We start from the raw sequence: 55,989 nt of genomic DNA on the forward strand, positions 1-55,989 counted from the left end.
GGGCTGGTGACGATTTCGGCGATGATGCGCTTGGCCGCCGGGCCGTGGTCGTCACCATCCATCTCGATGTGGCGCTTCAAGTAATACGTGAGCATCGGTACATCGGTTTCACTGACCGACCATTGCGACAGCAGGCGACCAAACATGTCGGGGATGATGTCTTCACGTCCGAAGAAGAAGTACGCCAGGACCGCTTCGGTGCTGCCGTGTTGCGCAATATCGAGGGTCTGGCACATGAACACTTTGGCGGCCGTTGGAATCTCGGGGTTGTTGAGCGCCTTTGCCAGAGGCACCTTGGCCTGGATAGCGGCCAGGAAGCGCCGGAATACGCTGCTGTCGGCGCCAATTTCATCCATGGCGGCGAGGTACAGGTCCAGGTGGCTGATAAAGCCGCCATCGGGGTGCTCGTCGGTCTCTTCACCCACCACGATTTCGTTGATCAGGCGGGCGGCGGTGATGTGTACCGGCGGTACCCAGGGCAACTCCACGCAGGTGAGGTCGCGCTGGATACGCTTGAGCAATGTCATGAAGTCCCAGACGGCGAACACGTGAAACTCCATCAGGATGCACACGTCTTCTACGCTGCGAATATTGGCGAACAGCGGGTGGCTGAACAGCTGCTCGCGCTCGGTTTCAATGTGGCTATCGATATCAAAAGACATGCGTGCTCCTGCGGCCTGAAGGGTCAGGCCCAAAATCCATCGGAAATTAAAGGGGTGTGTCGTTTACCGTGTTTGTACGGTAGGGATGGCGACCGCTGGCGTACCGGAAAGACCGCACGAAGTGCTTTTCCAGCAGGTATTGCCGGCTTTCGTACCATCCCGCGTCCTGCAGTTGCCGGTGTACCTTGGGCAGTCGCCAGCAAGGCACCGCGGGGTAAAAATGATGTTCCAGGTGAAAGTTCGAGCCCGCGTGCAACCAGGTGTTGAGGCGCGAAGTGCGTGAACGCGCTGGCGGCAAGTGATGGCCTGCGTCGAAAGCATGCTCCTGATAGGCGTTGACCGCCGACAGCAGGAACGCCACCGCCAGGCTCAAGGAAAACCCCAGCAACAGTCCGTCGACCAGCCAGATAGCCAGCCCATAAAGGCTGAGCCATACAACCTGGCAGGCGATATTGCAGCGGGCCAGCCGTTGCACCTGCTCCGAACTCAATGGCAGCGCCGAAGGATTACCCAATGGCCCGAACGCCAGGCGCCAGGTGGTCTGCAGATAACGCAGGGTGGCGATCAAGCGCGACAGGGTGATGCGGCTTGCCAGCGTGTGGTAGCGCGAAAAGAGCCGGTAGTCCGGGTCTTTCGCGCTGTTGCTGTAACGGTGATGTTGCCAATGGTCGACGAAGTAACCTGTCACACAGAACCCCGGCAGCAGCGAACTGGTGACAATGCCCAGGTAGCAACTGCGCATAGGGTTCGCGCTCAGGTTGAAGTGGAAACCTTCATGCCCAAGGATCGCTTGTAGAAACAACCCGTATCCCGCCAATACCACCAATGGCGCACACACCAGCGTCCACAGGGTAAGGGCTGTGGTCGCCACCCACACAAACAACGCGAGCGGCAGCAGGTACAGGCTCAAGGCGTAGGTAATGATCAGCAAGGACTCCCCCGACCGGGCCTTGAACAAGGCACGGTCGAGGCGGACCTGGGGCTTGGGGTGCAGATGGCTGGCCATGGGCGACGGCTTACTCGATCAGTTCAGGGTTGAGCACCAGGTGGCCGCCACGCGTGAGCGTGCGCAGGCGCATGGCGATAAAGCCATCGACCACGCTCGGTACGATGCGGGCGGTGTACATGGCCAGCGTGCCCATGAACGTCAGCCCCCGGTTGCGCAGGCCATTTTTCTGGCAGGCGCGCACCAGGCCGTTCGCGGCGCCATCCAGTTTTTCTTCCACGGACAGCAGGGTCTTGTCCCCCCACTTGAAGGTCACCAGGCGTTTGACCGACAGGCCTACACGTTGCGCGGGCAAGTGGATCGCCGTGTCGATAAACCCCGGGTACACCGTGACCACCTCAAGTTCCCCGCGATACTGCATGCGCAGCACATCCGAATAAGCGCTCAGTGCGCGTTTGCTCGCGGCATAGGCGGCGACGTAGGGCGCATTCACCAGCGCGAACAGCGAGGACACGTTGACCACTTTGCCGCGCTTTCGCAGCAACCCCGGCAGGAACCCCGAAGTCAGTTGCCAAGGCGCGAACAGGTTGACGTCCACCGCGCGGGTCACCTGATCGGTGACGCCGGTTTCGCCGCGTTCCAGTGTCAGGGTGCCGGCGTTATTGACCAGAATGTCGATGTCGCCGAAGTCGGTGCTGATAGCGCTGATCACGTTGGCCACGGCGTGGCGGTCACACAGATCGACCTGATAAAACGCGTCCAGCAGGCCGCTGTCTTGCGGTGCGAGGATATCGAGGCCAATCACGGTGGCGCCCAGACGCTTGAGCTTGCAGGCCGCGGCGAAACCCAGGCCGCGCGCGGTGCCGGTGATAACAATGGTTTTACCGTGCAGGTTCATGAGTGCGCTCCGGTCATGCTGAAGGTTGATGCGGACAGGTAGGTGTCAAGGTTGGTCGCCATCGAGATCCTGGCCGGTGGATGAAATTGCAAGCCGCGGCAGGCCATTAGCCCGTTGGAACTCAGGTTGCTGGTGATGAACGCCATCCCGCCCAACATGGCGTGGGCCTGGTCGGAGAGCTGGGCAAGGCGTTGCTCGATGCCATAACGCACCAGCAGCAGACGGGCCAGCACGTTTGGCAAGTCTTGCGGGTTGCGCTCGATATCCAGGGCCGCGCCTTCCAGCGCGCTGATCGCCAGTTGCAGGTCGGCTGCCAGGTCCACGCGGTGGTGCGCGGTCCAGCGAGCGGCGTCTGTGACCGACTCGATCAGACCGGCGCAGGCGCCTACATAGGATGCGCAAATCAACAGTTCGAACCAGATGAAACCCACGGTTTGCACATCGCCCAACTGATGCGTGTAACCGGCGGAAAACACCATGCGCTCGGGCACCAGCACTTCGTTAAGGCGCACTTCGATGCTTTCTGCGCCAGCCAGGGCGTTGTTCTGCCAGAAGGGGTTGCGGCTGATGCCCGGTGCAGTGGCCGGAATTAATGCGACCATCAGCTCTTCGCCGCCAGGGGTTTGGCGGATATAGCTGGCGGTGAGCAAGTCCATCGACTGTCCCAGGCAGCACGGCTTCTTGCTGCCGCTGAGTAACACCCCCTCTGGGGTGTGCACCGCCTGCATGGCCGAGTCGAGAATGCCCGCTCCGGAGGTGCCCTCGGCAAACCCCGAAGACAGCAGCAAGCGGTTTTGCGCGACGGCGGCCAGCAACAGGCCTTCGGCACCGCCGCCGTTTTTCGTGAGTGCCAATAGGCTCGCCACGGAAAACTGGTGCATGGTGCTGGCCACAGCAAGCGAGGGCGAGCGGGCACCCAGGGCGATCTGCACATGCACCGCGTCGAGGATGTTCGCGCCCAGCCCGCCGGCGTCACGGTTGACCAGCAAACCCACTGGGCCATGTTGCTTGAACAGGGCAATGACCTCGCTCTGTGGCGCTTCACGCTGGGCGGATGGGATGGCTGCCAGGCGCTCGTCAAACTCAGGGGCGTAGCGTTGAAGCAGATCGCGTGAGCGATTGAGTAACGAAAGTGACATGGTTCAGGCCTTCAAGTAGCTCGCCGGAAACAGGCCGGTGATGATCGAGTGAATGTTGTCCCGGATAGCTTGTTTGGCCACAGGGTCGAGCATGTCCGCGAGCATTGGCAGGCCCAGATCGAAGCGCGATTTAAAGGTGATGATCGCGTCCTTGCCGTCCGGCAAGACGTGCCAGGTGCCGGAGAAGTGATCGACGTCGCCTGCCATCTGCTCGAAATGTATTTCTCGGGTGTCGGCATTGAAGGTGTCACGCTCCTGCCACTTGAGAATGCCGCTGTGGAAGTTGACCTCCCAGGACGTGAACGACACCTGGTCGCTGACCTTGTTGATGCTGATATTGCGCACCGATTCGCAGAGTTCGACGTAGTTGCTGAAATCGCTGATTACCGCAAACACTTCATCAGCGCAGGCATGGGGGATATGGGCCTGCACGTTGACTTCTTGCATGGGGAAAACTCCATTTAAAGGGATGGCATCGAAGTGGTCAGCGCCTGGGCGAAGCCTTCGATCAGCCAGTTGCAATCCTGGGCGGTCAGCAGTGGCGACGGCGTGAGCCTTAGCACCCGGTGGTCATTGAGCGAGTGGCACACAATGATGCGTTGCTCGATCAGGGCCATGACCATGTTGGCGGCGATCGAGGCCTCGGCGAACTCAAAGCCCAGCAGCAAACCCGCACTGCGCAGTTGCACGCGTTCGGCCAAGCCCTGTTGCTGCAACAGTGCGCTGAAGCGGGCGTGCAGGTCCTGGCCCAGCAGGCGGGCACGCGTAACCAGGTCTTCTTGCACCATCACTTGCAACGTGGCCTGCACGGCCGCCATGGCCAGCGGGTTGGCGCCGAAGGTCGAGGTATGGACCGTCGGGTTGCGATTGAACGGCGCGTAGATCTCGGCGCGAGCGACCATGGCGCTCACCGGCACGCAGCCGCCGGACAAGCTTTTACCCACCAGCATGATGTCGGGCACCACCTGTTCCTGGTCACAGCCCCACCAATAGCCGGTGCGGCCCAGGCCAGACTGGATCTCGTCGATAATCAGCACGGCGCCATATTGATCGCACAGTTCGCGCACGCGCCTGAGGTAGCCGGATGGCGGCAGGATCACCCCCGCTTCGGCCTGGATCGGTTCGAGGATCACACAGGCCTTGTCCGGCGATACGCGCAGTTGCTGCTCCAGCGCGATGCTGTCGCCAAACGGCACGAACTCGCTGTTGCTGAGCAACCCGCTGAAAGGTTCCCGGTAGCTCTCGCGGCCGGTGACGGCAAGGGCGCCGAGGGTTTTGCCGTGGAAGCCTCCCAAGGTCGACAGCGTGCGGCGGCAACCGTTGAGGCGGGCGAGTTTCAAGCCGGCTTCGGTGGCCTCGGCGCCCGAGTTGCAAAAGAACACATAGTCCAGGTCACCAGGGCACAGTGCCGCCAGAGCGTGGGCAGCAAAGGCCTGTTGTGGGTTGAGCAACAACTTGCTGGCCAACGCGTTTTGCTGCAGTTGCCGAGTAACCGCTTCCAGGACGACCGGGTGGCCGTGCCCGAGGAAAAACACCCCGTAGCCGCCTGCATCCAGGTATTGGCGGCCTTGCTCGTCGTAGATGTAGACGCCACGGCTGGACTGCTCGATCGGCAGGTTCATCAGCGAGGCAAGGCGTGCATAGCCCGAGTTGACGTGTTGACGCAAATATTGGTCGACCTGTGCCGCGTCGAGGGTGGGTTCGATGACAGTCGGGTTCATGCCACGCTCGCTTCTGTGGACGTTGTCACCGGCTGCTTGAGCATGCGCGTCAGAGCTCCGAGCTTGGGCGCCAGGTGGTTGAGCGACAGCAGCAACTCGCGGCCAACATCGCGCTGGCTGAACGCCGGCTCGCCGAGTAACTGCGGCAAAGAGGTGGGCAGCGGCGTGCGCAGGCAGGCATAGCGGCACAACTGGGTGGCACGGGTCAGGGCGGCCTGGATATTGCCGCTTAGCGCCGGTAGAAATACCGGGCGGATCAACCGTTCGTAAATGTCCGGCGCCATGCAGCGTGGCCGTGTGAAGGGTTGTCTCTGGGTGTCCATGGACTGGCACATCAGGTCCAGCAGGCCCGTCAGATCCAGGGCCTGCGGGCCGCTGGTGAGAAAATAGTCGTCGCCGATCAAACGCTGGTGCAGGGCGTTGGCAATCGCTCGCGCCGCGACGTCACGGGCGATCAGGTCGACATAGCCAGCAGGCGGGCAGGGCACGATGGGCAGCACGCCAGACATCATCAGCCCCATGGTCATATGGAAACCCTGGAAGTTGGGCATATGCCCGGTGCTGGCGTCGCCGATGATGATGGACGGACGAAAGATCGACACGTCGATGCCGGCCGAGCGCACCAGGGTTTCGGCCTGGCGCTTGGCGACTTCGTAAGGGGTTTCTGCTTGCACGCCTTCGTAATAGTCGCAGGGGTGAGTAAAGGCGGTGCTGATGTGATACAGCGGCACCTTGGCTTGCTGCACAAAGGCCACGACGTTTTCGGTGCCGAGGTAGTTCACCGAAAAAATCTGGTCGATATCACCGTCCAGGCGCGTCACCGCCGCGGCGTGGATCACCCAGTCGACACGCTCAAGCAACTCAGCATAAACGTCGCTGGCCAAGCCTAGGTCAGCGCTGCAAATATCACCCTTGAGTACTTCTACGCGGGGATGGCGGATACGGCTTTTGCGCGCCAGGCAGACCAGGTGAAAGTCCTCTGCCAGGCAGTCGATCAGTGACTCACCGAGCACCCCTGAGCCTCCAGTGAGAAGGACGGTTAATTTTTGCTGTGCTGACATGTAGGGCGCATCCTGCGGATTCATCGAAAGAATTCATGGTGCGTTTCGCCGAATCGCAGGCACAGGTGCCCCGGGCGAACACTCTTCTATTCACTTTCGGTGGCGCTGAGGTGCTCTGGGAGCAGGTGATCAGCGCTTAACGTTGTCGCGAATAAGATGCGATCGATATTGGCGTTTTGATATCAGCGAGTCTTGAACGAAACGCTTGTCTTGCGCAAAACCTCGGCGGCGGTGCGCGGCGTCATGCCAATCATGCGGCGCATCATGCGGGCCAGGTGCGCCTGGTCGGAGAAACCGCCGTCGGCAGCGGCGTCCGACAACGTCGACCCACCGGCGAGGGATTTGGAGGCGCGTTCCAATTTGTTCCAGATGATCCATTGGGAGAGGGAAACACCCATCTGGTGGGTGGCGACGCAGCGCAAGCGCGGGCTGGACAACCCCACCGCTTGGGCTGCGCGACTGACGCAACCAGGGCCGTCGCGGTCCAGGCGCAGAATATTCAAGGCTTTGTGGAGCCTATGGTCGATCGGCGGGGTAATTGCCAGTAGCCGCGAGAGGGCGTCGACAAAGTGTGACAAGGAGGTACTACGACGAAAACACTCCAGCAGCTCATCACTGGCCAAGGCGATGCCATCGTTTTGCAGCAGCGCATTGAGCGCACGGCCCAACACCGTGTCCGGGCTGACATACAAAAATGCTACCGGATGACTCTCGGCCACGGCACGGTGTTCGACGTTGGGACCAATGATCACGCCTGCCGCACGGATCACCTTTCCCGGCAGCTCCAGAGTGGCGGGTTGGCCTACGCCGATGCACAGTTGGATGGCGACATGGGAGTGAGCAGTGTTTTGATCCGCACGGCCAATGTAACCGGCCCATGAGTCGCCAAATGTAACGCTGCCATCCCACATTTGAAGTCTTCCTTGACGTGTTGGGTGATTGTTCGCCGCGTGCAGGGTAGGCCTGCGCGGGTTTGGATTCAAGCGTGGAGCTGGGTATCCTGCGCTTTGAGGATCTCAGACCAACAATGAACCCAACATCTCATTTACGCGTCTATCGCTGGTTTATCTCTGTGTGAGATAAGCCGTTTGGTAAAACCCCTATTATCCTGCCGCACCTTTTGGTATTGCTAATATCAACAGTCATTTCAACATTGATTGTGGCTGAAGCCTTGGGCGTGCCACCGCAATCATTTGATATTACGGTTGGCTTTCTAGTGCTTATAAAGCAACCTGCAGATTGATTTGAAGATTGATATGCCTGACTGTGCGTGGGAGGGGGCGCGCGATGTGTGCTTCTCGATCCGCCCTGAAATCGATCGGCATGTTCAATGCCTATCCATATTTGCGTTTAGAGGCATCCAGAGAGGTTTCAATGCCCTACGAGTTAGAGAATCGCCTGGTGATCGGCGTCGCTTCCAGCGCTGTGTTTGATTTGCTGGCATCGGACGCAGTGTTTCAGCGTCAGGGGGAGGAGGAATACCGCAAGTTTCAGCAAAAAAATCTTCACGTCCCGCTTCCTAAGGGCATAGCGTTCCCCTTCATCAAGCGCTTGCTGTCAGTGAATGACCTGAGCGTCGATCCTACGGATCCGCTCGTTGAGGTCATACTGCTTTCGCGCAACGATCCTGATACTGGGCTGCGCGTGCTGAAGACTATCGAGCACTACGGCCTTGGGATGACACGGGCGATTTTCATGCAGGGGAAATCCCCTTATGAATACATACCTGCTCTGAATATCGCTTTATTTTTGTCGGGTGACAAAAAAGACGTGGAAGCGGCTATCAAGGCCGGGTACCCGGCTGGCCAGGTGCTCGATTCAAAATTCGAAGACGACGAAACGGATAAAACCTTACGCATCGCGTTCGACTTTGACGGCGTCCTTGCCGGTGATGAGTCCGAAACAATCATGCAGGCCTCTGGATTGTCTGAGTTCCATGCGCATGAAGTGAAGAACGTTATGCAGCCCCATAACCCGGGGCCGCTGAAGGAGTTCATGGTGCGGATATCCAAAATCCAGTCGGTCGAGGAGCAACATAAAAAGCTCAATCCTGACTACGAAAACCGCATACGTGTCTCAATCGTCACAGCCCGCAATGCGCCGTCTCATGAGCGTGCGATGAATACACTCAAAAGTTGGGGGGTCATGGCTAACGACGCATTCTTCCTGGGTGGCATCGAGAAAGGCAGGATTCTAGGTGTGTTGAAACCGCACATCTTCTTTGATGATCAATCTGGGCACCTGCAATCGACTAGCGCAGTTGCGCCATCTGTGCACATTCCTTTTGGCATTACCAACCATGGTGCGACAGTGGTTGCGCTGGAATCTGAAGCGGATCAGGTCCGGCAGGAGGTGTAACACGCAGGCTTGAGCGCGCAGTGTCACAGGCGTTCGTATCGGTTCTGTGCTGCGAAGAATCCTCGCCAGCTGTCCTATTGCTTCACGTCAGGCCGCGTATGCCCAGGAGAAGGGCATCACGGCGCGTGACTGCACTGCCAAGTAAAGCGCCGCTCAGGCGGCGCTCGCGATAGCGTGCTGGCCAGGGATGGCGCCAATCAGCTCACGGGTGTAGTCGCTGGTCGGGCGGTTGAAGATGCGTTCCACCGAACCCTGTTCGACCACCCGGCCATTGCGCAACACCAGCACCTCATGGGCGAAGTTGGCGACCACCGACAAGTCGTGGGACACCAGCACGTAGGCGATGCCCATGTCCCGTTGCAGCTCTTGCAGCAGTTCAAGGATGTGCGCCTGCACGGACACGTCGAGGGCACTGACCGGTTCATCCAGTAGCAATAGATCCGGTTTCAGCGCCAGGGCTCGGGCGATGGCGACCCGTTGGCACTGGCCGCCGGAAAGCTCGCGCGGCAGGCGATCGAGGAAACTCACCGGCAAATGCACGCGACTGATCAGCTCGCGCGCGGCCTGTTCCAGGGCAGGGCCTTTGAGCAAGCCGAACGACACCAGCGGTTCGACGATGCTGTCGAACACTGTGAAGCGTGGGTCCAGCGCCGCAAACGGGTTTTGTTGCACCAGTTGCAGGCGCTGGCGCAGCGGGCGGAAGTCGCGCCAGCTGAGGTCGGTGACGTCCCGTTGCTCGAACCACACCCGCCCGCGGCTGGGTTTTTCCAGGCCGAGGGCGATGCGCAGCGCGGTGCTTTTGCCTGAGCCAGACTCGCCGACAATCGCCAGGGTCTGCCCGGGGTAGACCTGCAGACTCAGGTCCTCCAGCGCGACAAAGGTCGCGTCTTCGCCCTTGACCTTGGGCAGCGCGAACGTCTTGCCAACGTTTTGCAGCTGCAGGATCGGCGGCTGCGTCGGGGCCGGCCGGGCCAGCGGCTGGCGGCGCGTGGCGAACGCTGGCGCGGCGGCGATCAACGCGCGGGTGTAGTCATGCTGCGGCGCGCCGAGAATCTGCCGTGGTGCCCCTTGCTCCACCACTTGTCCGTGTTGCATCACCAGGACGCGGTCGGCGCGATCCAGCGCCACGCCAAGGTCATGGGTGATGATCAGCAACGAAATTCCGCGCTCACTGACCAGCCGTTTCAGGTGGTCGAGGATCTTGCGCTGCACGGTGACGTCGAGGGCACTGGTCGGTTCGTCGGCGATGATCAAGCGTGGGTTGCCGGCCAGGGCGATGGCGATCAGCACACGCTGGCGCATGCCCCCGGAGAGTTCATGCGGGTACTGTCGCGCGCGCAGTACCGGCTTGGCGATACCGACCTGTTGCAGTAGCTCGACGATATCCGCATCGACGCCGGGGTAGCGCTTGCCCTTGGCCAGGATCAGCGCCTCGGCAATCTGCTGGCCAATGCGCAGGGTCGGGTTGAGGCTGACCATCGGGTCCTGGGGCACCAGGCCGATGGTGCGCCCGCGCAGGCCGCGTCTCTGGCGTTCGCTGGCGTGGGTGAGGTTGTTGCCGTCCACCCACAGCTCGCCGGCGCTGATGGTTGCGCTGCCCGGCAACAGGCCGAGAATCGCGTTGGCCAGGGTGGATTTACCCGAGCCTGACTCGCCGACAATCGCCAGCGTCTCGCCTTGGACGATGGTCAGTGACAGCTGGTTTACCGCCAGGTTGCCGTGCCGGTAGCTGACACTCAGCTGGCGAACTTCAACTAAAGCATTCATCGCTGAACCTCCTCGACCGTGCGGGCAATGTGGTTGAGGCTGAACACCACCGCGACCAGGAACAGGCCAGGCAGCAACGACACCCAGGGGGCGGTGATCAGAAAGTGCCGACCGTTAGCGATCAACGTGCCCCATTCGGCGGCCGGAGGCGCGGCGCCAAAACCGAGAAAACTCAAGCCGGCGGTGGCGAGGATGGCTGCACCGAAATCCAGGGTCGCCAGTACCGCCACCGGGCCCCATGCGTTGGGCAGGATGTGCCGCAGCAAGGTGCGGCCCCAGCTGGCGCCGCCCAGGCGTGCGGCTTCCACGTACGGCAGGGTCTTGACGCGCAGCACTTCGGCGCGGGTGGTGCGGGCGAACCCGGGGATAATTCCGACGCCCACGGCAATAGCCACCGGCACCGTGCCGAAGCCGATGGCGGTGACAATCGCCAGAGCCAGCAGCAAGCCGGGCAAGGCGAGCAACACGTCGACAAACCGCATGATTACCGCGTCGATACGCCCACCGGCAAAGCCGGACAGAATGCCCAGCCCGAGCCCACCCAACAACGCGATCCCCACCGCCAGAAAGGCCGCCAGCACCGACAGGCTGGAGCCGTAGACCATCCGGGTGTACAGGTCGCGGCCCAGCTCGTCGGTGCCGAACCAGTGGGTCAGGTTCGGCGCCGTGAGCTTGACCCCAGGTGCGGTGGCATAAGGGTCGAAGCTGGTCAACCACTGCGGCGCCACGGCGGCCAGCAATGAAAACAACACAATCAACACCGCCAGGCTGAAGCCCGGTCGCCGCAGCAAGGGCATGACCGCCGCCGTGGCACGTTGTCGGCGTGTGCGGCGTTGCCAGAGTGGGGGTGTAAGGCCGAGGTTTTGCTCAAGGATCGTCATGGTCTAGGACACCTTTGGCGTGTGGGAAATGCGCGGGTCGAGCCACGGGTACAGCAAGTCCACCAGCAGGTTGACCAGCACAAAGGCTGCCGCCGACACCGCGACAATCGCCAGCACCACCGGGATGTCCTGGCGCAGCACGGCCTCCTGGGCCAGGCGGCCGATGCCGGAGCGGGCGAAGATGGTTTCCACCAGCACTGCACCGGACACCGTGTTGCCCACCTGCAGGCCGATCAGGGTGAGAATCGGCAGCGCCGCGTTGCGAAACCCATGGCGCGCCTGCACCTGGCCACGGCTCAGGCCCTTGGCGTAGGCGGTGACGATATACGACTCCTGCCACACTCCCTGGAAGCTGCGCTGCAGCACTTGGGCATACACCGCCGCACTTGGAATCGCCAGGGTGATCGCCGGCAGCACCAGGCTTTCAAAGCCCCGGCTGCCGGTGGCGGGGAACCAGCCGAGGCCGAAGGCAAACACCTGGATCAGCAACAGGCCCATCCAGAACACCGGTACCGAAAACCCCAGGGAAGGCAGGCGCGCCAAGGCTTTTTTCAGCGGTTGCCAGCGAATGTAGGCGGTCAGGTAGGCCAGGCCGATGCCGCCGACCAGCGACAACACAATCGCCAGGCCGGCCAGGGACAGGGTTTGCGGCAGGCGCTCGGCGAGTAACTCGGATACCGGGCGGTTCAGCGACAGGGACTGGCCGAAGTCGCCGCGCAAGGCGCCCAGCAGCAGATCGACATATTGCTCGAACAGGCCCTTGTCCAGGCCATAATAGGCCCGCGCCTTGGCCAGGTCGGCCACCGACAGTGAATCGGCCTCCATGCCCGAGGCACTGAGCATGATCGACAGCGTGTCGCCCGGCAGCAGATAAAGGATCAAGTAGGTGATGCTATAGGCCCCCCACAGCACCAGCAGAGCCTGGCCGACGCGTCCGATCAGGTAGCGGCTCATGGTGTGCCGATCTCGATATCACCCAGCAGCGCGAAGCCCTCGGCAGTCCAGCGAAAGTTCTTCACCTTCGGCGACGTTGCCGCCTGCCACACGCGCTCGTACACCGGGAACGCCGAGCTTTCGTCGATCAGAAGGTCCTGCAGGCCGCCATAGGCGGCGGCACGCTGTGCGCCTTGGGTGGCCGTAATGCCGGCATCGAACAAGCCCTTGGCTTTTTCCAGGGTGGCCGGTTCGTAGGTGTTAGTGGCCACGGTGGAACTGTTGGCGCTGCGCGGGTCGAGGATGGTTTGCAGGATGATCGGGTCAGCGCGAGTCATGTAGTTGATCGTCAGGTCGTAGTTGCCGGCGGCGTTGTTGGCCACCCATTCGGCACGGGTCACCACGCGCAGCTTCAGTTCGATGCCGACCTTGCGCAGTTGGTCCTGGATCAGCACGTCACCCGCAGTTTCGGCCGGGCTGATGTTGTAGCCCAGGCTCAGACGCTTGCCGTTTTTGCTGCGGTAACCGTCCGCGCCCTTGGCCCAGCCGGCTTGATCCAACAGTTTTTCGGCAGCTGCCGGGTCGTAGCCGAGCTTGCTGCCCTGGCTTTTGAAGTAAGGCGTGGTTACGTCGAAAATGCCATCCACCACTGGGAACTCGGCGTTATATACGGTGCTGGCGTAGCTCTTGCGGTCGATGGACTTCTGCACGGCCAGGCGCACTTGTTGATCGGCGAGGATGCGCTCGCCACGGGTGTTGGGGTACAGGTTCAGCGCCGGGCCCGGCAGCGAGCGGCTCTGGATGGTCGCGCCCTTGGACTGGAACAGCTTGAGGTCGACCTCCGAAAACGGGTTGCGTGGCCACAGGATGTCGGCCTTGCCCTGCAAAAACAGGCCGTTGCGCACGCTCTCTTCGGGGATGTAGCTGATGTCGACGGCGTCCATGTGTGCCTCACCCGGGTTCTTCATATTCGCCGAGGGCCACGCGTAACCCTTGCGTTTTGTCAGGCGCGCGCCGACTTCCGGGGTATAGCTGGCCAGCACAAACGGCCCGGTACCGATGATCCTGCCCAGAGAGCGTTCCTTGACTGTGAGTGCATAGGAAGCGGGCGCAAGGATTGCCAAGTTGGTGGTAGAAGTGGCTTGTAAAAAGCCCGCGTTGGGTTTGGCCAGTACCAGCTTGACGGTGAAGTCGTCGACCACTTCGGCGTGGTCATAACCTGCCAGGTAGGTGGCGCCGAAGGTCGACGGCAGCTGGGTGGCCAGTGCCTTGTCGCTGTCGAACGCGGTTTTTACCGCGTTTGCGTCCAAGCGCTCGCCGTTGCTGAACGTCACGTTGTCGCGCAAGTGAAAGGTGTAGGTCAGCGCGTCGTCACTGATCTCCCAGCTCTTGGCCAGCCAGGGGATGATCTTGCCGGTGGCCGGGTCCTGGTCGGTGAGCGACTCGGCGACATTGCGCAGCAGCACGCGGTGTTCCAGCCAATACACCTGGAATGGGTCGACGCTGACCAGGGTGGTATTGTCGCCAAAAAATGCAATGTTCAGGGTTTTGTTCGCTTGCGCCTGGTCGCCCGAAGGTGAGCAGGCGGCCAGGCTGATCGCCAGGGCGCAGGGGGCCAGCAGACGGCTCATCAAGTTGGAGGTGTTCAATGGGGTGCCCTCGTTTGGCGATGTGAATCAGAAGTCGTAGGCCAGCTTGGTGTACCAGTAGCCGCCGCCCGGATAGAACGGCGGGTTGCCGTAAGGCGCCAGGCCCAGGTTGCTGTAGACGGCGTGCCGGTCGGGGCGCACGTCGAAGATGTTGGTGCCGCCGATGCTTACGGTGATGCTGTCGACGAAGGTGTAGCTGACATCGAGGTCGGTGATCCATTTGGCGCCGAAGCTGCGATCCCCGGTGGGGTTGACCGCCAGGGTCTTTACCGCGCCGTAGCGGGTGGTTTGCAGGTTGACCGCGAGGTCCTGCACTTTCCAGTTAGCGCCGAGGATCCACTTGGTCTTGGGCGACGCCTGCGTGAGGTCACCTTCGCGGTCGCGGCCCACCAGGGTCACGCCGGAACCGACCAGTGCGGCCGGGGTGTCGCGGGTGCCTTCGATGGTGGTCTTGTTCCAGTTCAAGCCCAGGCTCCAGCGCACGTCGCCCCAGGCATCCAGCGGCGTGGTGTGGTCGGCGACCACATCCAGGCCACGGGTACGGGTGTCGAAGGCGTTGGTGTAATAGTTGACCCAGGTGCCGGTGGGCACGCCCTGGTCGGCGAGGATCGCGTTGACTGCGCCATTACCCTGGTCATAGATATTGCTGGTCAGGGCGATGCGGTCGTCGATGTCGATCAGGTAGGCGTCGGCGGTGATGCTGGTGCGCGGCGCGGGTTGCCAGGTGAGGCCCAGGCCGAGATTGCGCGACTTCTCCGGTTTCAGGTCATCGCCACCCAGCGCCTTGGCCAGGTTGCTGCCCGACGGGGTCAGGCGGGTGACTGCCGGAACCACGTTGCCGTTGACGTCGGTAGCCACGCGGTTGTCCGCCACGGTGTAGCCGATCTGGGTCAGCGACGGCGCACGGAAACCAGTGCCGACGGTGCCGCGCACCGCCACGCTGTCGGTCAGCTCGTAGCGCGAGTTCACCTTGAGGCCGAAGGTGTTGCCCGAGTCATCGTCGTAATGTTCGACCCGCCCGGCCACATCGAGGAACCAGCGCTCGGTGAGGTCAAAGCCCAGGTCCAGGTAGCCGGCGTAGTTGTTGCGGATCAGGCTGACTTCGTCTTCGGGGCGAATGGTCACTGCCGCCTGTGCGCCCGATGCCGCCGGGTAGGTGCCGGTGATATAGGCCTCGGGGTCGCCGGCAAAGGTGCTGAAATGCTCCCAGCGATGCTCCAGGCCGGCCGACACCTGCACCGGCGACGTGAGGTTGAACAGGCTGTCGTAACGGCGGGTGAAGTCGAGGTTATTGACCCATTGCTCGAAGCGCAAGGTCGCCAGGTTGTCGAATTGGGTCGGCGAGGCGGTGCCCAGCGACGGGTTGATATTCAGGTCGCTGGAGTGGTGCACATTGTTGCGCCCGTAGGTGGTGCTCAGGTCCCAGTTCCACTCGGCCACTTGGCCCTTGCCGCCAAACAGCAACTGGTAGTCGCGGTCCTTGATATTGTTCAGCGGGTAGTAGCCGTCAGGAAACACCTCCGGCACCGCCGCGCGGCCGGTGGGCAGGCGCAAATAGTTGGCCGCTTCGGCGTCGCGCTCGCCGTAGGTGGAGAAGGAATAAAGGGTCAGGTCTTCCAGCGGCAGTTCGGCGTTGTAGGCCAGGTTGAAGGCCTTGAGGTCGGGGTCGCCGTTCTTGATTGCCACGCGGTTCCAGGCCGCTTCCTTGGCCGGATCGTTGAAGGCGCGCACGCTGCTGTCGGCCTTGTCGTTCCAGGCCGCTTCGCCGCGTTTGCGCGCATCGGCCGAGAGGTGGAAGAAGCCGCCATCACCGAGCTTGAAACCCTGGTCGCCAGCGACCTTGATGGTTTCGCCCTGGCCGGAATACAACTGACCATAGCTGGTCTCCAGGTGCCCGCCGTTGTTGGCGGACTTGAGGATGATATTGATCACCCCAGCCACCGCATCCGAACCGTACTGGGCGGCGGCGCTGTCCTTGAGTACTTCGATATGGTCGACCGAGCTGACCGGGATCAGATCGACGTCCACGGCATTTGCGCCGCTGTTGTCGATCGAGCCGCGCTGGCCGGTGGCGCCGTTGTGACGCCGTTTGCCGTTGACCAGCACCAGGGTGTAGGCCGGGCCGAGGCTGCGGTTGCTCAGCGGGCGCGTCACTGAGTTGTAGCCAGCGATATTGGTGCCGAAGTTGAAGGAGGGCAGCAGCTTGGCAATCGCCTCGGACAACTCGGCACGGCCGGTCTTGAGCAACTGCTCGCTGTTGATCACATCAATGGGGGCCGGGCTGTCGGCGACGGTGCGCTCCTGGCCGCGCAAACCGGTGGAAATCACCGTTACCGTGCCGAGCTTGGCGTCCTCGGCGCAGGCGGGTACCGCCGCCAGCAGCAGCGAACTGGTCAACAGCGACAGGTGGAATTTTTTTAGCGGGACGGGGTGAGAAATATCGGGCATATCGAGAGAGATCCATGTCGGGGGTACGTCCTCCGCCAGGCATGGGGTCGGTCTGTGAAGTGAAGATATCTCTATAAAAAACTGCGGGGAAAGTCTTTTTTAGAATAAGCTAATTATTAGATATTGTTATCTTGTAGTTTTATAAGATCATCTATTTTTATTACCCGGCCGGTGCGGCGTGTCGGCCCGCCGTTGGATGTGCGCGACGTCATCGCCTGTCATAATCCACCCGTCTCACCCCTAACCCCCACACGGAGTCCATGCCATTGATGGTGCTGTTCAATCGATTGAGCGCGTTTTCCATTCAGGCGCGCAGGGCACTGAAGCTGGTCTGGGGGACGTCGCGCCCCTTATTCATAGGCCTGCTGCTGGCCACCATCGTTGCCGGTCTGTTGCCTGCGCTGGCTGCCTGGATCGGCCAGCGTATTGTCGATGGCGTGGTGCATGCGATGCAGATTCATGCAGCCGGCAGCCAGGCACCCGTGTGGCCAGTGATGCAATACGTGCTGGCCGAGGCGGGCGTGTTGGGGCTGCTGGCCGCCGCTCAGCGTGCGTTGTCGATGCAGCAATCGTTGCTGCGGGTGCAGTTGGGGGTGAAGGTCAACCTGATGATTCTGGAGAAGGCCCAGACCCTCTCGCTCACGCAATTTGAAGACGCCGAGTTCCACGACAAGCTGGTGCGCGTGCGCCAGGGCGCGTCGACACGGCCGCTGAGCCTGGTCACCAAGGGTCTGGGGCTGGTACAGAACCTGATTTCGCTGGTCAGCTTTGCCGTGTTGTTAGTGCACTTTTCGCCGTGGGCGCTGGTGATTCTGGTGGTCGGCGCCTTACCGGTTTTCTTCGCCGAGACGCATTTTTCGGGCAATGCGTTTCGCCTGTTCCACCGGCGTGCGCCCGAGACCCGTCAGCAGAATTACCTGGAATCGCTGCTGTCCCACGAGACCCATGCCAAAGAGGTCAAGCTGTTCGGCCTGGCGCCGCTGTTCCTCAAGCGCTACCGCGACAACGCCCGGCGCTTGTACACCGAAGACCGCCAGTTGACGGTGCGCCGGGATGCCTGGGGCTTTGCCCTGGGCCTGCTGGGCACCGCGGCGTTTTATGTGGCTTACGCCTGGGTGGTGCTGGACACCGTGCGCGGCCAGACCAGCCTGGGGCAGATGACCATGTACATCGTGCTGTTCAAGCAGGGGCAAAGCGCGATCACCGCCAGCCTCAGCGCGATTGCCGGCCTGTATGACGACAGTCTGTTTCTCTCAGACCTTTATGAGTACCTGCTAACCCCAGTGGTCGTGCCGAGTGGCCGGCTTACCCAGGGCGCGCGTCCCGGCGACGGTCTGCGTTGCGAGCACGTGGGGTTCAGTTACCCCGGCGCTGAGCGGCCGGCATTGGCTGACATCAACCTGCACTTGGCGCCGGGGCAAAGCCTGGCCCTGGTGGGCGAGAATGGCTCGGGCAAAACCAGCCTGATCAAATTGCTCACGCGCCTGTATACCCCGCACGAGGGGCGTATTCTGCTGGATGGCAGCGACTTGCAAGACTGGGATGAACAGACACTGCGCCAGCGCATTGGGGTGATTTTCCAGGATTACATCCGCTACCAGATGACCGTCGGCGAGAACCTTGGCGTGGGTGACGTGGATGCGCTGAGCGACGAGGCGCGCTGGCGCACGGCTGCAACCCAGGGGGTGGCCGCCGGGTTCATCGAACGCCTGAGCAAGACCTACGGCACACAGTTAGGGCGCTGGCTTGGCGGCCAGGAATTGTCGGGTGGGCAATGGCAGAAAGTTGCCTTGTCACGCGCATATATGCGCCAGGAGGCGGATCTGCTGATTCTTGACGAGCCGACGGCGGCGCTGGACGCCGGCGCCGAGGCAACAGTGTTCGAGCACTTTCGCGAACACGCCAAGGGCCGCATGACGTTGTTGATTTCCCATCGATTCTCCAGCGTGCGCAATGCCGACCACATCATCGTGCTGGACGGCGGGCGAATCCTGGAGGAGGGCAGTCATCACCAACTGATGGCCGCGGGTGGGCGCTATGCCGAGTTGTTCGATGTTCAGGCGCGGGGGTATCGCTAGGTCCCGAGCGCCACGCCCGACGATACCTCCAGGGTATCCCTCCAGACTTTATCCATATTGGACGCCCCCCTACCCAAGCGTCAGCCTGAGCCCAATAACGATAAAAGAGTCGCGACCATGACCGTGCTATTGAGTGAGCGCAGCCAGATTTTCCAGGGCGCCGATGCCTACGCGGTGTCGGACTACGTCAACCAGCATGTGGGCAGCCACTGCATTCGCCTGCCTGCCAGGGGCCGGCCCCGGGCAAGTATCAGCCATCGCACCTTCGCCAGCCTGGACCTGTGCCGCATCAGCTACGGCGCACCGGTGCGGGTCACGTCGGTGGCGCTGGAGACCATCTATCACCTGCAGATCCTCTTGAGCGGGCATTGCCGCTCCAACTCCCGTGGCGAGGATGATGTGTTCGGGCCGGGGGAAGTCCTGCTGATCAACCCGGACGACCCGGTAGACCTGACCTATTCCGCCGACTGCGAAAAATTCATCATCAAACTGCCGGTGCGTCTGCTGGAAAACGCCTGCCTGGAGCAGCACTGGAGCCTGCCGCGGGCGGGGGTCCGCTTCACGACGGCCCGCCACGCGCTCAGTGAAATGGGCGGCTTCCTGCCGTTGCTCGGGTTGATCTGCCATGAGGCGGAAAACCCTGCCGAGCCCCACATGCAAGGCCTGTACGAACGCATCGTGGCCAACAAGCTGCTGGCATTGCTGGGCAGCAATGTGTTGCGGGTGTCCCCCCGGGCTGCCCACGGCGGTGGGTTTGAAGCGGTGCACGAATTTATCCAGCAGCACCTGGGCGATGACATCAGCGTCGAGCAGTTGATGGCCGTGGCCAACGTCAGTGAACGTTCGCTGTACAGCCTGTTTGAGCGCCAGGTGGGGCTGTCGCCGCGCGATTATGTACGCCGCTGCAAGCTCGAACGCGTACACGCACGCTTGCAACTGAGCAGCACGCGCAGCGTGACCGAGGTGGCTTTGGACCATGGGTTCATGCACCTGGGGCGGTTTTCCGAGGCCTATCGCAAACGCTTCGGCGAACTGCCGTCGCAGACCTGGAAACGCCATCGTTAAGCGACGTGCGCCTGGCGGATAGCGATGTGCAGGCAGCGGATATTGACGGGCAGGGTGAACACGTACGGTGAGGGCGCCTGATACAAGAACAACGGAGGGCCCGCCCCATGATCAGTACGCTCGACCGACTCGCCTGCCAATTGCGCGAGTCCGTACAGGAAGACCCCGCCACTGGGGTATTCCGCTGCCGCCGCGACATCTTCACCGACCCCGACCTGTTTGCCCTGGAGATGAAACACATCTTCGAAGGCGGCTGGATCTACCTGGCCCATGAAAGCCAGGTGCCGCAGATCAACGATTACTTCACCACCTGGATCGGCCGCCAGCCGGTGGTCATCACCCGTGACAAGCACGGCGCGCTGCATGGTCTGGTCAACGCCTGCGCGCATCGCGGCGCCATGTTGTGCCGGCGCAAACAAGGCAACAAGGGCTCATTCACTTGCCCCTTCCATGGCTGGACGTTCAGCAACGCCGGCAAGCTGCTCAAGGTAAAGGACGCAAAGACCGGCGCCTACCCGGACAGCTTCGACTGCGACGGCTCCCATGACCTCAAACGCCTGGCGCGCTTTGAAAACTACCGCGGTTTCCTGTTCGCCAGCCTCAGCGATGCGGTGCCGGAACTCAGCGATTACTTGGGCGAAACCCGCGTCATCATCGACCAGATGGTCGACCAGGCCCCTTTGGGCCTGGAGGTGCTGCGCGGCAGCTCATCCTATGTCTATGACGGCAACTGGAAGCTGCAAATCGAAAACGGCGCCGACGGTTACCACGTCAGCTCCGTGCACTGGAACTACTCGGCGACCATGGGCCGGCGCAACTACGACGCCGAAGGCACGCGCACCGTCGACGCCAATGGCTGGTCGAAAAGCCTGGGCGGCGTCTACGCCTTCGACCACGGGCATATCCTGCTGTGGACGCGCCTGCTCAACCCCCAAGTGCGCCCGGTGCACGCTCACCGCGAGGCCTTGGCCGAACGCCTGGGCCAGGCGCGCGCCGACTTTATCGTCGACCAGACCCGCAACCTCTGCCTCTATCCCAATGTGTACCTGATGGACCAGTTCTCGACCCAGATCCGCGTGGTGCGGCCCCTCGCCGTGGATAAAACCGAAGTGACAATCTATTGCATGGCGCCCATCGGCGAAAGCGCCCAGGAGCGCGCCACGCGGATTCGTCAGTACGAAGACTTCTTCAATGTCAGCGGCATGGGCACCCCGGATGACCTCGAGGAGTTCCGCGCCTGCCAGACCGGTTACCAGGGCGCGAGCACCCTGTGGAATGACTTGAGCCGTGGCGCCAAGCAGTGGGTGGAGGGCGCGGACGAAAATGCCTTGGCCATGGGTATGAAACCGCAGCTCAGCGGGGTCAAGACCGAGGACGAGGGCTTGTTTGTACGCCAGCATGCGCACTGGGCCCAAAGCCTGAAGCGTGCGATCGAGCGCGAACAGCAAGGGCTGATAGCCAGCGACCGTGAGGTGCTGCCATGAGCCTTGCCCGTGACCACCTGCTGGATTTTCTTTACCGTGAAGCGCGCCTGCTCGACGACCGCCAATGGGATGACTGGCTGGCCTGCTATTCGCCCAAGGCCGAGTTCTGGATGCCCGCCTGGGACGATCACGACACTCTCACCGAAGACCCGCAGCGCGAAATCTCGCTGATCTACTACTCCAACCGTGACGGCCTGGAAGACCGCATCTTTCGCATCAAGACCGAGCGCTCCAGCGCCAGCACGCCCGAGCCGCGCACCGTGCACATGCTGTGCAACCTCGAAGTGCTGGCCGACGACGGCGCGCAGGTGGACCTGCGTTTCAACTGGCACACCCTCAGCCACCGCTACAAAACCACCGACAGTTATTTCGGTACCTCCTTCTATCGCCTCGACATCCGTGGCGAGCAGCCGCTGATAACGCGCAAGAAGGTGGTGCTGAAAAACGATTACATCCACCAGGTCATCGACATCTACCACATCTGAGGACACCGCCATGACGTATGCCATCGCCCTGAACTTCGAGGATGGAGTGACCCGCTTCATCGACTGCAAGGTGGGGGAAAAGGTGCTCGATGCCGCCTTCCGCCAGCGCATCAACCTGCCCATGGACTGCTCGGACGGCGTGTGCGGTACCTGCAAGTGCCGCTGTGAAACCGGCGCCTACGACTTGGGCGACGACTATATCGACGACGCCCTGAGCGCCGACGAAGTGCAGGCGCGCCAGGTACTGACCTGCCAAATGGTGCCGCAGTCCGACTGCGTGATCGCCGTGCCGGTGCCGTCCAGCGCCTGCAAGACCGGCACCACGCACTTTGCCGCGACGCTGGCCGGCATCACCCGACATGCCGATGCCGCGCTGGAGGTGAGTTTCGAACTGGACCAAGCGCCGGTATTCCTGCCCGGCCAGTACGTGAATATCAGCGTGCCCGACAGTGGGCAGACTCGTGCTTACTCCTTCAGCAGTCGCCCGGGCGACCCGCGCGCCAGCTTCCTGATCAAGCACGTGCCCGGCGGGTTGATGAGCAGTTGGCTCGAGCGCGCCCAGCCGGGCGACAGCGTGGCGATCACCGGCCCACTGGGGAGTTTCTACCTGCGTGAGGTGGCGCGGCCGCTGCTGTTACTGGCCGGTGGTACCGGCCTGGCGCCGTTCCTGTCGATGCTTGAAGTGCTCGCGCAGCGCCAGGAAACCCGCCCGGTCCGGTTGATCTACGGCGTAACGCGGGATCAGGACCTGGTGATGATTGAGGCGTTGCAAGCTCTTACCGCGCGTTTGCCCGACTTCAACCTGGTGACCTGCGTGGCTGATCCGCACACCACTCACCCGCGCCAGGGCTATGTGACCCAGCACATGGCCGACGAAGCCCTCAATGGCGGCGATGTCGACGTGTACCTGTGCGGCCCGCCGCCGATGGTCGATGCGGTGCGCGAGCACTTCAAGCAGCAGAGCGTGACCCCGGCCAGCTTTCATTACGAGAAATTCACCCCTAACGCCGTCGCCACGTGCGATGCCGCCTGAGGACTGCCGCATGACTCAACGGTTTAACAACAAGGTCGCGCTGGTCACCGGCGCTGCGCAAGGCATAGGCCGGCGTGTCGCCGAACGCTTGCTGGAGGAGGGGGCCTGGCTGGTCGCGGTGGATCGCTCCGAGCTCGTGCATGAATTGCAGCATGAGCGAGCGCTACTGCTGACCGCCGACCTGGAACAATACAGCGAGTGCGCGCGGGTAATGGCAGCCGCCACGGCGCGTTTCGGGCGCATCGACGTGCTGGTCAATAACGTCGGCGGGACCATCTGGGCCAAGCCTTTTGAGCATTACGCCGAGGCTGAAATCGAGGCCGAAGTGCGCCGCTCGCTGTTCCCTACGCTGTGGTGCTGCCATTGCGTGCTGCCCTATATGCTGTCGCAGGGCGCGGGCGCCATCGTCAACGTGTCTTCCGTGGCTACGCGTGGGGTCAATCGCGTGCCCTATGGCGCAGCCAAGGGCGGCGTGAATGCCTTGACGGCCTGCCTGGCCCTGGAGACTGCCGGCAGCGGGATTCGCGTCAACGCCACCGCGCCCGGCGGCACCGAGGCACCGCCACGGCGCATCCCGCGCAACAGCCAGCCGCAGAGCGAGCAGGAACGTGTGTGGTACCAGCAGATCGTCGACCAGACCCTCGACAGCAGCTCGATGAAACGCTACGGCAGCATCGACGAACAAGCTGGCGCAATTCTGTTCCTGGCCTGCGACGAGGCCTCCTACATCACCGGCGTGACCTTGCCGGTGGGCGGCGGCGACCTCGGGTAAGGCTTGTTCCGTCAGATGACATGGACTCTCCTTTTCAAACCATACGAGGCATGCCCTCAGGTGTGGGCCACTAGAGACCATCAGGATCCCCAAAAAACATTTTGACTGGGCTCTAGCGCAGTGATTCAACGTCGGCCAAATTAAGATTTGCCCCCAATTTTGCCCCCTGACGCACAGGATAAATGCGAAATCGCGCTCTACCCTGCAGGGCTGGTCGAAGAACAATTGTATTCCGGCACCGTGCCGGTTTTTTTGGGTATGAGGAGAACTCATATCCCCATGACTTTTAATGGTTACAGCCCCTCCGGGCCCCGATGTTAAAAAATCGCAAACACAGCTCACCAATAACAAAAAGAGCGTTTGCAATCATGACTAAGCCCACTGCCGCGTCTCCGCCAGCCTCGTGTTGCGCTCTTCATACCCTGATGTTTGCCACGCGATCTTCAAGATCCGCGTGCGCTTCTGATCACCCAAAATAAATCCAAAAAGAGTAACGACTCATGAAAGAACTCGACCTGTATATCGGTGAAGGTTTCGAAGGTCCTGGCGTGAATGCCGCACACATCAACATCCTGATCGGCCCGCGCAACGGGCCGGCGGGGCAGGCGTTTGCCAACAGTTTGGCGTCGCCGAGCCAGGGGCATTGCCCTTTTATGGTGATCGCCCAACCGAACATTCCGGTCAAGCCGATGACGCTCTACGTCAACAAGGCCGCGATCAGCAGCGACTTGCACGGCAACGCCACCTGGGGCGCGTCCCAGGCCGGGATCGCCAAGGCTGTACTGGAAGCGCTGCTGGACGGCACCTTGCCGCCGGAAGCCGAAGACGAGTGGGCGATTGTGACGGCCAACTGGGTCAACCCGGCCTGCGATGATCTGGATGCGGTGTACCTGAATAACTACAACGCCTGCCGCACCGCGATCCGCGCCGCCCTGACCGGCAAACCGCAAACCGCGGAACTGGCGGATGTGGTCGCTCACATCAGCAACCCTTTCTACACCCCGAAAGCCTGAGGTCTGAGCCATGCAATACATCCGTTTGGGCAACTCCGGCCTGCAAGTCTCCCGCCTGTGCCTGGGCACCATGAACATGGGCACCCCGGACTGGAAACCGTGGATCTTCGATGAAAAGCAAAGCGAGCCGATCGTCGCCCATGCCCTCGATAACGGGGTGAATTTCATCGACCTGGCAGACTTCTATTCGGCAGGTGTCGGTGAAGAAGTGGTCGGTCGCATCGTTAAGCGTCTGGCCCGTCGTGAAGACTTGGTCATCACCACCAAGGTCGGCTACGGCACCCGCAACGGCATCAACGCCAGCGGTCATTCGCGCAAGCACATCATGGACAGCATCGACGCCTCGCTGAAGCGCTTGAACATGGATTACGTCGATGTGTTCATGCTGCATTACTTCGACCTGAATACCCCGGTTGAAGAAACCATGAGTGCGATGAACGACATTGTGCGCTCCGGCAAGGCTCGCTACATCGGTGTATCGACCATGCTCACCGGGCAGCTGGCGAAGATCCTCATGGCTTGCGAACGCAACGGCTGGGTCAAGCCGATCAACATGCAGCTGCAACTGAACTGCGCCTACCGCGAAGAAGAGCGCGAGATGATTCCGTTCTGTCGTGATCAGGGCCTGGGTGTCTCGGTGTTCAGCCCGCTGGCTCGCGGTTTGCTCACCGGCGACGTTCAATCGACCCGCAACCAGACCGACTTCTTCACTCAGCAGATGTACAGCGACGAGGCATCGTTCGAGATCGCTCATTCGGTGCAGCGCGTGGCCCGCGCCCGTGGGGTATCGAACGCGCAAATCGCTCAAGCCTGGGTTGCCAATCATCCGGGCGTCGATTGCATGCTGGTCGGCGCCGACACCACCGCGCAGTTCGACAGTGCCTTGGCAGCCTTGGAAACCAGGCTCGACGCCGAAGAACTGCATGAGTTGGAACGCAACTACACCCCGTGCGACGTGATCAACGATTACACCGCCGGCAAACGCATCCTGCGCTCAGCCCGCCCGGGTCTGGAACGCTTTACTCTGACTGAGGCTGTGGCATGAGCTCGCTGATCCGTAACGGTAATTTCATCGACGGCCATTGGTCGAGCGGGGGCGCGACCTATCCGGTGTCGAACCCGGCCAATGGCGAAGTGATCGCTGACGTACAAAGGGCCGGCGCCGAGGAAACCAACCTCGCCATCGCCGCAGCTAATCGTGCCTTGCCGGCCTGGCGAAAATTGACCGCCAAAGAACGCAGCCAGCGCCTCAAGCGTTGGAGCGAACTGATGCTGAGCAACCAGAAAGACCTGGCCACGTTGCTCAGCCGCGAGCAGGGCAAACCGCTCGCCGAAGCCATGGGCGAAGTGGTCTACGCCGCAAGCTTTCTGGAATGGTTCGCCGAAGAGGCCAAGCGCGCTTACGGCGACATAATTCCGAGCCATAAGGCTGATGCGCGGATCATTGTGGTCAAGGAAGCCATCGGCGTGGTTGCGGCGATCACCCCTTGGAACTTCCCGCTGGCAATGGTCACGCGCAAGGTCGGTCCGGCGCTGGCGGCGGGTTGCACAATGATTCTCAAACCGTCGGAGGAGACGCCGTTGTCAGCCTTCGCCCTGGCCGTGCTGGCCGAGCAAGCGGGGATTCCGGCCGGGGTGTTCAACGTGGTTTCCGGTGACGCCGTGGCAATTGGCGGGGCACTGCAAGCGTCCGGCATCGTGCGCAAACTGTCGTTTACCGGCTCGACACGTACCGGCAAGCTGCTGATGCGCCAAGCGGCGGATACGCTGAAAAAAGTCTCGCTGGAATTGGGCGGCAACGCTCCATTCATTGTGTTCGACGATGCGGATCTGGACGCTGCGGTCAAAGGTGCGATGGCCTCGAAATTCCGCAACACCGGCCAGACCTGCGTCTGCGTGAATCGTTTCTTCATCCAGGACGGCGTTTACGAAGCGTTTACCGGCAAACTCGCCGAAGCCGTCGCCGCGATGCGCGTGGGCAGTGCGCTGGACGGTGAAACCGAGCAAGGTCCGCTGATCAACGCGGCGGCGTTGGCCAAGGTTGAGTTGCACGTGAGTGACGCCTTGGAGAAGGGCGCCACGCTGTTGTGCGGCGGTCGTCGTCATGCGCTGGGCGGTACGTTCTACGAGCCGACCATCCTCACCGACGCCAACAGTGACATGCTGATCGCCCAGGATGAAACCTTTGGTCCGGTAGCCGCGTGTTTCCGCTTCAAGGACGAAGCTGAAGTATTGCAACGGGCCAATGACACACCCTACGGATTGTCGGCGTACTTCTACAGCCGCGACATCGGCCGCGTCTGGCGCATGGCCGAAGGCCTGGAAGCCGGCATGGTCGGGATCAACGAAGGCATCATTTCCACGGAAGTCGCGCCGTTTGGCGGCATCAAGGAGTCGGGCCTGGGTCGCGAAGGCTCCAAGTACGGTCTGGAAGACTATCTGGAAATCAAATACCTGTTGATGGGCGGCCTCTAACCCAACCGTAACGCCTGTGGGAGTGAGCAAGCTCGCCCCACAAGTCAAGCGCTATCGATTTCTTTTCTCCTTCAATAACAACAACTGGAGACGAACATGCCCGCCCAATCGATAAAGATCGATGACCTGCCCATCGGGCGCTTCCACCTTAAAATCGCCGGTCTGACGTTCGGCGCACATTTCACCGATGGCTATATCCTGGGCCTGATCGGTATTGCCTTCACACTACTCAGCCCCCAGATGCAGCTAGATGCCTTCTGGCAAGGACTGATCGGCGCTTCGGCACTGATTGGCCTGTTTCTTGGCAGCCTGTTCTTCGGCTGGATTTCCGATAAGGTCGGGCGGCAGAAAATCTTCTTGGTCAGTTTTGTCCTGATCACCCTTGCTTCGGTCATGCAGTTCTACGCCGAAACTGCGACCCAGTTATTCCTCTGTAGGGTGATAATCGGCATCGGACTGGGCGGCGACTTCAGCGTCGGCCACGCAATGCTCGCCGAATTCTCGCCAAAAAAACACCGGGGCGTGTTGCTGGGTTCATTCAGCGTTATCTGGACTTTTGGCTATGTTGCCGCGACCTTCGTCGGCACCGCCATGCTCCATCTCGGCGATGACGCTTGGCGCTGGATGCTGGCCTCTTCAGCCATCCCGGCAGGGTTAATTCTGATCGCGCGGATCGGTACGCCCGAGTCACCCCGCTGGTTGGTCAATCAGGGGCGGATTGCCGAAGCACGGGCAATTGTCAAAAAACACCTGGGCGATAATATCGAACTCGATGAAACCCGCTCCACCGAAACACGTTCCGGCTATGCGGTGCTATTCAGTCGCGAATACCGCAAGCGCACCGCGTTCAACTGCCTGTTCTTCGTCTGCATCGTGATGCCGTATTTTGCGATCTACACGTTTCTGCCGTCGATTCTGCAGAAGCTGGGCTTGGCAGAGGGCTTTGGCACTGAATTGATGTTGAACATGCTGCTGATCCTCGGCGCATTGATCGGCATCTGGTGCACAGTGAAGTTCTCGCGGCGAGGCTTTCTGATCAATTCATTTATCATCCTGGCGGTGGCCTTGTTCCTGCTGGCAGCTCTGCCGGGCAGCGCGCCATTCCTGATGGTACTGGTGTTCGGCGTGTTCACGCTGGTGTTGTCAGCGGTGAGCAACCTGGTGGGCGTGTTCCCGGCCGAGAGCTTTCCGACCGAAGTGCGGGCCAGCGGGATTGGCTTGGCAACGGCGGTCAGTCGCTTGGGCTCTGCGATCAGCACGTTCCTGTTGCCGGTAAGTGTGGCGGGTATCGGCTTGAGCCCAACCATGGGCATCCTGGCGTCGATTCTCGCACTGGGCGCGATCATTTCCTGGGCCTGGGCACCGGAAACCAAATCCCTGACACTGAGCCAGGCGTGCAAGGCGCAGGGTCCGATGGAGAACGCGGCACCCGCTGCCACAAAGGTCGCAGCCCGAATCTAAAACCCACCACAAGCCCAATGTGGGAGCGAGCAAGCCCGCTCTCACATTTGGATGTCGGTGTTTCAGGGATTGCTGACCAGTCCCAACCAATCAGTAAACAACTGCACTTTCGACAGCCCCCGTTTCTCATTCGCCACATCCAGCCAATATCCGTAAGGCCCGACCACTTCCACAGCAGTGATCGGCAACAGGCTGCCATTGGCCAGTTCCTTTTCAATCATCTGTCGGTCAATCACCGCCAGCCCACCACCGGCCAGTGCCGTGTGGATCACCTGGTCCAGCGTGCTGAACTCCAGCCCTTGCGCGGCATCGACATCCTCGCGGCCCATCGCCGACAACCAGTTCTCCCACACCTTCAAGCGTTTGCCGTCATGCAGTATGTGCAATAGCGGAAACTGCCTCAGATCCGGCGGCTGGCCATTGACGAACAACTCCGGGCTGGCCACTGCCATGTGCCGCTCCATTACCAGCAACTGACTGCTGCAATGGTTGGCCGCTTCAAGGCCAAAGCGGATGTGGCAGTCGATTTGCGCGAGGCTGTCGTTGCCGTTCTGGTGGGTCACGCTGAGGCCGATGTCCGGGTAGCGTTGACAGAATGCGCGCAAGTGCGCCGACAACCAGCGCGTGGCCCAGGTCGGTGGTGCGACGATACGCAGGCGTTGGCGCAGGTTCGGCACACGCACCGCTTGCAGGGCGCGTTCGACGTGGTCGAAGGCATCGCTCAATTGGGGGGAGAGGGCAAGGCCGGTTTGGGTTAGCGACAGGCCTTGGGGTGTGCGGATAAACAGCGCCACGCCGAGATAATCTTCAAGCTGCTTGATCTGACGGCTGACCGCGCCTTGGGTGACGTTCAACCCCAAAGCCGCCTGGCTGAAACTGCGATGCCGCGCGACTTCTTCAAAAATGCGCAGCATGTTGAGCGAGGGCAGTTGACGCATGAATAGGATGACTCCATACCGGCCTTCGACGCAGTAATGCGCGGGCAGGTTTATTGTTTTTGGTGAATATTCTGTACGGCGTATCTGACTCCTTTCCGAAAGGCTGATGCAAGTGGTGTTTGGGTTAAAGTCTTCGCCAGCAAGCCCGCGCCCACAGGTTATGCACTGAACCTGTGGGCGCGGGCTTGCACGCGAAGAGGCCTTCAGAAACGCCGAACAGTCCGGCTCAGAAGTAATACCCAATGTTCATGTACAGCTGATTCTCCCACTGGTTAGTCCCACCAGACGCCAAGCTTTGGGTGTAACTGCTGCCACCAACGTACGGGTCATTTTTGCCGTACAGCCATTCCGTCGCGATCCACAGTTTGCTGAACGAAAACGAAGTGCCCAGAATCAGACGTTGCGAGGTCTTGAACGCGTCGGCGGATTTATCGAAGGCGCTGTAGTTGGCGTACAGCTTCACACCGCTGATCTGGTCGAACAGGTATTTGCCGGCGACGTCATAGCTCAGGTCGGCGACGTACAAGTTGCCGCGACTGGCGACGTTGTAGGTGCCGTCGTACCCGCCAAGTGTGACGACTTCATCGCTGCCACGGTTACGCGGCGACATTTGTTGCCGCGCCGCTTGCAGTTGCACGCCCCATGGGCCGTTCTTGCCGAGGTAGTGCACGGCCACCGCGTTGCGGCGGCCATCGTTATCGGTGTCCTTGTTTTCCAGGGTAGAGGTCAGGCCGGAGAGGCCGATTTCGGATTTCCACGCGCCCAAGTCCAGGGCCTTGGCCACGCGCAGCACCACGGTATTGCGTTCCTGGTTGTCGCTCCCGTCGCCCACGTAGCTGTCGGCCCCGGACACCACGCTGGAATACGTCACCCCTTTGCTGGTGCCTTTGCCTTGCCACGCCGGGCGTAGGTAGTAGCCGGCCTGGATATTCCAGTCGCCACTTTGCTGGATGTACTTGGCGCCGACTTGTTGCACATCTTCCAGGCCGATGACGTTGCCCAGGGTTTCGTAAAAGGTGCTGCCGAAGTACGGCTGCAAACCGAACGGCACGGTATTCAGGCCTACCTGCACTTGTTGGTCGGGATTGAACTTGTAACCGACCCAGGCGAACTTGGCGAACTGGATATCGCCGTAGTTCTTGGTGTACTGGTAAGGATAGGAACGTCCGTAGAAGCGGTACTGGGCCTCGCCGATCCAGGTGTCAGAGTTATACTTGGCACTGAGGAACACCGTGTCCAGGCCAAACTTCTGGATGTCGCGGTCCGGATCGTAGTCCCAGCGCGCCCGAATGGCACCGCCGAGGTCAAGGTTGTCGGTAACCTGCACTGCCATGGCCGGGGCCGCGAAGGCGCCGAGCAGCGGAATGAGAGCGATGGAACGAACCGCAATATGGGTAGTCGTGCGCACAGTGTACTCCTGGTTTTTTAGTTATCGTTGGCAACAGCAGCCCATGGCGCAGCGAACGCTGCTACCTGGGAAAAAGGCTTGTTAACTCAGTTGACTTGCGGTCGGATCAGCCTCAGCGCGGGATCGGCAATAGGCACCACCGGAATCGCCGAAGCGCCGGGGGCTGCAGCCAGCAAGGTCTGGGTGTAGGCGTTTTGCGGCCGCAGCAGCACCTGTTCCGCCGTGCCGTACTCCACCACTTCGCCCTGGCGCATCACCGCGATGTAGTCACTGATTTGCGCCGCCACGCGCAGGTCGTGGGTGATGAACAAAATGCTCAGGTTGAGGCGCTGTTGCAGCTCGGCGAGCAGCTCCAGTACCTGTTTTTGCACCGAAACATCCAGCGCCGATACGCTTTCATCCGCAATCAGCACTTCCGGGCGCATCGCGAGCGCCCGGGCTATGCCGATGCGCTGACGCTGGCCACCGGAGAACTGCCGGGGCTTGCGCTTGAGGGCGTCACGCTTGAGCCCGACCTGTTCCAGCAGATCACCGGCCTCGGTCCACGCATCCTTGGCTGACAAACCGCGCAATTGCGCTGCGCGGGCGATGATATCGCCGACCCGGTGCCGTGGATTGAGCGAGCCGTACGGGTCCTGGAAAATCATCTGAATCCGCCGCCGATTGGCCGCCAGCGCGGAACCGCGCAATGCCAGGAAATCCGTGTCACCCACCCAGACATGGCCGCTGTCGCTTTCCACCAGCCGAATTGCAGCTTTGACCAAGGTGCTTTTGCCCGAGCCGGACTCACCCACAATCGCCAGTGTCTTGCCCCGTGGCAGTTGCAGCGAGACATCCTTGAGCGCCGGGACTAAGCGGCCGCCGACGTTGTAGGTCTTGGTCAAGTGCTCAATGCGCAACGCCAACTCACCATCGGCGCACGGCGCGTGCAACTCTGGGTGCAGGGCCGGAACAGCGGCAATCAACTTGCGGGTGTACGGGTGTCTTGGCGAGTTGAGTACTTGATCGCGTTCACCGATTTCCACCAGCACACCCCCCTCCATCACGGCGATGCGGTCAGCGATTTCCGCCACCACGCCGAAGTCGTGGGTGATGAACAGGATGCCGTGCTGACCTCGACCGCGCAGGTCGCGGACCAGTTTCAGCACTTGGGCCTGTGTGGTCACATCCAGCGCAGTCGTCGGTTCGTCGGCAATCAGCAAATCCGGGTTCATCGCCAGCGCCATGGCTATCACCACCCGTTGGCATTGGCCGCCCGAGAGTTGATGCGCGAAGCTGTTGGCAATACGTGGCGGATCGGGCAATTGAGTCGAGTCGAGCAGGGCGAGCATACGTTCGCGGCGCTCCTTGGCGGGCATCTGCGGCGCATGAATGTCGAAGATTTCTTCGACCTGCTGACCAATGCGAATCGCCGGATTCAGCGCTGCCATGGGCTCCTGGAAAATCATCGCAATGCGGTTGCCGCGCAGCGTGCGCAGAGCGTTTTCGTCCATGCGGCAGATATCGTCGCCGAGGAAATCGATCACGCCTTCACTGTGGCGCAGGCCTTTGGCGTAATCGCCCATGATCGCGGCCGAGAGTACCGATTTGCCGGAGCCGGACTCGCCGATCACACACAGAATTTCACCTTTGCGTACATCCAGGCTGATGCCCTTGACGGCGTGGCTACGATCGGCGCCGGCGGGCAGTTCGATGGAGAGGTTTTCCACTCTCAATACTTGTTGATGACTCATGCTCAACTCCTTGCGCCTTTCTGGGCGTGCTCGTCCAGACCATCCGCCAACAGGCTCAGGCCCAGCATCAGGGTGGAGATGGCAATGCACGGGAAGATCACCAAGTGGGGGAAGGCGATGGCCATGCTGCGGCCTTCGTTGATCATGCCGCCCCAGTCCGGGGTCGGCGGCGGCAATCCGAGTCCCAGGAAGCCAAGGGCGCCAATCATGATCGCGGTGTAGCCGATGCGCAGGCAGAAATCGACGATCAACGGGCCACCGCAATTGGGCAGGATTTCCACCAGCATGATCCGCAACGACCTTTCGCCCTGAGTGATGGCACTGAGCACGTAATCCCGGGAACGGATGTCGATGGTCAGTGCGCGCATGATCCGGAAGATGGCCGGGGCACTGGTGAAGGTCACCGCAATCAGAATGTTCAGCGCCGAAGCGCCGAGGGCGATGATGATCACGATGTACAACACCAGCACCGGGAACGACAGCACGGTGTCGGCGACATAGGACAGCAGCGCATCGACCCAGCCATTGAAGTAGCCGGCGCACAGGCCCATGGCGATGCCCACGGCGAATGCGGTCAGTGTTGCCAGAATCGACCAGAACAACACGGTGCGCGTGCCCCAGATCAGCCGCGAGAGAATGTCCCGGCCGATCATGTCGGTGCCGAGCAGAAAGTGCATCCCGTTGCGATCCGGCGTCATCGGCGTCAGCAGCGGGGTGAAGCTTTCCAACGGGTCGTGGGGCGCCAGCCACGGCGCAAACAGCGCCATCAACGCCCAGCCGCCTACCAGCAGCAAACCGAGTAACGCGAGGGGATGTTTGAACGAGTTAAGGAAGTTCATTGGCCACCTCCGCCAAGACTGCGCAACGTTATGCGCGGGTTGAGCCAGGTGTAGGCAAGGTCCGAGAAGATTTTGGTCGCGCCGACGACGATGCCACTGATCATTGCGCAGGCTTCGATCAGGTAGACGTCATGGTTCAGCGATGCGGTGTAGAGCAGCGAGCCGAAGCCTTTGTAGGCGAAGAACACCTCGACCACGATCACGTTCGACAGCAGCCACGGGATGTACAACATGATCACGGTGATTGGCGCGATCAGTACGTTACGCAGCGCATGGCGCAACACGATGCGTGAGGTCGACGCGCCTTTGAGGCGGGCGGTGCGGATGTACGGCGCCTGCATCACCTCGACCATCGAGGCCCGGGTGATGCGCGCCAGATAGCCGATGCCGAAGAGGCACAGCACCATCAGCGGCAACGCCAACTCGACCGCATTGAAACCGTCACTCATGCTGCTCACACCTGGCAGCCAGTTGAGCCAGAACACGAAGATCGCTGAGACAAACACCGCGCTGGCGAAGTCCGGGATCGAAGTGGTGACGATCGACAGAAACGACACCAGTCGATCCACCGCCGAGCCCTGGCGAATCCCGGCCAGAATGCCGAGGGTCAACGCCACGGGCACCATGACCGCCAACGCCAACCCGGCGAGGATCAACGTTTGCCCGAGGTTCGGCAGCAGCAGATCAATTACCGGCTCGCGAAAATGCACCGAGGTGCCCCAGTCGCCGCTGAGAAAGTCCTTCAGCCACACCAGGTAGCGCCAGACGAAGGGTTGGTTGTAACCGTGTTCCACCAGCCAAGCAGCGCGCTGGTCGGCGGCGGAATAGGGGCCGAGGACGTTGATTGCGACGTCTTCGATATTCAGTTCCAGGGCCAGGAACACGATCACTGACACCGACAGCAAGGTTGCCGCCAGCGCCAATAACTTGCGCAATAAAAATTCAGCCATGCTCGCACGCTCCGGCTAATCAAGGGATGGCGGCCCGCCGCAGTTGAGTGGGCGGGCTCGTTCGGGGCGCTTGAATCAGGCGCTCAACCAGACTTGATCCATTGGGTAGAAGTCTGACGGGTGAACCTGAAAGCCCTGGACTTTCTTGCTCGCGGCGGTGAATTTATCGCCCCAGAACGGCTGGACCATGACGCAGGCGTCTTGCAGGATCTGCTCGACGCTTTGCATCGCTGCTGCCCGTTGTTTCGGGTCGATGATGCCCATGGCTTTGTCCAGCGCTGCGTCGAACGCCGGGTCGCTGTAGTGGCTTTCATTCCAGGCCGCGCCGCTGCGGTAGGCCAGTTCCAGCGACATCACACCAAGTGGGCGGTGTGCCCAGTAGGTGAGGCTGAACGCGGCCTTGTCCCAGATCGGCCAGTATTGCGTCGCGGGGATCACTTTGAGGTTGATGCGGATGCCGGCCTCGGCGCAGTTTTGCTGGAGGATCTGCGCGCAGTCCTGTTCGTAGCGGCCCTGGGTGTTGCCGACGATCAGGTCGATGTCTATGCCGTTCGGGTGGCCGGCTTCGGCGAGCAGTTTCTTCGCACCCGCCACGTCCCGCGCACGTTTGGGCAGCGGGAAGTATTCCGGGTGGGACGGCGCGACGTGATGATCTTCGCCCAGGGTGCCCATGCCGCGATAAGCGATTTTCAGCATCTGCGCGTTGTCGGCGCAGAGCGCTACTGCTTTGCGGATGCGCAGGTCGTCGAACGGCTTTTGGTCGCAGGCCATGCGCATGACGATTGTTTGCGCCGATTTACAGGTCAGCAGTTGCGCGCCGGGCAAGCGTTTGGCCAGGTCGAGTTCGGCCACGGTCACCCGGTACAGCACGTCCACTTGCCCGGCCTGCAACGCTGCGAGATGGGTGGAAATATCGGTGCCCATGTCGACGTAGCGCAACTCGTCGAGGTTTGCCGGTGTGCGCCAGTAATCGGCACGCTTGGCGAAGGTCGCCTGCTTGTTTACCGCAAATGACACCAGTTTGAACGGCCCGGTGCCCAGCGGATTTTTCGCCCAGTCGTCACCGGCCTTGAAGCTGCGGTGCACGATGGCGCAAGTGAAGGCGTTGAGCATTTCCGGGATCGCCAGCATCGGTCGCTTGAGTACCAGGCGGAACTGGAAGTCACTGACTTTTTCGAACGCGGTAATGTCCTGGAACGCGGTGCGGTTGACCGACTTGGAATCGGCGGCAATCCAGCGCTCGATATTGTGCTGCACGTCCTCGACGTTGAAGGTGTCGCCGTTGCTCCACTTCACGTTCTGGCGCAGGTTGAAGGTCCAGGTTTTCAGGTCCTCGGACGGGCTCCAGCTCTCGGCCAGGTACGGGTGAGTGATGTTGTCGGCATCGACCCAGGTCAGGAATTCGAGACTGTTGCGCAGCAGGTTCGAGGCTTCGATCCAGGTGATCAGCATCGGGTCCTGGATTTCCTGGATAGCACAGGCAAACCTCAGGCTGCCGCCCTGACGCGGCGTTACCGCGTCAGCGGCATGAGCCGAATTACCGAGCAGCGCGGAACCGAGGAAAGTGCTCGCACTGGCGGCGGTGATACCCAGCAGTGCGGCGGTGCGCAGGAATTGGCGACGATTGATCTCGCCACTTTTGACTTGGGTGCACAGGTCGTTCACCGCTGGATGCGGCAGAGTGCCGTCCAGTGTCATTAAGTCTTTCATATGCCTCTCCGATAACGTGCAAAAGTGCGTTTTTCGACTGGCCGCACATGGGGCGAGCGGCAGACGCGGTCGGTTCGATGAACCGAGACTGTCAGTGGCCGGCAGCGCGAAGGCGCAGGCGTGACAGGCGTGAAGCCGGCAGTAGGGCAAGGCGCAACGAGATCAGAAGGACGGAGGCTGGGTATGACATAGGGCTGCTCTCATGTTGTTTTTATTAGAGATGCCCGCAGTTTTGTCATCTTGGCAACGATCGACAAACGATAAATTCAACGCTGAAACGTTCGATAAATGCATGTTACTGACCGTAAGGAAGGCTGCCGCTTGAGCTAGACAGGCCGGACGGAGGAAGGCGCGGGTACGAAACACTGCGCGGTGGACGCAAACGCCCCTTGTTCCTGGTGGGAACAAGGGGAAAACCGGACGATGTCGAAGGAGGTTACGGCGCCGTCCGGGGCAACTCAGCGTGGCATCAGGCGCGGATCGAACGGATAGTCCGAGAGCAACTCGATGCCGTTTTCGTGGATATAAATCTGCTCTTCGAGCTTGACCCCTTCGCCGCCCGCATCGTGGCCGATGTAGCTTTCCACACAGATGGTCATGCCGGCTTCGAACACCCCGTCGTAACCCAGTGCATCGATGTCTTCGCGGTGCACCACGTACGGGTATTCACCGGTCATGCCAACCCCGTGGGCCAGGGCGAAATAGCGGTTGGCCTTGTAGTTGTCCGGGATTCTCCAGGCCAGCTCGGCGTATTCCTTGAAGCTGCGGCCGGCCCTGAGCATTTCCATGTTGGTCTGCACTTGTTCGTAGGCCAGTTTGTACAGCTCCTGTTGCTTGGCGGTGGCGGCTTGCTCGCCGCAGAGGAAGGTACGGGAAAAGTCCGCGTAGTAGCCGAAACGACCAACCACATCGGTGTCCAGCGCCACCAGGTCACCGGCTTCGATGGGCCGGGTGCTGCACTCCTGGAACCACGGATTGGTGCGCGGGCCGGAGGACAGCAGGCGGGTTTCGACGTAGTCGCCGTCGGTAGCGATCACGTGCTGGTGCAAGTGCGACCACAGTTCGTTTTCGCTGATGCCCGGCACCAGCTTACTTTCCATCAAGCGCACGCCGGCCTCGGTGGCACGCAGGCTGGCGCGGATCATCTTCAGCTCGTTCGGCACCTTGATGCAGCGCGCGCGCTCCAGCGGTTCCTGGGCATCGAATATCTGGTAGCCGAGTTTTTGCAGTTCGAACGCAGCGGCCGAGGTCGCGCTTTCGATGGCGATGCGTTTGTTACCGCCGCCGTGTTTGCGCACCAGTTCACCGATTTCAGCGGCCCATTCGGCGGTGACGTTATTCAGGAAGCTGTCGCAGAAGTAATAGGAGATGGCCTTGGCCGGGCGCACTTCATCGACGGTGTTGAGCTGTTCGGCCAGGTGCAGGCAGCCGCCGAATTCGAAGACCACCACCGGGCCTTCTGCCGGGATGAAGGCATAACGTGCCGGGTTGCGCGCCGAGTACACCTGCATGTTGCGCGAGCCGGTGGCGTAGCGCATGTGGGTCGGATCGAACAGCACGCACGCAGCGTAGTCGCGTTTTTTCAGTTCGTTGCGCACACGTTGCAAACGGTCCAGCTGGATCTGCTGAATCTGGGCGTAGGTCGGTTCGCAGTCGGCGGGGTTGCGGTTAGGGCCGGACAGACTCATGGGGTGTTCCTCGCAGGGCAAATACGGTTGGTTTTTCTAAGATTTTTCTGGGATGGATCAGTCGAGCAACCGGTCGCTGCGTACCAGGTTGCGTTCGGCTTGCAGATGGGCTTCGGACAGGCGTCCGTAAAGCTGTTTGGTGCGCTGGGCACGGCCGATGATTCCGGGCTTCTCGGAGTAGGCGAAGATCGCCGTATTGCGTTCAGTAGTGCCTTCGACGCGGGTTACCCGGTGCACTGAAAAGCGACCCTTGAAAATCTGCAAATCGCCTGGGTTGAGCTCCAGTTCCTGCACGCGGCTGCGGTCGTCCCCGCGCACCACGTTGCCGACAGCGCCGAGGTTTTCCTGGGTGCGCGTGCGGATCATCGGCGCGTACTCGAACAGGCCGCCAGCCTCGGGCTTCTGGGTCATCATGCTGACGATGAATTCGTTGGTATCGAAGTGCCAGGGTTGCTCGGTGCCTTCGGGCATCACATTGATCACCAGCCCGGCGAACGGGTCGGCGTATTCGAAAATCTCCGGCTCGTCGAGGCAGGCACCGATAAATCGCTTCATCATCGGCGAGACGTACAGGCGATGAATGATCGCGTCCGGGGCAATCATGTCCCGCGTGACAAAACCGCTGGTGCGCTCCATGAATGTGCGGCGCGGGTCATCCTGGGGCAGGGTAGGGTCGTCTTCTGTGAAATAGGCGTTGACCTTGCGCACCGAGTAAAAGGTCTTGCCCGACAGTGCCTGACCTTCGGCACGGGCCCGTTCCAGCGCCTCGGGCCGCAAGAAATCTTTCAGCAGGCAGCAACCGTCTTCGGCCAGTTCTGCGCGGGCGTGTTCGATCAGCGCCTGCAACCGGACATGGCCCGAATCATGTATGGGGTACAACTCGGTATTTATGATATCGCTGATATCGCCCACTTCGGCGTCGGCAAGTTGAAGGCTCATGCAAGTCTCCTGGAACTATCAATTAACAGTGTTTGGCGTTGAATCGATAGTTGCGCAAAGAGGTGCGAAGTGGAAATTACAAGTTGTGATCGAATCCATCGGCAGGGGCGATAGTTATGTCAGGCGAACTGGATGGGACCTTACTTAAAGTGTTTGTTGCGATTATCGAGTGCCACGGATTTTCTGCGGCGGCCGAGCGTCTGCACAAAACCCAATCGACCATTAGCCAAAGTTTGCAGCGCCTGGAGGAAATCGTCGGCACGCCGTTGGTCCAGCGCACCAGTCGCTCGGTGAGCCTGACACCCGGTGGCGAGACGTTTCTGATCTATGCGCGGCAGATCCTCAAACTGCATGCCGATGCGATCAACGCCGTGCAACTGCCCGATGAGCAGATGTGTATTCACGTCGGCATGCCCGAGGACTACGCCCAGTTTTGCCTGGCCGAGGTGTTGCGCGACTTTCAGGTGCAGTTTCCCCAGGTGCGGCCGGACATTTGTTGCGAGATGTCGACGGCGCTGGTCAGTCGTTTGCAACGCGGTGAGCTGGACCTGGTGCTCGGTGTGCAACACGCCAATCTGCAACTGGGCGAATATCTGTGCGACGAGCCGCTGGTGTGGGTGGCGGCTGAGGGCTGGAGCGCCGGGGCGGATGTCTCGGTGCCTCTGGCAGTGTATGCCGAGGGCTGCGCCTTTCGAGCCAATGCCGTGCGGGCGCTGGCCGAGGCCGGGCGGGCGTGGCATGTGGTTTACACCAGCCAGAGCCCGCGTGGGATAGGGATTGCCATCGAACAGGGCCAGTCGGTCGGTGTCACGGCGCGGCGCCTGGTGCCGCCGGGTTGGAAGGTGCTGGACGCGGCTCAGGGCTTTCCACCGATAGAACCGGCGCGGTTGATGTTCTGGCGCTCCACTCAGTGCGAGGCGCTGGCCGTGGAGGCCTTGGTGCACATTCTGTCGCGTCGCTTGGGCCGTTCAGAGTGGCTGGCCGAGCGCCGGCTCACAGCGTTGACGGCGGGCCATCAGCCTCAGCAATAACAGGCTGGCGGTGACCCAGCAGACGATCCAGCCGTGCACCAGGCCAAACTGCCCGGTGGCCTGCAGCAGCCAGCCGCACAGCCAGTTTGCGGTGGCGCTGCCCAAGCCATAACCAACCATGCTCAGGCTCACCACTTGCAGGCTTTGCACGGGGCTCAAGCGTGCGCTGAGGTAGGCGGCCATCAGGCCCCAGACCGGGAAATAGAACAGCGCGAACAGCCCGGCCGCCAGCCAGGTCAAGTTCAGGCTCGGTTGCCAGAGCAGGGCGAGCATTGCCAGGCCGAAGGCGCTGATACTCAATGCCATCACCCTCAATGTCCCCCAGCGATCCGCCAACGCGCCCAGCAACAAACCGCCAACGACCCCGCCGATTCCGATCAGTGTCCACAGTGATCCGGTGATCTGCGCGTTGGCGCCCAGCCGTTCGCTGGCAAACGCCGAGAGGAAATTCAGGAAGGGGCCGCTGATCCCGCCTATGAAAGCGCTGAGCAACAGTATGTGCAACGCCACCGGGTATTCCAGACACAGGTTCACCCATTGTCTGAGTACCCGGCGTAGCGACGGCGCGCTGCTTTGCTTGATGTGTTGGCCTGTTGCCAAAGGCGCCAAGGCCCAAAAGGTCAGCAGCGTGACAGTTAAGGTCAGCCCGGCGCACATCAGCCAGAAGTACCGCAATGAAATGCCCTGCAGCAGGGCGATCAGCACACCGTTAAGGCAGATCGCGAACGCCGCCCCCGACGACGCCAGGCCCAGCACGCGGCTGCGATGGGAGGCGGGGATCACTTCGCCGACCAGTGCGGCGATAGCGTTCCAGTTCGACACGGCGCAGGCCGAGACCAGTGCCAGGCATAGCGCGAACGGCAGCACCCACGGGGTGGCGACCGCCAAGGCCAGCAGCGCCGGGCTCAAGGCCATCGTCAGCTTTACCATGTTGCGCGGGCTGATCCACGCCGCGGCGATGCCGCTGACAATCGACGCACCCATGTAGAACAGTTGCAGCAGCGCCGCGACGAACGCGGCCTGGCTGTAGCTCAACTCGAACACCTGGCGGATCTGGGGTAATAAGGCCGAATAAAGGAAGATACTGAAGCCGTGGGTGGTGGCGTTACACGCGGTAAAGATAAGCGCCAATAAAACAATAGGTCTTGTGGCTGAGTGCGTGTTGATTGGCATGAGGTTGGCTCGGTCAGTTTAATTGCTATGGAATGGGGCGTAAGTGCAAGGCATGCCCTATGTAAGTGCGTTGACTTAGCCGGGGATTTAATTAAGGCAAGACTAGCGTTTATATAAATAAAACAGCCAGTGCTTAATAGTCGTGAGTGTGCTGCGAAATACTCATGCTATTTATACGTCAGCGACAGTGGCAGGGCTGAAACCGACGTCATTGAATATTGCCGTTTACCTGTGGCGAGGGAGCAAGGGAATCGGCCTGCACAACACAAAAATGCATGTTACTCAGGAAATTTGCCGCAAGCCGTGGGATGCTTATGGCTCGTCAGCCCCCGCGCGAGTCCTGTTCATGAAACGCAAAATGCCTGCGCTCAATGCGCTCAAAGCCTTCGAAGTGGCCGGCAGTACCGGCAGTTTTACCCGGGCGGCGGAGCTGCTCAACGTCACGCAAAGTGCCGTCAGCCGCCAGGTGCGCCAGCTCGAAGAACAGCTCGGCGAGAATCTGCTGGAACGCCGGCATCACCACCTTGAACTGACCAGCGCCGGCCGGGTTTTGCTGCGGGCGCTGCATCAATCCTTCGATAAAATCGAGCTGACGGTGCGTAGCATCCAGCAGAAGTCCCACGCCAATCGCCTGCACATCAACGCACCGCCGACCTTCACCAGCCGCTGGCTGATGCCGCGCCTGGGGCGGCTGCGGGAGAAACACCCCGAATTGGAGCTGAGCATCACCACGCGTTTGCAGGACAGCCTGGCGGAAACCAGCACCTTGGACTGCGCGATCCGCTTTGGTGATGGCGAATGGGATGGGCTGGACAGCTCGCTGCTGCTCCAGGAACGGCACATTGCGGTGTGCGCGTCGTCGTTGTACGCGCGGGAAGCGAGCGAGGGCGAAATCGACCTTAGTCGCCTGACTTTGCTGCATGTGTTGGCCAGGGAAGACCAGCGCTACCTGACCTGGAAACACTGGCTCGACGCGGCGAAAATCAGCGGCGTGGATACCCAGGGCGGCTATGAATTCGACCTGTTGGACCTGGCGATTCGTGCGGCCACCGACGGCTTGGGCATCACCATTGCCGACTGGCACATGGTTGCCCCGGAGCTGGCCAGCGGGCAGTTGACCCAGGTACTGAACGTGCACGTGGAAGGGCATCAATCCTACTGGTTGGTGACTCGGCCGGAGCAGACGTTGATGCCGCAGTTGCAGGTGTTCAGCCTGTGGCTGCAGGAGGAAATCTGGTTGGCGCAGAGGCAGCTCGAACCCTCCACCGCCGCCAGCTGAGCCCCCAACCCTCACGGGAAATTTGATTCCTTCCTGGGTAACCTGCATTTTTTGAATGTTACGCCGCTCAATAAATCGTTTGTTCAACCCCCTCAGGATGCCAAGACTGCGGGGACTGGATAAAAACAACGATGGGCGATTCACATGCGACTTGAGCGAAATTTTGTAAACGGTCACTTCATTGAGCCTGCCAGCGATGCGCTGATTGCGGTCTACAACCCGGCCACCGAAGCCTTGGTCGGTCAGGTCTCGGCCGCCACCAGCGCTGAAGCCACCGCCGCCGTTGAGGCTGCCGCCGCCGCCCAGAAGCGCTGGGGCAAGCTCACCAGCATCGAACGCGCCGAGCACTTACGCTCACTCGCCGACGCCTTGGAGGCCTGCGCCGAGAGCATCGGTGCCGCCTTGGCCGCCGAATCCGGCAAAAGTGTCAGCGACGCCAGCAACGAAGCTCGTTACGCCGCGCAAATCACCCGTTACCACGCTGAATGGGCACGGCGGATCGAAGGTGAGATTATCCCCAGCGATACCCCGAACGAAAACCTCTTCCTGCACCGCGAGCCGATTGGTGTGGTCGCCTGCCTGATTCCGTTCAACTACCCGGTCTACACCTTGCTGCGCAAAATCGCCCCGGCGCTTATTGCCGGTAATACCGTGGTGGTGCGCCCGAGTAACAACACCCCGACCTCGGCGTTTGAAATCGCCAAGGCTGTGCAGCAATCCGGTTTACCGGTCGGCGTGGTCAACATATTGACCATGGACCATGCCACTGCTGCAACGGTCTGCACCCATAAAGCCGTCGGCTTGATCACCCTGACCGGCAGCGTCAACGCCGGGCGGATCGTGCTCGACTATTGCAAGACCAACATTGCCAAGCCGTCCTTGGAACTGGGCGGCAAAACCCCGGCAATCATTGAAGCCGACGCTGACCTTGAAGCCGCCGCCAGCGCTATCGTCGCGTCCAAGACCACTCATTGCGGTCAGTTGTGCACGGCGGTGGAGCGGGTTTACGTGCAGGAAAGTGTCTATGAACAATTCCTCGCGTTGCTCAAAGCCAAAATCAGCGCCGTGAAGTTTGGCGACCGCGCCACCGACGCCAGCCTGATGGGTCCGTTGGTCAACGCAAGCTCGCGGCAAAACATCCACGCCATGGTCGAGCGTGCCGTCTCCGACGGTGCGGTACTGGAAGCGGGCGGTTTCATTCCTGAGGGCAACGGCCATTTCTACCCGCCGACGCTGTTGAGCAACTGTCGCCAGGACATGGAAATAATCCAGGAAGAAATCTTCGGCCCGGTGCTGCCAGTGCTCAAGTACCGCGACATCGACGAAGCGCTGGCCATGGCCAACGATCACCAGTTCGGCCTGTCGTCGGTGCTGTACACCGAGAGCTACCGCACCACCCTGAAAGTCGCCAACACCATCGAGGCCGGTGAGTTGTACGTCAACCGGACCCCGGCCGACCCTTACCAGGGCTTCCACGCCGGGTGGAAACGCTCGGGCCTGGGCGGTGATGACGGCAAGCACGGCATGCTCGAATTCACCCAGACCCGACTTGTGGTGATGAAGTACTAGACCGGTAGCTGCAAGCTGCAAGATGCAAGCTTCAAGCGGTAAGTGAAAGCGAACGGCAGCGGACTCTGACTTGCCGCTTGTAGCTTTGCGCTTGTTACTGCTCCAAACCTATAAAAACAATTATTGGGGCTCCCGGACCACCGGGCTGCCCGAGGGCTCATCGATGTCCAAGCCTGCAACCACTGTTGCCGCTGTTCAGGGTTCGAACGCGGCTGCAAAAAGCCGCAGTGACAAGGGAAGTCGCTACATTCAGTTAATGCTGTTGGTGCTGGCCGCCGGGGCGATCTACCCGATCCTGTACCTGCGTCAGGTTTACCAGACCACCATGCTCGAGGTGTTCCAGATCAACCACAGCGAGCTGGGTTATCTGTACTCGATGCTCGGGACAATTTTCCTGCTTAGCTATTTGCCGAGTGGTTGGTTGGCCGATCGGATCGCGCCGCGGTTTTTGATTTTCTTTTCGCTGGTGGCCACCGGCGCCTTGGGGCTTTGGTACTCCACGGGACCGTCGATGACCGGTTTGATGATCATCTTCGGTTGCTGGGGTCTGACCACCGGCCTGACGTTCTGGGCCTCGGTGCTCAAGCGGGTGAAGATGATTGCTCATCACACTGAACAGGGCCGGTTCTTCGGCATCCTCGACGGCGGTCGCGGCCTGGTCGAAGCGTTGCTCGCAACGGTCGCCCTGGGGCTGTTCGCGTTCGCCACTGAAACCCGTGGCGAGTCCGCCGCTGAAGGTTTCAAGCACGTGGTCTACCTCTACGCGTTCACCTGTATTGCCATCGGCTGTGTGCTGGTGCTGATCAAGGACCCGAAGTCGATGGAGGACACCGCGCCAGTGGAAAAGGGTAAATACAACCTGCTCAGCGACCTGACCACACTGGTGAAAATCCCTGAGCTGTGGCTGGTGACGGCCATCGTGTTCTGCGGTTACCACATCTTCTGGGCGACCTACAGCTTCTCCGATTATTTGCAGGGCGGCGGCATGACCGCCGTCATGGCCGGCACTATCACCACCATCAAGCTGTGGATGCGCCCGATTGGCGGTATCGGTGGCGGCTGGCTCGGTGACAAGTTCTCGAACATTTCGGTGCTGATCGTGGCGCTGTTCCTCGCGACATTGGCGATGGTCGGCCTGATCGTGTTCCCGGCGCTCAACAGTATGGGCCTGCTGGTTGGTACGGTGATCTTCATCGGCCTTATGACGTATGCGATTCGCGGTTTGTACTGGGCGATCCTCGACACCTGCAACATTCCGCTGCGCATTACCGGTCTGGCCATCGGCATTGTATCGGTGGTCGGTTACCTGCCGGACGCCTTCATTCCATTGATCAACGGTTACCTCACCGAACACTTCCCTGGCGCCCTTGGTTACAAGCTGTACTTCGGCTACATCGCCTCCGTCGGCCTGATCGGGACCCTCGCGGCCCTGAGCTTGCGCGCGCGTATCAATCGTCAATCCTCTAATAAAACAGGTGCCTGAGATGAAAATCGTCGCCCTTGAAACCCATGTCGTTGCCGTACCGCCACCGCACATCGGCGGCATGTATTGGCTGTTCGTCAAGCTCAAGACCGATTGCGGCATTGAAGGTGTCGGCGAAATCTACGCTGCAACCTTCGGCCCCAAAGCCATGCTGCCGATCATTGAAGACGTGTTTGAACGCTACTTGCTCAACCACGATCCGCATCACATCGAACGCTTTTTCCGTCAGGCTTATTCGAGCGGCTTCACCCAGCGTCCCGACCTGACCATGATGGGCGTGGTCAGCGGCCTGGAGATGGCCTGCTGGGACATCATCGGCAAAGCGGCGAACAAGCCGGTCTATGAATTGCTTGGCGGCAAGGTCAATGAGCGTCTGCGTTCCTACACCTACCTGTACCCGGTCAACAGCCAGGGTGAGTACGACTACGACGACCCGGACCTGGCTGCCGAATGCGCTATCGAGAACATGAATAAAGGCTTCACCGCCGTGAAGTTCGACCCGGCCGGGCCGTACACCGCGTACTCCGGTCACCAGATTTCGCTGGAAGTACTGGAGCGCTGCGAAACCTTCTGCCGAAAGATCCGCGAAGCGGTGGGCGACAAGTGCGACCTGCTGTTCGGCACCCACGGGCAAATGGTCCCGTCTTCGGCGATTCGCCTGGCCAAGCGCCTGGAGAAGTACGACCCGTTATGGTTTGAAGAGCCAGTGCCACCGGGTCAGGAGGAGGCGATGGCGCAAGTCGCGGCCAAGACCACCATTCCGATTGCTACGGGCGAGCGGCTGACCACCAAGTACGAATTCTTCAAGCTGTTGCAGGCCGGCGGTGCGTCGATTCTGCAAATGAACGTGGCCCGCTGCGGCGGGCTGCTGGAAGCCAAGAAGATCGCGAGCATGGCCGAGGCCTATTACGCGCAGATCGCACCGCATCTTTATAACGGGCCGATTGGCGCGGCGGCGAGTTTCCAATTGGCAACCTGTACCCCGAATTTCCTTATCCAGGAAAGCATCATGACCTGGGGCGGTTTCCACGCCGAAGTCCTGACCAAGCCGCTGCAGTGGGAGGACGGCTACATCATCCCGCCCACCGAGCCGGGCCTTGGGGTGGAGCTGAACATGGACGTGGTGCGCAGGCATTCGCCCTATACCGGTGAGCGTTTGCACCTGCAAATGGCACCGGCCCCGGCAGACGTCAAGGACACATCGCCGGCCAGAGGCTGACGGGATTTCCCGTCGTTCAGTTGCGGGAATGGGTGTTTTTTTAAATAACGACTTACGCGGTAACCGTGCATGACATACGACTACATCATCGCTGGCGCCGGCGCGGCCGGCTGTATCCTCGCCAACCGGCTATCGGCCTGCGGCAAATACACGGTGCTGCTGCTGGAAGCGGGCGGCAAGGACAGTTCGCTGTGGTTCAAGATCCCGGTCGGCTTTGCCAAGATGTATTACAACCCGACCTTCAACTGGATGTACTACAGCCAGCCGCAGAAGCAGCTCAACAATCGTGAAATTTATGCTCCGCGCGGTAAGGTCCAGGGCGGTTCGGGCTCGATCAATGCGATGATCTACGTCCGTGGCCAGGCCCACGACTTCGACGACTGGGCCGCCAACGGCAACGACGGCTGGGGTTTCAAGGACGTGCTGCCGTATTTTCGCAAACTGGAAAACCACCCGTTGGGCGAAAGTGAATATCACGGCGGCAATGGCCCGATCAACATCACTCCGATGAAGGGAGAGACCCATCCGATCTGCGATGTGTTCCTCAAGGGGTGTGATGAACTCGGTTATCCGAACAGTGACGACTTCAACGGGCCGAACTTCGAAGGCTCGGGTATCTACGATGTCAACACCAAGGACGGCCAGCGCAGCTCCAGTAGTTTTGCGCATCTGCATCCCGCACTCAGCCGCCCGAATCTGACGGTCGAACATTACGCACTGGTGGATCGGGTGTTGTTCGAGAACGAGCGGGCCAGCGGTATTTCCGTGACCCAACACGGCGTGGTCCGCACCTTCCAAGCGCGCAAGGAGGTGATCCTCTGCGCCGGTGCCGTTGACACACCGAAAATTCTGCAACTATCCGGTGTCGCTGATCAGGCGTTGCTCGCCAAGCACCAGATCCCGCTGGTCAAACACCTGCCGGCAGTGGGGCAGAACCTTCAAGATCATTTGTGCGTCAGCTACTACTACAAGGCCAACATTGCGACGCTTAATGACCAGCTCAGCTCGCTGTTCGGGCAGTTCAAGCTCGGCCTTAAATACCTGCTGACCCGCAAGGGTGCCTTGGCGATGAGCGTCAACCAGGCCGGTGGTTTCTTCCGTGGCAACGAGTCGCAGGCCAACCCGAACCTGCAACTGTACTTCAATCCGCTGTCGTACCAGATCCCGAAAAACAACAAGGCCAGCCTCAAGCCCGAGCCGTATTCCGGCTTCCTGTTGTGTTTCAACCCGTGCCGGCCGACGAGTCGTGGGCATATCGAGATCCAGTCGAATAACCCCCAGGATGCGGCGCTGATCGATCCCAATTACCTGAGCACACAAAAAGATATCGACGAAGTGATCCAGGGCAGTCGGTTGATGCGCAAAATCATGCAGGCGCCGGCCTTGAAAAGCATCACGGTTGCAGAAGTATTACCGGGGCCAGCGGTCGAAAGCGATGAACAGATGCTGCAGTACTTTCGCGAAAACAGCGGTTCGATCTATCACTTGTGCGGTTCGTGCGCGATGGGGGCGGATGTACTGAAGTCAGTGGTTGATAAACGGCTTAAAGTCCATGGTCTCGATGGTCTGCGCATTGTCGATGCGTCGATTTTTCCCAATGTGACGAGCGGCAATACCCACGCCGCAGTGCTGATGGTAGCGGAGAAGGGCGCCGACCTGATTTTGCAGGACGCCTGATTCGTTGCCATAGTGATTGAACGTTTGCCGAATTGTTCTTGTTTAACCTGAATAGGTGACAATACGAAAGCTGGGGTCGATGGTTGTCGAACCCTTGATCCACCTGACCAAGAGGGAACAGAGCTTAGCCTTAGACTGGGGGCATCCTTTTCAATCCATTCAAAGCATGCCCTCGGATGTGCCCCCAATGTAGCAATCGTATGGAAGTGGGTGGATCTTCATGGCCTATGAAAAGCCAGAAATGATCAGATAAACAGCCTGTCCGCCGACGCCTAAAGGCTCTCAGGATCACCAAAAAACATCTGAATCCGCGACCGCAACCACCGCTCCCCCGGATCATTATCCTGCGACCCCCGCCACGCCATATGCAGCTCAAACGAGCGCACCGGCAACGGCGGGTCTTCGGCCCGCAAACCGCCCGCCGAGGTCAACGCCTCAGCTGCATAATCCGGCACGGTGGCCAGAATGTCGGTACCCGCCAGCAACGTCCCCAGGCCATTGAACTGCGGTACCGCGAGTACAACGTGGCGCTTGCGGCCGAGTTTTTCCAGCTCTTCATCGATAAACCCGCTCAGGTCACCAGCAAAGGACACAAGCGCGTGGGGCCGTGAGCAGAAGTCATCCAGGCTCAGCGAGCCGGGCACGCTGTCGGCGCGCAGCAGTTTGGGCAGGCTGCGGCGTAGTACCTTGCGCTTGGCGTTGGCGGGCAGGTCGGCGGTGTAGCTGACGCCGATGGAGATTTCACCGGAGGCCAGCAAGCCGGGCATCAGGATGTAGTTGACGCGGCGTACCACCAGCACGATGCCGGGGGCTTCGGAGCGCAGGCGTTTGAGCAGTTGCGGGAGCAGGGCGAATTCCACGTCGTCGGACAGGCCAATGCGAAACACGGCGGTGCTGGTGGCCGGGTCGAATTCGGCGGCGCGGCTGACGGCGGTGGAGATCGAGTCCAGGGCCGGGGAGAGCAGGGCGAAGATTTCCACGGCGCGAGCCGAGGGTTCCATGCTGCGCCCCGTGCGCACGAACAGGGGGTCATCGAACAACCCGCGCAGGCGTGACAACGCCGCGCTGATGGCCGGCTGGCCGAGGAACAATTTCTCGGCGGCGCGGGTCACACTGCGCTCATGCATCAAGGTTTCGAATACGATCAAGAGGTTAAGGTCGACACGACGCAGGTCGTTACGGTTCATCTTGTGTCCTGGAAGAGTCAGCAAACTTGATGTGAGCGGTCACGTAGCAACCCCTGAGGTTCGATTCAGAAGGATGACCGGCATGAATCTTACGGGGAAAGGCTGGTACTCTGCACCGGCTAATTGATTTTTCCTACGATAGTTGAGGGGTGTTCCTCCTTCGCGGAATCAATGACAGGCATGTCGACTATTAATGGTGACCGGTGGTCTTACCCCCAAAGCCCAGATAAAGTTCATGGCATTAGAGGTTACTTTGACGAGGTTTGCGATGTCCCGCACGATCCGTTTTCACAAGTTTGGTCCGGCCGAGGTGCTCAAATGCGAAGAGCATGCAGCCGCGCAGCCCGCACCGGGCGAAGTGCAGGTGCGTGTCGACGCGATCGGTATCAGTTGGTACGACATTTTGTGGCGCCAGAACCTGGCGTCTTCCCATGCACGCCTGCCTTCTGGCCTGGGCCATGAAATGGCCGGTGTCGTAGTTGCCCTCGGCGACGGCGTGGATGACTTGGCGGTGGGCGATAAGGTGGCCAGTTTTCCGGCCGAGAGCCCCAATGATTACCCGGTGTATGGCGAGCAGATCGTCTTGCCCCGTTCGGCCCTGACCCGCTACCCGGATGTCTTGAGCCCGATTGAAGCCAGCGTGCATTACACGCCGCTGCTGATTGCGTACTTTGCCTACATGGACTTGGCGCGGGTCAAACCCGGCCAGTTTGCCCTGGTGACCGACGCCAGCCACTGTGCCGGCCCTTCGTTTGTGCAACTGGGCAAGGCCCTGGGTGTGCGAGTAATTGCCGCCACCAAAGACAGTGCTGAACGCGAATACCTGTTGTCCCTCGGGGCGGAAAAGGTCATCGTGACCGAAGAACAAGACCTGCTGATGCAAATCAACAAGTTCACGGACAACCGTGGCGTCGACGTGGTGTTCGATGGCCTGGGAGGCCCGCAGATGTCGCTGCTTGGGGACGTCCTGGCGCCGCGTGGCAGCCTGGTGCTGTATGGCCTGCAAGGTGGCAATCAGACGCCATTCCCGGCCTGTGCGGCGTTCCAGAAGAACATTCAGTTCTTTGTGCACTGTATCGGCAACTTCACCGGCAAGCCGGAGCTGGGCATTATCCAGGACCAGGTGGCGTTGCAGCGTGCGTTGCGCGATATCAACCAGCTGACGGCCGACCGTGTGCTTGTACCACTGAAAACCACGGTATTTCCGTTCAGTCAGTTCGTCGAAGCGCACCGATACATGGATGAATGCCCGTGCCGCGAACGGGTTGCGTTGCAGGTTGAAGCTGTTTGAGCTGTAGGAGTATTCGCAAATGAGTGCTCTGGCGCCTGAGCTGATGAGGCAAATGCGCCATTTGACAGGGCTTAACCCGCACCGGGGTTGAGCCGCCGCACGGGCGCTGCGCCCCGTAAACAATACCGTTATTGCCTTGCGCCGCCCTGAAATCCAGTGCGGCGCTCTTGTGTGGGCGTCATTTAAGTTGGGCTGGTAGGTCATCTGAGCTGCTTTTTGACGCTGTTCTGTATCTGTTAATCATTATTTGAGTGCCGATAATTGAGTCTTCATTGTCATCTCAAGGATTGAGCCATGATTGATTACACGGCAGTTGCGTCACGCACCTTCAGAACTAACGAGGCTCGGATTGTTTCTCCCGCAAAGTGCAAAACGAAGACCCTGTTGCCTTGCTCGCAGCCAAGGTGCGCAGGTGATTAATATTCGTCGGACGCTTCTCTAATTTCTTAGTTAAAACAGTGTAGGACGTTGTCGGAACATTCCTAAGGCTAACAGCTATTTCGCTGGAGCCCGCGCAGGCGCTGGATTCTCCGGCGGAGCAGCCATGGGCGCCCTCAATGCTCTCACCTGCGCTTTTGTTGCAAGGTGCTAATGTTGACTCAAACTTGTGCTGCGCAATGGAAGACAAGCCTACAGATGTAATAGGTCGAGCAACGCTGTTTGGTAGTTGCTTGAAACTGATATTTCAACTCAGGTAGTAGAACGATGAGCACTATTCATGAACAAGCCATGAGCTATGTTTACCAGCAAGTTCTGCAACGTTTAATCGGGCACTTTACGCGCGCCGAACGAACGTCACTTCAATTGCTCGTTCAGCGAATCGTGGTGGCCGCAGGCGGCATGGAACAAGTGGGCAATTACAAAGTACTGATCGCACATGGTGGCGGCGAAGTGAGCAGCTACACCCTCGCGTTGCTGCGTGCGGCGCAACTGACCATTGCCGGACGCTCGCCCAAGACGTTTCAGATACGGGTGGCAACATTGCGGCATGCCGGTATGACCCAGGCAACGCTCGACTCCCTGAATCAAGGCTACGCAGCGCTGTTCTTCCATGACGACCCACGGGTAGAGCTGTTGATGGTGGAAAACCATGAGGTGCTGCCGTTCAACCATCAGCGCCCGGCCTCCAGTGCCGCTCGGGAAATCAGCCAGCGTAACAAACTGATGCTCGGGCACCTGACGTCCGGGGATATCCGCGCCGCCCTGTGCGACGACACGCTCCTGGCCCTCGGCGATTTCTATCAGCGGGTCGCTACCTGGAACGGCGGCGTGCATGCTCTGGTCAGCGGTGACTCAGCACGCAAGCAAAGCCAATACATCGCCTGGCTGAAAAAAAGTGCGCAGGCGACCGGCCTTGCCTTTGCGCCCGCTAAGCCATCGTCGCTCAATGCATGGTTTGCACGCATGGAGGAGTGGAGTGAGGGTTGCTATCGCGACCTCTATGGCGAGCACTATGCGGGCAACGAAAGCCCTGGCCGGGGCGGGCATCGTCATTTGGCCTATATCGGCATCGCCGACCTGCTCAAAGACGCCGACGTCGGGCATGCGCCACTGCTCACCGGGTTCCTCGCCCACAAGCGGGACCCGTTCGAGTTCCATTTCAGCCATCCTGCCTATCCCAACCCATTGCTCATGGCGCATTTGCACGGCGTGCAGGCCCAGTGCCTGCGTGAGCTTTCCTACGAACATGGCGTCGCGAGGTTTGTTCGGCGTGCGGCAGACTTCCTGCATCGCAGGCACGTGCCGGTCGCGCTGATCAAAGAAGCGTCCGGGCGAGAAGGGCAGTTGCTATCCACCGCCTATATCCAGGAATTCTCGGGTCTGGACGACAGCCAATTGACCTGCCTGTTATTTGCACCCTTTGTTCAGCATGGCGAGCGGTTGGAGAGTTTCTTGCGTCAATGCCATCCCGGCATGCTGGTGGCGCTCCCCGAACTCCACAAGGCACTACAGGGCAAACCCGCAGCAGACATCCTGCACCAGTGGCTGGTGGATACCAGTGGGTTGCCGCTGCCGCTGTTGCAGCACCTGTACCGTAAGCGCCCGCTGTTGGAAGGACGCGGTACGCGGGCGCGCAAACACGCTTTCGCGCGGCCCGAGGCGCACGTCGCCCAAGTGTCGGGGCGTTAGCAACGTGTGTGCGCCAATGAACGCCGGTGAGCAACGATGAACCTTCGGGGGGAGCGGCAAGTAGATTTTGCCTATCAGGCGGTGTACCGCTACATGATCAACCTGATCAACGAAGTCAGCCGGGAAACGCCGGTGAAACTGCCGTCGTTGCGGCAGTTATCGACGCGCATGAATGTGTCGATCTCGACGATTCAGTACGCCTATTCGTTGCTGGAAAAGGAAGGCCGAGTGTACTCGGTGGCCAAGTCCGGCTACTTCGCCTGGCCCGTGGCTGCAAATGCGCCCCTTATGGCCGGTACAGATCTGCTTGAACGTTTGTACACAGCCGCACGGCGCCCGGCGATGGTGGTGCTCAGCGGTGATGAACCGGCGTTGTTGGGGTCGCTGGATGGCGCGTTGCTGGCGTTGGAGCGTCAACTGGTACGCCGGTATCCCCATCACCTGCAACCGTCGCAACCCTGCGGTGTGTGGGAGTTGCGCGCCGCTTTGGCCGCCCGCTATACGTCGTCGCCCACCCGTTGCTGGCAAGCGGATGAGGTGTATGTGGGCGCCGACCTTCAAGGCGTACTGGGCATCCTCATTGATGCCCTGGGCCTCAAAGGCACCGTGGTGGTGGTTGAATCGCCCTGCGATTACCTGGTGTTGCGCCTGCTACAGGCCGCTGGCGTGCGGGTTATTGAATGGCCCTGGCGTGCCGACGGCCGACCGGACCTGGCCGCATTGGAGCACTTGCTGCGCCATGAGCCGGTGCACCTTGTGCTGCTCTCATCCGTGGTCAGCATGCCCTCGGGAAACACCATGACCGAACTCGAGCGGCTGCACGTAGCGCGACTGCTCGACCAGCACGGCTGCTGGTTGCTGGAGAACGATACCTTCGGAGACCTGAGCTTTGCGCCGCCCGGACCGGCCTTGCGCAGCCTGGTCAATCCAGAGCGGCTGATCGTGTTTTCTTCGTTCGAAAAGGTGTTGGGCCCGGAAGCGCCCTTTGGTTACCTGCTGGCGCGGCAGATGAGCAGTGAATTGCAGCGCCAATTCTTGCTGCGTTCATTTCGACTGTCCGCTATCCGACAACGCGCCATTGCCCGGCTTTATGAAAGTGGGCGGTTTGACCAGCACCTGCAGACGCTGCGTCAGCGCCTTCACGAGCAGGCCCATGCCATGAGTCAGCGCTTGGATGTGCGTCTGCAAGGGCGTGTGCATTACCGCATGCCCGCGGCCGGGGCGAGTTTCTGGTTGCAGTCGACGGCGCCGGTGGACATGCGCCTGGTGTTTCAGCGCATGATCGCCCAACAGGTGGTGATTGCCCCGGGCGAGCTGTTCAGCCTGAGTGGTTTGCATCACCAGCATATGCGTTTGAGCCATACCTTTAGCGGCCATCCCAACCTCGACATCGCCTTGGATTCGCTGGCGCAGTCACTACGGCAGGCTCAGACTGAGTAGGAGCGAGCTTGCTCGCGAAAAACGTCAACGATAACGCGGGCTGCCTGAATAAACGCGGCGCCTGTGAGTTTTTCGCGAGCAAGCTCGATCCTACACTATCCAATGTGGGAGCTGGCCTGACAGCCGATCAGGCTGTCAGGCCGTGTGAAATTTCTCTTCAGGCTGTCGGATCGATACCGTCGCGCAGTAGTCCAAGTCTCAGTAAACTGTCATTTTTTCCGAATCCTTCTTTTCGAGGTTTATGCATGACTATCAGTCCTTTTGCGGGCAAACCGGCGCCAGCCCAGTTGCTGGTGGATATCCCGCGACTGGTCACGGCCTACTACACCGGCCAGCCTGATGCAGCGATCTCCACCCAGCGCGTGGCTTTTGGTACCTCCGGGCACCGTGGCAGCTCGTTTGAACTGAGTTTCAACGAGTGGCATGTGCTGGCTATCAGCCAGGCCATCTGCCTGTACCGCGAAGCCCAGGGCATCACCGGCCCTTTGTTTGTTGGCCTGGATACCCATGCGCTGTCAACGCCAGCCGGCGCCAGTGCCTTGGAAGTGTTGGCTGCCAACGGCGTGCACGTGATGCTGGCCGAGGGCGATGAGTACACGCCGACACCGGCGATTTCCCACGCCATCATTTGCTACAACCGTGGCCGTACCAGCGGCCTGGCGGACGGCATTGTGATTACACCGTCCCACAACCCGCCGCAAAGTGGCGGCTACAAGTACAACCCGCCTAACGGTGGCCCGGCCGATACCCACGTCACCAAGTGGATCGAAGCCAAGGCCAACGAACTGCTCGCCAACAAGTTGGCCGGGGTCAAGCGCATCACGCACGCCCAGGCGCTCAAGGCAGACACCACCCATCGCCATGACTACCTCAACAGCTACGTGGCCGACCTGATCAACGTGATCGACATGGACGCGATCCGTAGCGCCGATCTGCGCTTGGGCGTGGATCCACTGGGCGGAGCAGGGGTGCGCTACTGGTCGGCGATTGCCGAGCATTACCGCTTGAACCTGGACGTGGTGAATACCGAAGTCGACGCAACCTTCCGCTTCATGAGCGTCGACTGGGATGGCCAGATTCGCATGGACCCGTCTTCCAGCTACGCCATGCAAAGCCTGATCGGGCTCAAGGAACGCTTCGACGTTGCGTTTGCGTGTGACCCCGACCATGACCGCCACGGCATCGTCACGCCTTCCGGTGGTTTGCTGGCGCCCAACAACTACCTGGCGGTGTCCATCGACTACCTGTTCCAGAACCGCCCGGACTGGCGTGCCGACGCGGCCGTAGGCAAGACCGTGGTGAGCAGCGGCCTGATCGACCGCGTCGCGGCGCGCATCGGTCGTCGCTTGTATGAAGTGCCGGTGGGCTTCAAGTGGTTTGCCGATGGCTTGTTCGAAGGTTCGTTGGGGTTTGGCGGCGAAGAAAGCGCCGGCGCTTCGTTCCTGCGCAAAGACGGCAGCGTGTGGAGCACCGACAAGGACGGCCTGATCCCGGCCTTGCTGGCCGCCGAAATGACCTCGCGCAAAGGCCAGGACCCGAGCCAGATTTATCGTGGCTTGACCGATGCCCTGGGTGAGCCGTTCGCCATTCGCGTGGATGCCAAGGCCACCCCCGCGCAAAAAGCCCTGCTGGGTAAACTGTCACCGGAGCAGGTCACGTCCACGCAATTGGCCGGGGAAAGCATCCAGCAGATCCTCAGCCATGCGCCGGGCAACAACCAGGCGATTGGCGGTTTGAAAGTCATGACCGAAAACGGCTGGTTTGCCGCACGGCCCTCGGGCACTGAGGACATCTACAAGATCTACGCCGAGAGCTTCATTGGCGAAGAGCACCTCAAGCAACTGGTGGAAGAGGCGCAGGTGTTGGTCGATGGTGCAATCAGCCAATAACTGACACTGTATGTAATTGGATGGACTCGCCCAAGCCGAGGCGTCTATGCGCCACGGTGGCATTCTTATAGAAGCCAACGACAGCGA

The 55,989-nt window shown here is 60.6% G+C and carries 44 protein-coding genes (1 of these 44 cut by a window edge); 21 read left to right on the forward strand and 23 right to left on the reverse strand.

Going from position 1 to position 55,989, the window contains the following annotated elements; all coding sequences use genetic code 11:
• The 8 genes from DK871_RS08890 to DK871_RS08925 form a co-directional block, all read right to left on the reverse strand.
• A protein-coding gene (locus tag DK871_RS08890) for a DUF3050 domain-containing protein (protein ID WP_161904740.1) crosses the window boundary here: on the reverse strand, positions 1–662 show its 5' portion. It extends 154 nt beyond the left edge of the window; the window shows 662 of its 816 coding nt (coding positions 1–662); its start codon is at positions 660–662; its stop codon lies beyond the left edge, outside the window.
• 46 nt (positions 663–708) lie between these two features.
• A complete protein-coding gene (locus DK871_RS08895) occupies positions 709–1,668 on the reverse strand; it encodes a fatty acid desaturase (RefSeq protein WP_161904741.1) in 960 nt (319 codons plus the stop codon).
• Positions 1,669–1,678: 10 nt separating this feature from the next.
• A complete protein-coding gene (locus tag DK871_RS08900; protein ID WP_161904742.1) occupies positions 1,679–2,506 on the reverse strand; it encodes an SDR family oxidoreductase in 828 nt (275 codons plus the stop codon).
• Positions 2,503–3,645 carry an acyl-CoA dehydrogenase family protein gene (locus DK871_RS08905; protein WP_161904743.1) on the reverse strand — a complete coding sequence of 381 codons (1,143 nt, stop codon included), beginning with the start codon at positions 3,643–3,645 and terminating at the stop codon, positions 2,503–2,505. The genes DK871_RS08900 and DK871_RS08905 overlap by 4 nt, the downstream gene beginning before the upstream one ends.
• Before the next feature lie 3 nt (positions 3,646–3,648).
• Complete coding sequence (locus DK871_RS08910; RefSeq protein ID WP_019820107.1) at positions 3,649–4,092, reverse strand: type II toxin-antitoxin system RatA family toxin; 444 nt, start codon at positions 4,090–4,092, stop codon at positions 3,649–3,651.
• Between the two features lie 14 nt (positions 4,093–4,106).
• A complete protein-coding gene (locus DK871_RS08915; RefSeq protein WP_161904744.1) occupies positions 4,107–5,366 on the reverse strand; it encodes an aspartate aminotransferase family protein in 1,260 nt (419 codons plus the stop codon).
• Positions 5,363–6,427 (reverse strand): SDR family oxidoreductase, encoded by a 1,065-nt coding sequence (locus DK871_RS08920; protein WP_116668784.1) that lies wholly within the window; start codon positions 6,425–6,427, stop codon positions 5,363–5,365. Before DK871_RS08920 ends, DK871_RS08915 begins: the two co-directional genes overlap by 4 nt.
• Before the next feature lie 182 nt (positions 6,428–6,609).
• Entirely contained in the window at positions 6,610–7,338 is a 729-nt protein-coding gene (locus DK871_RS08925; RefSeq protein WP_161904745.1) for an AraC family transcriptional regulator, read from the reverse strand.
• A gap of 463 nt (positions 7,339–7,801) precedes the next feature.
• Here DK871_RS08925 and DK871_RS08930 point away from each other — a divergent pair, with 463 nt between their 5' ends.
• The gene (locus tag DK871_RS08930) at positions 7,802–8,785 is read left to right on the forward strand and encodes a 5'-nucleotidase (RefSeq protein WP_161904774.1); all 984 of its coding nucleotides are present in this window, start codon (positions 7,802–7,804) and stop codon (positions 8,783–8,785) included.
• A gap of 153 nt (positions 8,786–8,938) precedes the next feature.
• Here DK871_RS08930 and DK871_RS08935 read toward each other — a convergent pair whose 3' ends face one another.
• Genes DK871_RS08935 through DK871_RS08955 form a run of 5 tightly spaced genes read right to left on the reverse strand, consistent with a single transcriptional unit; the run spans position 8,939 to position 16,463 of the window.
• Entirely contained in the window at positions 8,939–10,552 is a 1,614-nt protein-coding gene (locus DK871_RS08935; protein ID WP_161904746.1) for an ABC transporter ATP-binding protein, read from the reverse strand.
• Positions 10,549–11,433 carry an ABC transporter permease gene (locus tag DK871_RS08940; RefSeq protein ID WP_161904747.1) on the reverse strand — a complete coding sequence of 295 codons (885 nt, stop codon included), beginning with the start codon at positions 11,431–11,433 and terminating at the stop codon, positions 10,549–10,551. Before DK871_RS08940 ends, DK871_RS08935 begins: the two co-directional genes overlap by 4 nt.
• Before the next feature lie 3 nt (positions 11,434–11,436).
• Positions 11,437–12,387, reverse strand: a complete 951-nt coding sequence (locus tag DK871_RS08945) for an ABC transporter permease (RefSeq protein ID WP_161904748.1) — start codon at positions 12,385–12,387, stop codon at positions 11,437–11,439.
• Complete coding sequence (locus DK871_RS08950) at positions 12,384–13,997, reverse strand: ABC transporter substrate-binding protein (protein WP_161904775.1); 1,614 nt, start codon at positions 13,995–13,997, stop codon at positions 12,384–12,386. The genes DK871_RS08945 and DK871_RS08950 overlap by 4 nt, the downstream gene beginning before the upstream one ends.
• 45 nt (positions 13,998–14,042) lie before the next feature.
• Complete coding sequence (locus DK871_RS08955; protein WP_161904749.1) at positions 14,043–16,463, reverse strand: TonB-dependent siderophore receptor; 2,421 nt, start codon at positions 16,461–16,463, stop codon at positions 14,043–14,045.
• Between the two features lie 269 nt (positions 16,464–16,732).
• On the opposite strand from DK871_RS08955, the gene DK871_RS08960 reads away from it, so the two are divergent.
• The 10 genes from DK871_RS08960 to DK871_RS09005 all read left to right on the forward strand — a co-directional run bounded on the left by DK871_RS08960 (position 16,733) and on the right by DK871_RS09005 (position 28,329).
• A complete protein-coding gene (locus tag DK871_RS08960) occupies positions 16,733–18,541 on the forward strand; it encodes an ABC transporter ATP-binding protein (RefSeq protein WP_161904776.1) in 1,809 nt (602 codons plus the stop codon).
• 117 nt (positions 18,542–18,658) lie between these two features.
• Positions 18,659–19,606 (forward strand): AraC family transcriptional regulator, encoded by a 948-nt coding sequence (locus tag DK871_RS08965; protein WP_161904750.1) that lies wholly within the window; start codon positions 18,659–18,661, stop codon positions 19,604–19,606.
• Between the two features lie 107 nt (positions 19,607–19,713).
• Positions 19,714–21,090 carry a Rieske 2Fe-2S domain-containing protein gene (locus tag DK871_RS08970; protein WP_161904751.1) on the forward strand — a complete coding sequence of 459 codons (1,377 nt, stop codon included), beginning with the start codon at positions 19,714–19,716 and terminating at the stop codon, positions 21,088–21,090.
• The gene (benB, locus tag DK871_RS08975) at positions 21,087–21,575 is read left to right on the forward strand and encodes a benzoate 1,2-dioxygenase small subunit (RefSeq protein WP_161904752.1); all 489 of its coding nucleotides are present in this window, start codon (positions 21,087–21,089) and stop codon (positions 21,573–21,575) included. Before DK871_RS08970 ends, benB begins: the two co-directional genes overlap by 4 nt.
• 10 nt (positions 21,576–21,585) lie before the next feature.
• Entirely contained in the window at positions 21,586–22,608 is a 1,023-nt protein-coding gene (gene benC, locus DK871_RS08980) for a benzoate 1,2-dioxygenase electron transfer component BenC (RefSeq protein ID WP_161904753.1), read from the forward strand.
• Positions 22,609–22,618: 10 nt separating this feature from the next.
• Entirely contained in the window at positions 22,619–23,380 is a 762-nt protein-coding gene (locus DK871_RS08985) for a 1,6-dihydroxycyclohexa-2,4-diene-1-carboxylate dehydrogenase (RefSeq protein WP_161904754.1), read from the forward strand.
• Positions 23,381–23,880: 500 nt separating this feature from the next.
• Positions 23,881–24,393 carry a formaldehyde-activating enzyme gene (gene fae, locus DK871_RS08990; RefSeq protein WP_161904755.1) on the forward strand — a complete coding sequence of 171 codons (513 nt, stop codon included), beginning with the start codon at positions 23,881–23,883 and terminating at the stop codon, positions 24,391–24,393.
• Between the two features lie 10 nt (positions 24,394–24,403).
• Positions 24,404–25,438 carry an aldo/keto reductase gene (locus DK871_RS08995; RefSeq protein ID WP_034135577.1) on the forward strand — a complete coding sequence of 345 codons (1,035 nt, stop codon included), beginning with the start codon at positions 24,404–24,406 and terminating at the stop codon, positions 25,436–25,438.
• Positions 25,435–26,868, forward strand: a complete 1,434-nt coding sequence (locus DK871_RS09000; RefSeq protein ID WP_161904756.1) for an NAD-dependent succinate-semialdehyde dehydrogenase — start codon at positions 25,435–25,437, stop codon at positions 26,866–26,868. Before DK871_RS08995 ends, DK871_RS09000 begins: the two co-directional genes overlap by 4 nt.
• A 96-nt stretch (positions 26,869–26,964) precedes the next feature.
• The gene (locus tag DK871_RS09005; RefSeq protein WP_161904757.1) at positions 26,965–28,329 is read left to right on the forward strand and encodes an MFS transporter; all 1,365 of its coding nucleotides are present in this window, start codon (positions 26,965–26,967) and stop codon (positions 28,327–28,329) included.
• A gap of 62 nt (positions 28,330–28,391) precedes the next feature.
• On the opposite strand, the gene DK871_RS09010 is transcribed toward DK871_RS09005, so the two are convergent.
• The 8 genes from DK871_RS09010 to DK871_RS09045 all read right to left on the reverse strand — a co-directional run bounded on the left by DK871_RS09010 (position 28,392) and on the right by DK871_RS09045 (position 38,534).
• A complete protein-coding gene (locus DK871_RS09010) occupies positions 28,392–29,267 on the reverse strand; it encodes a LysR substrate-binding domain-containing protein (protein ID WP_161904758.1) in 876 nt (291 codons plus the stop codon).
• Positions 29,268–29,493: 226 nt separating this feature from the next.
• On the reverse strand, positions 29,494–30,600 hold the full coding sequence (locus DK871_RS09015; protein ID WP_256677410.1) for a hypothetical protein: 1,107 nt from the start codon (positions 30,598–30,600) through the stop codon (positions 29,494–29,496).
• A 161-nt stretch (positions 30,601–30,761) separates the two neighbouring features.
• Entirely contained in the window at positions 30,762–32,408 is a 1,647-nt protein-coding gene (locus DK871_RS09020; protein WP_161904760.1) for an ABC transporter ATP-binding protein, read from the reverse strand.
• Positions 32,409–32,410: 2 nt separating this feature from the next.
• The gene (locus DK871_RS09025) at positions 32,411–33,247 is read right to left on the reverse strand and encodes an ABC transporter permease (protein ID WP_161904761.1); all 837 of its coding nucleotides are present in this window, start codon (positions 33,245–33,247) and stop codon (positions 32,411–32,413) included.
• The gene (locus tag DK871_RS09030; protein WP_034135584.1) at positions 33,244–34,197 is read right to left on the reverse strand and encodes an ABC transporter permease; all 954 of its coding nucleotides are present in this window, start codon (positions 34,195–34,197) and stop codon (positions 33,244–33,246) included. Before DK871_RS09030 ends, DK871_RS09025 begins: the two co-directional genes overlap by 4 nt.
• 75 nt (positions 34,198–34,272) lie before the next feature.
• Positions 34,273–35,907, reverse strand: a complete 1,635-nt coding sequence (locus DK871_RS09035) for an ABC transporter substrate-binding protein (RefSeq protein WP_161904762.1) — start codon at positions 35,905–35,907, stop codon at positions 34,273–34,275.
• Positions 35,908–36,365: 458 nt separating this feature from the next.
• Entirely contained in the window at positions 36,366–37,595 is a 1,230-nt protein-coding gene (locus DK871_RS09040; RefSeq protein ID WP_161904763.1) for a Xaa-Pro peptidase family protein, read from the reverse strand.
• A 57-nt stretch (positions 37,596–37,652) separates the two neighbouring features.
• Entirely contained in the window at positions 37,653–38,534 is an 882-nt protein-coding gene (locus DK871_RS09045; protein WP_161904764.1) for a hypothetical protein, read from the reverse strand.
• A gap of 116 nt (positions 38,535–38,650) precedes the next feature.
• Here DK871_RS09045 and DK871_RS09050 point away from each other — a divergent pair, with 116 nt between their 5' ends.
• Entirely contained in the window at positions 38,651–39,565 is a 915-nt protein-coding gene (locus DK871_RS09050; protein ID WP_161904765.1) for a LysR family transcriptional regulator, read from the forward strand.
• Here the strand turns inward: DK871_RS09050 and DK871_RS09055 are convergent.
• The gene (locus tag DK871_RS09055) at positions 39,503–40,738 is read right to left on the reverse strand and encodes an MFS transporter (RefSeq protein WP_161904766.1); all 1,236 of its coding nucleotides are present in this window, start codon (positions 40,736–40,738) and stop codon (positions 39,503–39,505) included. The genes DK871_RS09050 and DK871_RS09055 overlap by 63 nt on opposite strands.
• A gap of 346 nt (positions 40,739–41,084) precedes the next feature.
• Between DK871_RS09055 and DK871_RS09060 the strand changes: the two genes are divergently transcribed.
• The 5 genes from DK871_RS09060 (at position 41,085) to DK871_RS09080 (ending at position 47,965) form a co-directional block, all read left to right on the forward strand.
• On the forward strand, positions 41,085–42,017 hold the full coding sequence (locus DK871_RS09060) for a LysR substrate-binding domain-containing protein (RefSeq protein ID WP_161904767.1): 933 nt from the start codon (positions 41,085–41,087) through the stop codon (positions 42,015–42,017).
• A gap of 144 nt (positions 42,018–42,161) precedes the next feature.
• Positions 42,162–43,586 carry an aldehyde dehydrogenase gene (aldA, locus tag DK871_RS09065; protein WP_161904768.1) on the forward strand — a complete coding sequence of 475 codons (1,425 nt, stop codon included), beginning with the start codon at positions 42,162–42,164 and terminating at the stop codon, positions 43,584–43,586.
• 163 nt (positions 43,587–43,749) lie between these two features.
• Positions 43,750–45,069, forward strand: coding sequence for a nitrate/nitrite transporter (locus tag DK871_RS09070; RefSeq protein ID WP_161904769.1), 1,320 nt, complete (start codon positions 43,750–43,752; stop codon positions 45,067–45,069).
• A 1-nt stretch (position 45,070) separates the two neighbouring features.
• Positions 45,071–46,288, forward strand: coding sequence for a mandelate racemase/muconate lactonizing enzyme family protein (locus tag DK871_RS09075; RefSeq protein WP_161904770.1), 1,218 nt, complete (start codon positions 45,071–45,073; stop codon positions 46,286–46,288).
• A gap of 69 nt (positions 46,289–46,357) precedes the next feature.
• Complete coding sequence (locus DK871_RS09080; protein WP_161904771.1) at positions 46,358–47,965, forward strand: GMC family oxidoreductase; 1,608 nt, start codon at positions 46,358–46,360, stop codon at positions 47,963–47,965.
• A 272-nt stretch (positions 47,966–48,237) separates the two neighbouring features.
• Here the strand turns inward: DK871_RS09080 and DK871_RS09085 are convergent, their stop codons facing one another.
• Complete coding sequence (locus DK871_RS09085; protein ID WP_034127379.1) at positions 48,238–49,152, reverse strand: LysR substrate-binding domain-containing protein; 915 nt, start codon at positions 49,150–49,152, stop codon at positions 48,238–48,240.
• A gap of 268 nt (positions 49,153–49,420) precedes the next feature.
• Here DK871_RS09085 and DK871_RS09090 point away from each other — a divergent pair, with 268 nt between their 5' ends.
• The 4 genes from DK871_RS09090 to pgm all read left to right on the forward strand — a co-directional run bounded on the left by DK871_RS09090 (position 49,421) and on the right by pgm (position 55,902).
• Positions 49,421–50,443 carry a zinc-dependent alcohol dehydrogenase family protein gene (locus DK871_RS09090; protein WP_032891964.1) on the forward strand — a complete coding sequence of 341 codons (1,023 nt, stop codon included), beginning with the start codon at positions 49,421–49,423 and terminating at the stop codon, positions 50,441–50,443.
• 705 nt (positions 50,444–51,148) lie between these two features.
• Positions 51,149–52,573 carry a hypothetical protein gene (locus tag DK871_RS09095; protein ID WP_178116035.1) on the forward strand — a complete coding sequence of 475 codons (1,425 nt, stop codon included), beginning with the start codon at positions 51,149–51,151 and terminating at the stop codon, positions 52,571–52,573.
• A gap of 36 nt (positions 52,574–52,609) precedes the next feature.
• Positions 52,610–54,013 (forward strand): PLP-dependent aminotransferase family protein, encoded by a 1,404-nt coding sequence (locus DK871_RS09100; RefSeq protein ID WP_161904772.1) that lies wholly within the window; start codon positions 52,610–52,612, stop codon positions 54,011–54,013.
• A gap of 245 nt (positions 54,014–54,258) precedes the next feature.
• Positions 54,259–55,902, forward strand: a complete 1,644-nt coding sequence (gene pgm / locus DK871_RS09105; protein WP_044273695.1) for a phosphoglucomutase (alpha-D-glucose-1,6-bisphosphate-dependent) — start codon at positions 54,259–54,261, stop codon at positions 55,900–55,902.
• Positions 55,903–55,989: the final 87 nt, after the last annotated feature.

The organism is Pseudomonas sp. L13, assembly GCF_009935965.1.
In the GTDB taxonomy this organism is placed as follows: domain Bacteria; phylum Pseudomonadota; class Gammaproteobacteria; order Pseudomonadales; family Pseudomonadaceae; genus Aquipseudomonas; species Aquipseudomonas lactis.

What these genes read in the sequence shown, in the direction of transcription:
- DK871_RS09055 (WP_161904766.1), bottom strand. Translation starts at nt 40,738, where the DNA reads ATGCCAATCAACACGCACTCAGCCACAAGACCTATTGTTTTATTGGCG.
- DK871_RS09040 (WP_161904763.1), bottom strand. Translation starts at nt 37,595, where the DNA reads ATGAGTCTGTCCGGCCCTAACCGCAACCCCGCCGACTGCGAACCGACC.
- DK871_RS09075 (WP_161904770.1), top strand. Translation starts at nt 45,071, where the DNA reads ATGAAAATCGTCGCCCTTGAAACCCATGTCGTTGCCGTACCGCCACCG.
- DK871_RS09010 (WP_161904758.1), bottom strand. Translation starts at nt 29,267, where the DNA reads ATGCGTCAACTGCCCTCGCTCAACATGCTGCGCATTTTTGAAGAAGTC.
- DK871_RS08965 (WP_161904750.1), top strand. Translation starts at nt 18,659, where the DNA reads ATGACCGTGCTATTGAGTGAGCGCAGCCAGATTTTCCAGGGCGCCGAT.
- DK871_RS09045 (WP_161904764.1), bottom strand. Translation starts at nt 38,534, where the DNA reads ATGAGCCTTCAACTTGCCGACGCCGAAGTGGGCGATATCAGCGATATC.
- DK871_RS09000 (WP_161904756.1), top strand. Translation starts at nt 25,435, where the DNA reads ATGAGCTCGCTGATCCGTAACGGTAATTTCATCGACGGCCATTGGTCG.
- DK871_RS09060 (WP_161904767.1), top strand. Translation starts at nt 41,085, where the DNA reads ATGAAACGCAAAATGCCTGCGCTCAATGCGCTCAAAGCCTTCGAAGTG.
- DK871_RS08955 (WP_161904749.1), bottom strand. Translation starts at nt 16,463, where the DNA reads ATGCCCGATATTTCTCACCCCGTCCCGCTAAAAAAATTCCACCTGTCG.
- DK871_RS09070 (WP_161904769.1), top strand. Translation starts at nt 43,750, where the DNA reads ATGTCCAAGCCTGCAACCACTGTTGCCGCTGTTCAGGGTTCGAACGCG.
- DK871_RS08950 (WP_161904775.1), bottom strand. Translation starts at nt 13,997, where the DNA reads ATGAGCCGTCTGCTGGCCCCCTGCGCCCTGGCGATCAGCCTGGCCGCC.
- DK871_RS09095 (WP_178116035.1), top strand. Translation starts at nt 51,149, where the DNA reads ATGAGCACTATTCATGAACAAGCCATGAGCTATGTTTACCAGCAAGTT.
- DK871_RS08940 (WP_161904747.1), bottom strand. Translation starts at nt 11,433, where the DNA reads ATGACGATCCTTGAGCAAAACCTCGGCCTTACACCCCCACTCTGGCAA.
- DK871_RS08935 (WP_161904746.1), bottom strand. Translation starts at nt 10,552, where the DNA reads ATGAATGCTTTAGTTGAAGTTCGCCAGCTGAGTGTCAGCTACCGGCAC.
- DK871_RS09100 (WP_161904772.1), top strand. Translation starts at nt 52,610, where the DNA reads ATGAACCTTCGGGGGGAGCGGCAAGTAGATTTTGCCTATCAGGCGGTG.
- DK871_RS08945 (WP_161904748.1), bottom strand. Translation starts at nt 12,387, where the DNA reads ATGAGCCGCTACCTGATCGGACGCGTCGGCCAGGCTCTGCTGGTGCTG.
- fae (WP_161904755.1), top strand. Translation starts at nt 23,881, where the DNA reads ATGAAAGAACTCGACCTGTATATCGGTGAAGGTTTCGAAGGTCCTGGC.
- DK871_RS09090 (WP_032891964.1), top strand. Translation starts at nt 49,421, where the DNA reads ATGTCCCGCACGATCCGTTTTCACAAGTTTGGTCCGGCCGAGGTGCTC.
- DK871_RS08930 (WP_161904774.1), top strand. Translation starts at nt 7,802, where the DNA reads ATGCCCTACGAGTTAGAGAATCGCCTGGTGATCGGCGTCGCTTCCAGC.
- benB (WP_161904752.1), top strand. Translation starts at nt 21,087, where the DNA reads ATGAGCCTTGCCCGTGACCACCTGCTGGATTTTCTTTACCGTGAAGCG.
- DK871_RS08905 (WP_161904743.1), bottom strand. Translation starts at nt 3,645, where the DNA reads ATGTCACTTTCGTTACTCAATCGCTCACGCGATCTGCTTCAACGCTAC.
- DK871_RS08970 (WP_161904751.1), top strand. Translation starts at nt 19,714, where the DNA reads ATGATCAGTACGCTCGACCGACTCGCCTGCCAATTGCGCGAGTCCGTA.
- DK871_RS08925 (WP_161904745.1), bottom strand. Translation starts at nt 7,338, where the DNA reads ATGTGGGATGGCAGCGTTACATTTGGCGACTCATGGGCCGGTTACATT.
- pgm (WP_044273695.1), top strand. Translation starts at nt 54,259, where the DNA reads ATGACTATCAGTCCTTTTGCGGGCAAACCGGCGCCAGCCCAGTTGCTG.
- DK871_RS09080 (WP_161904771.1), top strand. Translation starts at nt 46,358, where the DNA reads ATGACATACGACTACATCATCGCTGGCGCCGGCGCGGCCGGCTGTATC.
- DK871_RS09025 (WP_161904761.1), bottom strand. Translation starts at nt 33,247, where the DNA reads ATGAACTTCCTTAACTCGTTCAAACATCCCCTCGCGTTACTCGGTTTG.
- DK871_RS08895 (WP_161904741.1), bottom strand. Translation starts at nt 1,668, where the DNA reads ATGGCCAGCCATCTGCACCCCAAGCCCCAGGTCCGCCTCGACCGTGCC.
- DK871_RS08985 (WP_161904754.1), top strand. Translation starts at nt 22,619, where the DNA reads ATGACTCAACGGTTTAACAACAAGGTCGCGCTGGTCACCGGCGCTGCG.
- DK871_RS09020 (WP_161904760.1), bottom strand. Translation starts at nt 32,408, where the DNA reads ATGAGTCATCAACAAGTATTGAGAGTGGAAAACCTCTCCATCGAACTG.
- DK871_RS09050 (WP_161904765.1), top strand. Translation starts at nt 38,651, where the DNA reads ATGTCAGGCGAACTGGATGGGACCTTACTTAAAGTGTTTGTTGCGATT.
- DK871_RS08915 (WP_161904744.1), bottom strand. Translation starts at nt 5,366, where the DNA reads ATGAACCCGACTGTCATCGAACCCACCCTCGACGCGGCACAGGTCGAC.
- DK871_RS08920 (WP_116668784.1), bottom strand. Translation starts at nt 6,427, where the DNA reads ATGTCAGCACAGCAAAAATTAACCGTCCTTCTCACTGGAGGCTCAGGG.
- DK871_RS09005 (WP_161904757.1), top strand. Translation starts at nt 26,965, where the DNA reads ATGCCCGCCCAATCGATAAAGATCGATGACCTGCCCATCGGGCGCTTC.
- DK871_RS09035 (WP_161904762.1), bottom strand. Translation starts at nt 35,907, where the DNA reads ATGAAAGACTTAATGACACTGGACGGCACTCTGCCGCATCCAGCGGTG.
- DK871_RS08910 (WP_019820107.1), bottom strand. Translation starts at nt 4,092, where the DNA reads ATGCAAGAAGTCAACGTGCAGGCCCATATCCCCCATGCCTGCGCTGAT.
- DK871_RS08995 (WP_034135577.1), top strand. Translation starts at nt 24,404, where the DNA reads ATGCAATACATCCGTTTGGGCAACTCCGGCCTGCAAGTCTCCCGCCTG.
- aldA (WP_161904768.1), top strand. Translation starts at nt 42,162, where the DNA reads ATGCGACTTGAGCGAAATTTTGTAAACGGTCACTTCATTGAGCCTGCC.
- DK871_RS09030 (WP_034135584.1), bottom strand. Translation starts at nt 34,197, where the DNA reads ATGGCTGAATTTTTATTGCGCAAGTTATTGGCGCTGGCGGCAACCTTG.
- DK871_RS08900 (WP_161904742.1), bottom strand. Translation starts at nt 2,506, where the DNA reads ATGAACCTGCACGGTAAAACCATTGTTATCACCGGCACCGCGCGCGGC.
- DK871_RS08960 (WP_161904776.1), top strand. Translation starts at nt 16,733, where the DNA reads ATGGTGCTGTTCAATCGATTGAGCGCGTTTTCCATTCAGGCGCGCAGG.
- DK871_RS09015 (WP_256677410.1), bottom strand. Translation starts at nt 30,600, where the DNA reads ATGGCAGTGCAGGTTACCGACAACCTTGACCTCGGCGGTGCCATTCGG.
- benC (WP_161904753.1), top strand. Translation starts at nt 21,586, where the DNA reads ATGACGTATGCCATCGCCCTGAACTTCGAGGATGGAGTGACCCGCTTC.
- DK871_RS09085 (WP_034127379.1), bottom strand. Translation starts at nt 49,152, where the DNA reads ATGAACCGTAACGACCTGCGTCGTGTCGACCTTAACCTCTTGATCGTA.